Source organism: Serratia sp. Nf2 (genome assembly GCF_003028435.1).
Taxonomy (GTDB): Bacteria; Pseudomonadota; Gammaproteobacteria; order Enterobacterales; family Enterobacteriaceae; genus Serratia; species Serratia marcescens_L.
The window spans coordinates 1-55,650 of sequence record NZ_PYTW01000012.1; the positions used below are offsets into that span (position 1 = coordinate 1).

The 55,650-nt window shown below is 60.7% G+C and carries 58 protein-coding genes (1 of these 58 only partly in view); 16 read left to right on the forward strand and 42 right to left on the reverse strand.

Annotation, left to right across the window (positions count from 1 at the left end):
* The 9 genes from C9411_RS22320 to fkpA all read right to left on the reverse strand — a co-directional run.
* On the reverse strand, nt 1–172 hold a 172-nt coding region (locus tag C9411_RS22320), incomplete at its 3' end, for a GTP-binding protein (RefSeq protein ID WP_227255718.1).
* Between the two features lie 70 nt (nt 173–242).
* Complete coding sequence (gene fusA, locus C9411_RS22325) at nt 243–2,357, reverse strand: elongation factor G (RefSeq protein ID WP_063991662.1); 2,115 nt, start codon at nt 2,355–2,357, stop codon at nt 243–245.
* Nucleotides 2,358–2,450: 93 nt separating this feature from the next.
* Nucleotides 2,451–2,921 carry a 30S ribosomal protein S7 gene (gene rpsG / locus C9411_RS22330; protein ID WP_004956203.1) on the reverse strand — a complete coding sequence of 157 codons (471 nt, stop codon included), beginning with the start codon at nt 2,919–2,921 and terminating at the stop codon, nt 2,451–2,453.
* A 96-nt stretch (nt 2,922–3,017) separates the two neighbouring features.
* Nucleotides 3,018–3,392: a 30S ribosomal protein S12 gene (gene rpsL, locus C9411_RS22335; RefSeq protein ID WP_004930426.1), complete on the reverse strand. Its 375-nt coding sequence runs from the start codon at nt 3,390–3,392 to the stop codon at nt 3,018–3,020.
* Nucleotides 3,393–3,535: 143 nt separating this feature from the next.
* Nucleotides 3,536–3,823 (reverse strand): sulfurtransferase complex subunit TusB, encoded by a 288-nt coding sequence (gene tusB, locus C9411_RS22340; protein WP_063991663.1) that lies wholly within the window; start codon nt 3,821–3,823, stop codon nt 3,536–3,538.
* A 9-nt stretch (nt 3,824–3,832) separates the two neighbouring features.
* On the reverse strand, nt 3,833–4,192 hold the full coding sequence (gene tusC / locus C9411_RS22345) for a sulfurtransferase complex subunit TusC (RefSeq protein ID WP_063918427.1): 360 nt from the start codon (nt 4,190–4,192) through the stop codon (nt 3,833–3,835).
* Nucleotides 4,193–4,199: 7 nt separating this feature from the next.
* Nucleotides 4,200–4,589 carry a sulfurtransferase complex subunit TusD gene (tusD, locus tag C9411_RS22350; RefSeq protein ID WP_033636259.1) on the reverse strand — a complete coding sequence of 130 codons (390 nt, stop codon included), beginning with the start codon at nt 4,587–4,589 and terminating at the stop codon, nt 4,200–4,202.
* On the reverse strand, nt 4,589–5,311 hold the full coding sequence (locus C9411_RS22355) for a transcriptional regulator (RefSeq protein ID WP_004930418.1): 723 nt from the start codon (nt 5,309–5,311) through the stop codon (nt 4,589–4,591). Before C9411_RS22355 ends, tusD begins: the two co-directional genes overlap by 1 nt.
* Nucleotides 5,312–5,684: 373 nt before the next feature.
* Nucleotides 5,685–6,524, reverse strand: a complete 840-nt coding sequence (gene fkpA, locus C9411_RS22360) for an FKBP-type peptidyl-prolyl cis-trans isomerase (protein ID WP_016930330.1) — start codon at nt 6,522–6,524, stop codon at nt 5,685–5,687.
* A gap of 356 nt (nt 6,525–6,880) precedes the next feature.
* Between fkpA and C9411_RS22365 the strand changes: the two genes are divergently transcribed.
* Nucleotides 6,881–7,108: a SlyX family protein gene (locus tag C9411_RS22365; protein ID WP_025304503.1), complete on the forward strand. Its 228-nt coding sequence runs from the start codon at nt 6,881–6,883 to the stop codon at nt 7,106–7,108.
* A 15-nt stretch (nt 7,109–7,123) separates the two neighbouring features.
* On the opposite strand, the gene C9411_RS22370 is transcribed toward C9411_RS22365, so the two are convergent.
* The 7 genes from C9411_RS22370 to kefG form a co-directional block, all read right to left on the reverse strand.
* Complete coding sequence (locus C9411_RS22370; RefSeq protein WP_107227952.1) at nt 7,124–8,296, reverse strand: MalY/PatB family protein; 1,173 nt, start codon at nt 8,294–8,296, stop codon at nt 7,124–7,126.
* A gap of 1 nt (nt 8,297) precedes the next feature.
* Nucleotides 8,298–9,737, reverse strand: coding sequence for a Na+/H+ antiporter NhaC (nhaC, locus tag C9411_RS22375; RefSeq protein WP_107227953.1), 1,440 nt, complete (start codon nt 9,735–9,737; stop codon nt 8,298–8,300).
* 122 nt (nt 9,738–9,859) lie between these two features.
* Nucleotides 9,860–10,888 (reverse strand): LacI family DNA-binding transcriptional regulator, encoded by a 1,029-nt coding sequence (locus C9411_RS22380; RefSeq protein ID WP_063991666.1) that lies wholly within the window; start codon nt 10,886–10,888, stop codon nt 9,860–9,862.
* A gap of 92 nt (nt 10,889–10,980) precedes the next feature.
* Entirely contained in the window at nt 10,981–11,562 is a 582-nt protein-coding gene (gene slyD / locus C9411_RS22385; RefSeq protein WP_107227954.1) for a peptidylprolyl isomerase, read from the reverse strand.
* 112 nt (nt 11,563–11,674) lie between these two features.
* The gene (locus C9411_RS22390; protein WP_015379274.1) at nt 11,675–11,878 is read right to left on the reverse strand and encodes a YheV family putative zinc ribbon protein; all 204 of its coding nucleotides are present in this window, start codon (nt 11,876–11,878) and stop codon (nt 11,675–11,677) included.
* Between the two features lie 14 nt (nt 11,879–11,892).
* On the reverse strand, nt 11,893–13,701 hold the full coding sequence (gene kefB / locus C9411_RS22395; RefSeq protein ID WP_063991667.1) for a glutathione-regulated potassium-efflux system protein KefB: 1,809 nt from the start codon (nt 13,699–13,701) through the stop codon (nt 11,893–11,895).
* Nucleotides 13,702–13,703: 2 nt separating this feature from the next.
* Nucleotides 13,704–14,255, reverse strand: coding sequence for a glutathione-regulated potassium-efflux system ancillary protein KefG (kefG, locus tag C9411_RS22400; protein WP_025159909.1), 552 nt, complete (start codon nt 14,253–14,255; stop codon nt 13,704–13,706).
* A 129-nt stretch (nt 14,256–14,384) separates the two neighbouring features.
* Here kefG and C9411_RS22405 point away from each other — a divergent pair, with 129 nt between their 5' ends.
* Entirely contained in the window at nt 14,385–16,298 is a 1,914-nt protein-coding gene (locus tag C9411_RS22405) for an ABC transporter ATP-binding protein (protein WP_063991668.1), read from the forward strand.
* Nucleotides 16,299–16,301: 3 nt separating this feature from the next.
* Here C9411_RS22405 and tauD read toward each other — a convergent pair whose 3' ends face one another.
* The 6 genes from tauD to C9411_RS22435 form a co-directional block, all read right to left on the reverse strand.
* Entirely contained in the window at nt 16,302–17,150 is an 849-nt protein-coding gene (gene tauD / locus C9411_RS22410) for a taurine dioxygenase (protein WP_033636267.1), read from the reverse strand.
* The gene (gene tauC, locus C9411_RS22415; RefSeq protein ID WP_063991669.1) at nt 17,147–17,983 is read right to left on the reverse strand and encodes a taurine ABC transporter permease TauC; all 837 of its coding nucleotides are present in this window, start codon (nt 17,981–17,983) and stop codon (nt 17,147–17,149) included. The genes tauD and tauC overlap by 4 nt, the downstream gene beginning before the upstream one ends.
* Nucleotides 17,980–18,747 (reverse strand): taurine ABC transporter ATP-binding subunit, encoded by a 768-nt coding sequence (gene tauB, locus C9411_RS22420; protein WP_107227955.1) that lies wholly within the window; start codon nt 18,745–18,747, stop codon nt 17,980–17,982. The genes tauC and tauB overlap by 4 nt, the downstream gene beginning before the upstream one ends.
* 9 nt (nt 18,748–18,756) lie before the next feature.
* Nucleotides 18,757–19,752, reverse strand: a complete 996-nt coding sequence (tauA, locus tag C9411_RS22425) for a taurine ABC transporter substrate-binding protein (protein WP_038878073.1) — start codon at nt 19,750–19,752, stop codon at nt 18,757–18,759.
* A gap of 114 nt (nt 19,753–19,866) precedes the next feature.
* A complete protein-coding gene (locus C9411_RS22430) occupies nt 19,867–20,649 on the reverse strand; it encodes a PhzF family phenazine biosynthesis protein (protein WP_107227956.1) in 783 nt (260 codons plus the stop codon).
* A gap of 10 nt (nt 20,650–20,659) precedes the next feature.
* Nucleotides 20,660–21,262: a LysE family translocator gene (locus C9411_RS22435; RefSeq protein WP_063991672.1), complete on the reverse strand. Its 603-nt coding sequence runs from the start codon at nt 21,260–21,262 to the stop codon at nt 20,660–20,662.
* Between the two features lie 119 nt (nt 21,263–21,381).
* On the opposite strand from C9411_RS22435, the gene C9411_RS22440 reads away from it, so the two are divergent.
* From C9411_RS22440 to C9411_RS22450, 3 genes are all read left to right on the forward strand, one after another.
* Complete coding sequence (locus C9411_RS22440) at nt 21,382–22,362, forward strand: hydrolase (RefSeq protein WP_063991673.1); 981 nt, start codon at nt 21,382–21,384, stop codon at nt 22,360–22,362.
* Nucleotides 22,359–22,592: a YheU family protein gene (locus C9411_RS22445; RefSeq protein WP_004930376.1), complete on the forward strand. Its 234-nt coding sequence runs from the start codon at nt 22,359–22,361 to the stop codon at nt 22,590–22,592. Before C9411_RS22440 ends, C9411_RS22445 begins: the two co-directional genes overlap by 4 nt.
* Nucleotides 22,593–22,743: 151 nt before the next feature.
* The gene (locus C9411_RS22450; RefSeq protein WP_033636275.1) at nt 22,744–23,613 is read left to right on the forward strand and encodes a phosphoribulokinase; all 870 of its coding nucleotides are present in this window, start codon (nt 22,744–22,746) and stop codon (nt 23,611–23,613) included.
* A 38-nt stretch (nt 23,614–23,651) separates the two neighbouring features.
* Here C9411_RS22450 and C9411_RS22455 read toward each other — a convergent pair whose 3' ends face one another.
* Nucleotides 23,652–24,059 (reverse strand): OsmC family protein, encoded by a 408-nt coding sequence (locus C9411_RS22455; RefSeq protein ID WP_063991674.1) that lies wholly within the window; start codon nt 24,057–24,059, stop codon nt 23,652–23,654.
* A gap of 382 nt (nt 24,060–24,441) precedes the next feature.
* On the opposite strand from C9411_RS22455, the gene crp reads away from it, so the two are divergent.
* Nucleotides 24,442–25,074 (forward strand): cAMP-activated global transcriptional regulator CRP, encoded by a 633-nt coding sequence (gene crp / locus C9411_RS22460; protein ID WP_004090925.1) that lies wholly within the window; start codon nt 24,442–24,444, stop codon nt 25,072–25,074.
* A gap of 50 nt (nt 25,075–25,124) precedes the next feature.
* Nucleotides 25,125–27,203, forward strand: coding sequence for a YccS/YhfK family putative transporter (locus C9411_RS22465; RefSeq protein ID WP_107227957.1), 2,079 nt, complete (start codon nt 25,125–25,127; stop codon nt 27,201–27,203).
* 40 nt (nt 27,204–27,243) lie between these two features.
* Here C9411_RS22465 and C9411_RS22470 read toward each other — a convergent pair whose 3' ends face one another.
* The 6 genes from C9411_RS22470 to ppiA form a co-directional block, all read right to left on the reverse strand.
* Complete coding sequence (locus C9411_RS22470) at nt 27,244–28,461, reverse strand: aspartate aminotransferase family protein (protein ID WP_107227958.1); 1,218 nt, start codon at nt 28,459–28,461, stop codon at nt 27,244–27,246.
* 131 nt (nt 28,462–28,592) lie between these two features.
* Entirely contained in the window at nt 28,593–29,168 is a 576-nt protein-coding gene (locus tag C9411_RS22475; RefSeq protein ID WP_063991677.1) for an aminodeoxychorismate synthase component II, read from the reverse strand.
* 72 nt (nt 29,169–29,240) lie between these two features.
* Nucleotides 29,241–30,767 (reverse strand): helicase HerA-like domain-containing protein, encoded by a 1,527-nt coding sequence (locus tag C9411_RS22480; protein WP_063991678.1) that lies wholly within the window; start codon nt 30,765–30,767, stop codon nt 29,241–29,243.
* Between the two features lie 151 nt (nt 30,768–30,918).
* Nucleotides 30,919–31,644 carry a two-component system response regulator BtsR gene (gene btsR / locus C9411_RS22485; protein WP_107227959.1) on the reverse strand — a complete coding sequence of 242 codons (726 nt, stop codon included), beginning with the start codon at nt 31,642–31,644 and terminating at the stop codon, nt 30,919–30,921.
* Nucleotides 31,644–33,329 carry a sensor histidine kinase gene (locus C9411_RS22490; protein WP_033636285.1) on the reverse strand — a complete coding sequence of 562 codons (1,686 nt, stop codon included), beginning with the start codon at nt 33,327–33,329 and terminating at the stop codon, nt 31,644–31,646. Before C9411_RS22490 ends, btsR begins: the two co-directional genes overlap by 1 nt.
* Before the next feature lie 156 nt (nt 33,330–33,485).
* Nucleotides 33,486–34,055 (reverse strand): peptidylprolyl isomerase A, encoded by a 570-nt coding sequence (gene ppiA, locus C9411_RS22495; RefSeq protein WP_107227960.1) that lies wholly within the window; start codon nt 34,053–34,055, stop codon nt 33,486–33,488.
* A 353-nt stretch (nt 34,056–34,408) separates the two neighbouring features.
* Between ppiA and C9411_RS22505 the strand changes: the two genes are divergently transcribed.
* The 4 genes from C9411_RS22505 to tsgA all read left to right on the forward strand — a co-directional run bounded on the left by C9411_RS22505 (nt 34,409) and on the right by tsgA (nt 38,481).
* Nucleotides 34,409–34,747: a PTS lactose/cellobiose transporter subunit IIA gene (locus C9411_RS22505; RefSeq protein WP_060660177.1), complete on the forward strand. Its 339-nt coding sequence runs from the start codon at nt 34,409–34,411 to the stop codon at nt 34,745–34,747.
* Nucleotides 34,744–36,051 carry a 6-phospho-beta-glucosidase gene (locus C9411_RS22510; protein ID WP_107227961.1) on the forward strand — a complete coding sequence of 436 codons (1,308 nt, stop codon included), beginning with the start codon at nt 34,744–34,746 and terminating at the stop codon, nt 36,049–36,051. The genes C9411_RS22505 and C9411_RS22510 overlap by 4 nt, the downstream gene beginning before the upstream one ends.
* A gap of 73 nt (nt 36,052–36,124) precedes the next feature.
* Entirely contained in the window at nt 36,125–37,105 is a 981-nt protein-coding gene (locus C9411_RS22515) for a LacI family DNA-binding transcriptional regulator (protein ID WP_063991682.1), read from the forward strand.
* Nucleotides 37,106–37,296: 191 nt separating this feature from the next.
* A complete protein-coding gene (tsgA, locus tag C9411_RS22520; protein ID WP_033636290.1) occupies nt 37,297–38,481 on the forward strand; it encodes an MFS transporter TsgA in 1,185 nt (394 codons plus the stop codon).
* A gap of 54 nt (nt 38,482–38,535) precedes the next feature.
* Here tsgA and C9411_RS22525 read toward each other — a convergent pair whose 3' ends face one another.
* Entirely contained in the window at nt 38,536–39,804 is a 1,269-nt protein-coding gene (locus C9411_RS22525) for a cytosine deaminase (protein ID WP_369919485.1), read from the reverse strand.
* A gap of 303 nt (nt 39,805–40,107) precedes the next feature.
* Here C9411_RS22525 and nirB point away from each other — a divergent pair, with 303 nt between their 5' ends.
* From nirB to cysG, 4 genes are read left to right on the forward strand one after another with little or no spacing between them, the layout of a single operon-like run.
* Nucleotides 40,108–42,657 carry a nitrite reductase large subunit NirB gene (nirB, locus tag C9411_RS22535; RefSeq protein WP_107227963.1) on the forward strand — a complete coding sequence of 850 codons (2,550 nt, stop codon included), beginning with the start codon at nt 40,108–40,110 and terminating at the stop codon, nt 42,655–42,657.
* Complete coding sequence (gene nirD / locus C9411_RS22540; RefSeq protein WP_063991685.1) at nt 42,654–42,980, forward strand: nitrite reductase small subunit NirD; 327 nt, start codon at nt 42,654–42,656, stop codon at nt 42,978–42,980. The genes nirB and nirD overlap by 4 nt, the downstream gene beginning before the upstream one ends.
* 16 nt (nt 42,981–42,996) lie before the next feature.
* The gene (gene nirC, locus C9411_RS22545) at nt 42,997–43,797 is read left to right on the forward strand and encodes a nitrite transporter NirC (protein WP_107227964.1); all 801 of its coding nucleotides are present in this window, start codon (nt 42,997–42,999) and stop codon (nt 43,795–43,797) included.
* 50 nt (nt 43,798–43,847) lie between these two features.
* Complete coding sequence (cysG, locus tag C9411_RS22550) at nt 43,848–45,251, forward strand: siroheme synthase CysG (RefSeq protein ID WP_107227965.1); 1,404 nt, start codon at nt 43,848–43,850, stop codon at nt 45,249–45,251.
* 51 nt (nt 45,252–45,302) lie between these two features.
* On the opposite strand, the gene trpS is transcribed toward cysG, so the two are convergent.
* The 12 genes from trpS to pilM all read right to left on the reverse strand — a co-directional run bounded on the left by trpS (nt 45,303) and on the right by pilM (nt 55,329).
* The gene (trpS, locus tag C9411_RS22555) at nt 45,303–46,310 is read right to left on the reverse strand and encodes a tryptophan--tRNA ligase (protein ID WP_063991688.1); all 1,008 of its coding nucleotides are present in this window, start codon (nt 46,308–46,310) and stop codon (nt 45,303–45,305) included.
* A 2-nt stretch (nt 46,311–46,312) separates the two neighbouring features.
* The gene (locus C9411_RS22560; protein WP_033631918.1) at nt 46,313–47,011 is read right to left on the reverse strand and encodes a phosphoglycolate phosphatase; all 699 of its coding nucleotides are present in this window, start codon (nt 47,009–47,011) and stop codon (nt 46,313–46,315) included.
* On the reverse strand, nt 47,004–47,681 hold the full coding sequence (gene rpe / locus C9411_RS22565) for a ribulose-phosphate 3-epimerase (protein WP_004930320.1): 678 nt from the start codon (nt 47,679–47,681) through the stop codon (nt 47,004–47,006). Before rpe ends, C9411_RS22560 begins: the two co-directional genes overlap by 8 nt.
* 50 nt (nt 47,682–47,731) lie before the next feature.
* On the reverse strand, nt 47,732–48,544 hold the full coding sequence (gene dam / locus C9411_RS22570; RefSeq protein ID WP_063991690.1) for an adenine-specific DNA-methyltransferase: 813 nt from the start codon (nt 48,542–48,544) through the stop codon (nt 47,732–47,734).
* An 84-nt stretch (nt 48,545–48,628) separates the two neighbouring features.
* Entirely contained in the window at nt 48,629–49,642 is a 1,014-nt protein-coding gene (locus tag C9411_RS22575) for an SPOR domain-containing protein (protein WP_107227966.1), read from the reverse strand.
* Between the two features lie 156 nt (nt 49,643–49,798).
* Nucleotides 49,799–50,899 carry a 3-dehydroquinate synthase gene (gene aroB, locus C9411_RS22580; protein WP_063991692.1) on the reverse strand — a complete coding sequence of 367 codons (1,101 nt, stop codon included), beginning with the start codon at nt 50,897–50,899 and terminating at the stop codon, nt 49,799–49,801.
* A gap of 106 nt (nt 50,900–51,005) precedes the next feature.
* On the reverse strand, nt 51,006–51,527 hold the full coding sequence (gene aroK, locus C9411_RS22585; RefSeq protein WP_004391482.1) for a shikimate kinase AroK: 522 nt from the start codon (nt 51,525–51,527) through the stop codon (nt 51,006–51,008).
* A gap of 349 nt (nt 51,528–51,876) precedes the next feature.
* On the reverse strand, nt 51,877–53,121 hold the full coding sequence (gene hofQ, locus C9411_RS22590) for a DNA uptake porin HofQ (RefSeq protein ID WP_107227967.1): 1,245 nt from the start codon (nt 53,119–53,121) through the stop codon (nt 51,877–51,879).
* Nucleotides 53,118–53,477 (reverse strand): DNA utilization family protein, encoded by a 360-nt coding sequence (locus C9411_RS22595; protein WP_107227968.1) that lies wholly within the window; start codon nt 53,475–53,477, stop codon nt 53,118–53,120. Before C9411_RS22595 ends, hofQ begins: the two co-directional genes overlap by 4 nt.
* The gene (locus C9411_RS22600) at nt 53,470–53,964 is read right to left on the reverse strand and encodes a hypothetical protein (protein ID WP_107227969.1); all 495 of its coding nucleotides are present in this window, start codon (nt 53,962–53,964) and stop codon (nt 53,470–53,472) included. Before C9411_RS22600 ends, C9411_RS22595 begins: the two co-directional genes overlap by 8 nt.
* On the reverse strand, nt 53,957–54,496 hold the full coding sequence (locus tag C9411_RS22605; protein WP_107227970.1) for a PilN domain-containing protein: 540 nt from the start codon (nt 54,494–54,496) through the stop codon (nt 53,957–53,959). Before C9411_RS22605 ends, C9411_RS22600 begins: the two co-directional genes overlap by 8 nt.
* Nucleotides 54,496–55,329: a pilus assembly protein PilM gene (gene pilM / locus C9411_RS22610; RefSeq protein WP_107227971.1), complete on the reverse strand. Its 834-nt coding sequence runs from the start codon at nt 55,327–55,329 to the stop codon at nt 54,496–54,498. Before pilM ends, C9411_RS22605 begins: the two co-directional genes overlap by 1 nt.
* A 121-nt stretch (nt 55,330–55,450) precedes the next feature.
* On the opposite strand from pilM, the gene mrcA reads away from it, so the two are divergent.
* Nucleotides 55,451–55,650: the 5' end (the start) of a peptidoglycan glycosyltransferase/peptidoglycan DD-transpeptidase MrcA gene (gene mrcA / locus C9411_RS22615; RefSeq protein ID WP_063991697.1), read on the forward strand. The gene runs 2,359 nt beyond the window's last position; only the first 200 of its 2,559 coding nucleotides appear in the window; the start codon lies at nt 55,451–55,453; its stop codon lies off the right edge, out of view.

Consider the following 55,650-nt stretch of genomic DNA (forward strand, 5'->3'; position numbering starts at 1 on the left):
CTTTTTCTTCTGGCGCGTTATCGATCTGGTCGAAAGCACGTGCAGAACCGCCGTAGGTTTTAGCCAGTACGGTAGTGATCGCTGCAGTCAGGGTAGTTTTACCGTGGTCAACGTGGCCGATAGTACCAACGTTAACGTGCGGTTTTGTACGTTCAAATTTTTCTTTAGACACGGCTATATTCCTTACTATAGCGCTCTCCCCTTCTGGAGAGAGCACGGGACTTTGGTTTTAACCCTGCGGCTTATTTGCCACGGGCTTCGATTACGGCCTGAGCGACGTTGTTCGGTGCATCATCATACTTCAGGAATTCCATGGTGTATGATGCGCGACCTTTAGTCAGAGAACGCAGCTGAGTTGCGTAGCCGAACATTTCGGACAACGGTACTTCAGCGTGGATCTTAACGCCAGTCACTTCAGATTCCTGACCGCGCAGCATGCCGCGACGACGGCTCAAGTCACCGATAACGTCACCGGTGTTCTCTTCTGGAGTCTCAACTTCAACCTTCATGATAGGCTCAAGCAGAACCGGTTTCGCTTTCTTAAAGCCTTCTTTAAAGGCGATAGACGCGGCCAGTTTAAACGCCAGTTCAGAGGAGTCAACGTCGTGGTAAGAACCGAAGTGCAGACGAATACCCATGTCTACTACCGGGTAACCAGCCAACGGACCAGACTTAAGCTGCTCCTGGATGCCTTTATCAACGGCAGGGATGTATTCGCCAGGAATTACACCACCTTTGATGTCGTTGACGAACTCGTAACCTTTCGGGTTAGAGCCCGGCTCCAGTGGGTACATGTCGATCACAACGTGACCATACTGACCGCGACCACCAGACTGCTTGGCGTGCTTACCTTCAACGTCGGTAATCTTCGCGCGAATCGCTTCGCGGTAAGCTACCTGAGGTTTGCCCACGTTAGCTTCAACGTTGAATTCACGCTTCATGCGGTCAACGATGATGTCGAGGTGCAGTTCACCCATACCGGCGATGATGGTCTGGTTAGACTCTTCGTCAGTCCATACGCGGAACGACGGGTCTTCTTTAGCCAGACGGCCCAGAGCCAGACCCATTTTTTCCTGGTCAGCTTTGGTTTTCGGTTCAACGGCGATAGAGATTACCGGCTCAGGGAATTCCATACGCTCCAGGATGATTGGAGAGTCTGGATCACACAGGGTGTCCCCGGTGGTCACGTCTTTCAGACCGATCGCAGCGGCGATATCGCCTGCGCGAACTTCTTTGATCTCTTCACGCTTGTTGGCGTGCATCTGAACGATACGGCCAAAACGCTCGCGCGCAGACTTAACGGAGTTCAGCACGGTGTCGCCGGAGTTAACAACGCCGGAGTACACGCGGAAGAAGGTCAAGTTACCTACGAACGGGTCGGTAGCGATTTTGAACGCCAGAGCAGAGAACGGCTCGTCATCACTTGCGTGACGCTCAGCCGGAGTGTCTTTACCGTCGTCCAGGATACCGTTGATCGCAGGAACGTCAGTTGGTGCCGGCAGGTATTCGATTACCGCATCCAGCATCGCCTGCACGCCCTTGTTCTTGAACGCAGAACCACAGGTAACCAGGATGATTTCGTTGTTCAGTACGCGCTGACGCAGAGCTGCTTTGATTTCTTCCTCGGTCAGATCTTCGCCGCCCAGGTATTTTTCCATCAGCTCTTCGGAAGCTTCCGCAGCGGACTCGATCAGGTTCTGGCGCCATTCTTCAGCCAGATCCATCATGTCAGCCGGGACGTCTTCGTATTCGAAGGTTACGCCTGCGTCTTCTTCGTTCCAGTTGATCGCCTTCATTTTCACCAGGTCGATAACGCCGGTGAATTTGTCTTCTGCGCCGATAGCCAGCTGCAGAGGAACAGGGTTAGCGCCCAGACGAGATTTGATCTGGCCAACAACTTTCAGGAAGTTAGCGCCCATACGGTCCATTTTGTTAACGAACGCGATACGTGGCACTTTGTATTTGTTAGCCTGACGCCATACGGTTTCAGACTGTGGCTGAACACCACCAACAGCACAGTAAACCATTACCGCGCCATCCAGCACACGCATGGAACGTTCTACTTCGATGGTGAAGTCAACGTGCCCTGGGGTGTCGATGATGTTTACGCGATGCGGTTCGAACTGCTTGGCCATACCAGACCAGAAAGCAGTAGTCGCTGCAGAAGTGATGGTAATACCACGCTCCTGCTCCTGTTCCATCCAGTCCATGGTGGCAGCGCCGTCATGAACTTCACCGATTTTGTGGTTTACACCGGTGTAGAACAGAATACGTTCGGTAGTGGTGGTTTTACCGGCGTCGATGTGAGCACTGATACCGATGTTGCGGTAGCGTGCAATGGGTGTTGTACGAGCCATTTGATTCCTCTATTCCTAGGGCGTTCAAGTTCAGTTAACCCAAGCGGGCCGATTTGACGCGCCCGCTTGGTTAGCATGACTACAGCCGGGTGATTACCAGCGGTAGTGGGCGAACGCCTTGTTGGCTTCGGCCATACGGTGAACGTCTTCACGCTTCTTAACAGCAGAACCTTTGTTCTCTGCTGCGTCAGACAGCTCGTTCGCCAGGCGCAGAGCCATGGATTTATCACCGCGTTTACGTGCAGCATCAACGATCCAACGCATTGCCAGAGCATTACGACGAACCGGGCGGACTTCAACTGGTACCTGATAAGTAGAACCGCCAACGCGACGCGACTTAACTTCTACAGTCGGGCGAACGTTGTCGAGAGCGACTTCGAAAGCTTCCAGGTGATCTTTACCAGAACGCTGAGCCAGGGTCTCCAGCGCGGTATAGACGATTGCTTCTGCAGTAGATTTTTTACCGTCTACCATCAGGATATTTACAAATTTGGCCAGCAGCTCAGATCCGAACTTAGGATCTGGCAGGATTTTACGTTGGCCGATTACGCGACGACGTGGCATGGAAATACTCCGTTGTTAATTCAGGATTGTCCAAAACTCTACGAGTTTATTTTGACATTAAAGTTAAAACGTTTGGCCTTACTTAACGGAGAACCATTAAGCCTTTGGCTTCTTCACGCCGTACTTGGAACGAGCTTGCTTACGGTCTTTAACACCGGAGCAGTCAAGTGCACCACGGACGGTGTGGTAACGCACACCTGGCAGGTCTTTTACACGACCGCCACGGATCAGGATTACGGAGTGTTCCTGCAGGTTGTGGCCTTCGCCACCGATGTAGGAAGTTACTTCGAAACCGTTGGTCAAACGCACACGGCAAACTTTACGCAGTGCGGAGTTTGGTTTTTTCGGGGTAGTGGTGTATACGCGGGTGCATACGCCACGTTTCTGCGGGCAGGCTTCCAGCGCTGGAACGTTGCTTTTAGCAGCCTTCACAGAGCGTGGTTTGCGAACCAGCTGGTTAATTGTTGCCATTAAAAAAGCTCCTGGTTTTTGCTTCGTACTAGCTTCGTAAACATGTGATAAATCCCCTCGTATGCACTATTGGCAAAGTACGAGGACGCAGAATTTTAGGGCTGACCAGTATGGGTGTCAAGAAATATACAACATCACTCTCATTACCAGGCCATTTGGCTGCGGTGTTGTTCGGTTAATTCAACGAAGTGATTATAGCCGACGACAGTGATTTTGTGCGAAAAGTGACCAATCAGTCCCCGAGCTTCCAGGTCGTCCTGCAGCGCGTAAAGGGATATGGGGGCGGCGAGCAGCAATTCAAGATGGGCGCTGCCGGCAAGGCCGGCAAGCACGCCGTCCTGCAGCAGCAGCAGCGCGTCCCCCTCCGCCGTCAGGCGCAGCAGGGCGGGTAAGTCACATTGGTTTGGCGAATGGCTCAGGGTATAGAGCATCAGAGGATCCTAAAACGTCATCACGGTGTCGTAGCCGGCCAGTTCGCGGCGCAGTTCGTCCGGCGCCAGCACCTCGGCATCCAGCACCCAATCGGTCACCTGACCCAGCCCGCGTTCCTGCAGCGAAGCCTGGCACAGATAACACCTCTCCACGTCATACAGCGGCAGCACGCCGAAGGTGGCGATGTAATTGCGCGCCAAAATCTTTTCCGGTTGCTGGCCCGGCAACAGCTGCAATACGCCATCGCCGACAAAAAACACCCCCAAGTCTTCACTGAGCGCCGACGTGGCGAGCAGCGCATCCAGCCCTTCCCTGCCACCGGCGCCGCCGTGCGGCCCGTGGGTGAAAACAAAAGCGACTCGTTTCATCATATCCTCAGAACTGCACCAGACGGTCGCAACTCAGCGACGCTTCAGCCAGGGAACCCAGCCCGCTCAGGGTAAAGCCGGGCTGCAGGTTGGCGCTTGCCAACCCCTGTTGCGCCGCCTCCTGCTCGTCGGTGACGCCACGGCGCAGCGCGGCAGCTACGCAGACGTTGAGCGCCACGCCGTGTTGCTGCGCCAACTGGGTCCAGCCGCGCACCAGGTCGAACTCGTCGCTGGCCGGCGCGGTCAGCTGGTTGGCGTTCAACACCCCTTCACGGTAGAAAAAGACGCTGGAAAGCCGGTGCCCTTTCGCCAACAAAGCCTGAGCGAACTGATAGGCGCTGCTGGCCTGCTGCGTGCCGTAAGCCGGGCCGGTGACCAACAGGCAATAATCGAGCATCAACGGTCGCTTCCCAACAGATCGCCGCTCTTGAACTGGCGGATGTACAGATACACGGTGTGTTTGGAGATATTCAGGCGATCCGCCACCTGGTTGATCGCATCCTTGATGTCGAAGATGCCTTTCTCATAGAGGTTGAGCACCACCTGGCGATTCTTGGCGTTATTGGACACCGAGCGGTCGGCGTTCACCTCTTCGATGGTGAACTCGAGCGTCTGCGCCACCAGGTCGTCGACGGAAGACGCGAAATTCACCGACGACGGCACGTCCTGCGTGGCCGGCGGCATAAAGGTCTGCATGATCTGTGAGAACGGCACGTCGAGGTTCATGTTGATGCACAGCAAGCCGATCACCCGCTGCTCGCGATTGCGAATGGCGATGGTCACCGACTTCATCAACACGCCGCTCTTGGCGCGGGTAAAGTAGGCTTTCGACACGCTGCTGTCGTCGCCGGCCATGTCATGCAGCATGCGCAGCGCCAGGTCGGTGATCGGCGAGCCGATTTTACGCCCGGTATGTTCACCGTTGGCGATGCGTACCGCTGAGCTGTTCAGGTCTTCCAGCGCGTGCAATACGATCTCGCAATGGCCGCCGATCAACATCGCCAGCCCGTCGACCACCGCTTCATAGGATTTCAGGATTTCATGATCCGTCTGAGTAAACGGACGTTCATTCAGCAAATCAAGTTCGCTGGCTTCGCTGGATAAAAGCGAATTCGACATCGAAGATACCACCCTCATAGATCGCCTGTGCCAGGGGGCGCAGCTAAAACCGCTCGGACCGGATCGCTGCCGTCGTCGGCACGCCGCAGCGCGGCCGGCTGAGAGCGGCATCGAACGGCACGATGACATCCGCGGGCGAGGCGGCCGGGAACAATTTTAGGTACACGCCCTAAGGGGCAGACGCATGACTGATAAGTCAGAATTATTAGTCTAGCAAAGCGGTCGGAGCAAAGTCCTTGCGTTTGCGCGTGGTATTGACGTTAAGCCCGATGCCCGGCAGGCGTCAAGCGTTCAATGGAGAGAGAGGCGGCGGCTGCCGAAATGAAAACCGCCGCGGAGAGCATCCGCGGCGGTGGCAAACAGAGCGACGATGTTATTTCGCTTTAGCGTCAGCTTTCGCATCAGCCGGTTTTTCGGCTTTAGCGTCGGCTTTCGGCGCCGCTTTCACGTCCAGCAGCTCAACGTCAAAGACCAGCGTGGAGTTAGCCGGGATGCCCGGAACGCCGGTTTTGCCGTAGGCCAATGCAGGTGGGATCACCAGCTTGATTTTGCCGCCTTTCTTGATGTGCTTCAGGCCTTCGGTCCAGCCTGGGATCACGCCGTCCAGACGGAACGACAGCGGCTCGCCGCGGGTGTAGGAATTATCGAACTCGGTACCGTCGGTCAGGGTGCCTTTGTAGTTCACTACCACGGTATCGCTGTCTTTCGGAGCTTCACCCGCGCCCGGCTTCTCTACCTGGTACAGCAGGCCGGATTCGGTTTTCTTCACGCCTTTTTCTTTAGCGAAGCTATCGCGGTACTTGGCGCCTTTGGTTTCGTTGTCCTTGGCGTCCTGTTCCATCTTCGCCTGAGCAGAAGCCTTCACGCGCGCTTCGAAGCCCTGCAGGGTCTTCTCGATGTCGGCATCGTTCAGCTTGCTCTTGTTGGCGAACGCGTCCTGAACGCCGGCAATCAGCTGATCTTTGTCCAGCTTGATACCCAGCTTCTCTTGCTCTTTCAGAGAGTTGTCCATGTAACGGCCGAGAGAGGCGCCCAGTGCGTAGGCCGCTTGCTCGTCGTCGTTTTTGAACTTGCCGGTGCTCGGTGCTGCCGCCGCGTCCGCTGGTTTAGCGGCTTCTGCCGGTTTGGCGGCATCGGCTGCCATGACCTGGGTCGCATTCAGAGCAAAAGCCATGGTGGTTGCCAGAAGCGTGACTTTAAACAAAGATTTCATCCATTTCTCCAGTGTCTGAAGCAATGCCCCAAACAATCATTAGGTAAGATAACCGGGCTACTATAGCTGCCTGAAACAAAACAAAACAGTCGCACAGGTAACCAATCGAGTCAAAGTGTGACTCCCGCTTTGCCAAGAAGTTTCCCACCGTGTGCTACTCGCATGATAAATCAGATTTTTCTTTCAGAATATTCGGCGAGGTTAGCAAAAAACGGCGTATCGGGCGCGCAACTTTTCAGCACTTTACACTGCCGATCGCAACGTTGCGCGCCGTCTGGAGAAATAGCGCGAGCAAACCCGGCGCCAGCTGTTACCATAGCGCCGAATCAGGATTTTATCGCGTCAGAGGTAGCCCCATGCACAACGCCGACATTCAACGCCTGCTACAGCGGCTTGAAGAACTGGAGAGCCGTCAGGCTTTCCAAGAGCTCACCATCGAAGAGCTCAACCAGACCGTTACCCAGCATCAAATGGAAATGCTGAAGATGCGCGAACATTTGCGCATGTTGACCGACAAGCTGCGCTCGACCCAAACCTCAATGATCGCCTCGCAATCGGAAGAAACCCCTCCGCCGCACTATTGAGGGCCCGCCATGCGGTTATTTCAGGCGTGCCAGCCCTTCGACGGCACGCTCGAGATACCGGCGCGGGCACCCCAGGTTGATGCGGATAAAACCGCTCCCCTGCGGGCCGAAACCGCTGCCCATCGACGGTGCCAGCTTCGCCACCGCCACCAGCGCCTGCTGCAAGTCAGCATCGTTCAAACCCAGCGAGCGGCAATCCAGCCAGGCGAGATAAGTCCCTTCAGCCTGGGTCATTGCACACCAGGGCGCGGCGGCCGCCAGCGCCTGCTCAAACCAGCGCCGATTCTCCGCCAGGTAGTCGAGCAGCTCATCAAGCCAGGCTGCGCCCCGTTGATAGGCCGCGGTCGCCGCCGTCATCGACAGCGCGTTGAATACATCCAGCCCGTGGGCGTTCAGCCGATCGACAAACGCCTGCCGAAGCCGGGCGTTGGGGATCAGGAAATTCGAAATGCGCAGCGAGGAGAGGCCGAACGTTTTGCTGGCGGACGTCGCCGCAATCACCCGCTCGCGATATTCCTCGCCCAGATGCAACACCGACGTAAACGTCTCGCCGGGCAGCAGCAAATCGGCCCAAATTTCATCGGAGATCACCGTGACATCGTGGGCGTGACAGAGCGCCATAAGCCGCTCCAGTTCATCGCGGCGCCAGCAACGGCCGGTCGGATTGTGCGGGTTGCACAGCAACAACAGCGGCGGTTTACGCTGCGCCAGACAGGCGGCCAGCCGATCGAAATCGATCCGGTATCCCTGCGGGGTTTCCAGCAGCGGGTTTTCAATCACCTCTCTGCCGTTCATGGTGACTATCTTGGCGAACGAGCCATAGTACGGCCCCTGCACCACCACCCCGTCCCCCGGCTTGCTGAGCAGTTGGATCAGCATCGCCACCCCCGGTACTACCCCTTCAATCGACGTGAACCATTCGCGCCGCAGCGGCAAGCCGTGCCGCTTGGCAAACCAGTCGATCGCCGCCTGATAGTAAGCGTCGTCGCGTTCGCTGTAGCCAAAGACGCCGTGCTCCACCCGCTGATGCAGCGCCTGCTGCACCTCTGGCGGGCACGGAAAGTCGAAATCGGACACCCACATCGGCAACAGCTCGCTGCCGTCCAGTTGCAGATAGCGGTCGATGAAGTCCCACTTCACGGAGCCGGTGTTGTGGCGATCGATGATGGCGTTGAAATGACTCGTCATGTCAGGCTTCCTTACGCTGCAAGTCGTGCTGAGGTTGGAGTTTGGCGATACCGAAGCCGGTGAACCCATAAATCAGGGCGAACACCACCGCGGCATAACATTGGATCGCCCACGGCAGCAGATCGAGCGTGCTGACCCCCAGCGTGGTCGCCATGTAAATACCGGCGGCCGTCCACGGGATCAGCGGTTCGATGACGGTGCCCGCATCTTCGACGGTGCGCGACAGATTTTTATTGTCCAGCCCCATGCGTCGATAGGCCCCTTTGAACAGCTCCGCCGGGATCAGCAGCGCCAGCTTGCCGTCGCTGGTCGCGCCGGTCACCAGGATAGTGGTGGCAACGGTGGCGGCGATCAGCTGGCCGGTGGTGTGCACCACTTTCAGCAGCCGGCTGATGATCACCGTCAGCGCGCCGGTCAGCGTCAGGGCACCGGCGAAGGAAAAGGCGCAGAACACCAGCAGGATCGTACTCATCATCGAGAACATGCCGCCGCGGTTCAGCAGGCGCGGCACATCGGCGACGATCCCCTCAACGTTGTGGCCCTGAGTGGCGAACATCGAAAGATTGAAACCGTCCATCAACGCATTCAGCCCCTGCTGCAGGCTAAAGCCTTGCAGCGCGACGCCGATGGCGATCGCCAACGCGCAGGCGGCCAGCATGACGGGGATCACCGGCCGTTTGGTCACCGCGCCCCATAGCACCAGCACCGGCGGCAGGATCAGCAGCAGATTGAAGTGGTACAGCCCTTCGAGCGCGCCGACGATTTCGGTCACTTTTTCCGGCGTTGCCACGCTGCCCACCGCGCCGGTGTGGCCGGCGATCAGGTACACCACGGCGGCCAGGATGAAGCTCGGCAGCGTCGTGTACATCAAATGCTGGATATGGCTGTAGAGATCGGTATCCGCGACGATAGCCGCGAAGTTCGTCGAATCGGACAACGGCGAAATTTTGTCGCCGAAGTAAGCGCCGGACACCACCGCCCCGGCAGCGGCGGCCAGCGGCACGTCCAGACCGGCGGCCACGCCCATCAGCGCCACGCCCACGGTGCCGGCCGCTCCCCACGAGGTACCGGTGCACACCGAGATCACGCTGGTGATGAAGAACGCGGCGATCAGAATGTATTGGGGGCTAATCAGCTTCAGCCCCCAATACACCATGTAAGGAATTGTGCCGCTGATCATCCAGGTGCCGATCAGGCCGCCCACGCAGATCAGAATCAGGATAACCGGCATCGCCTTCGCCAGCTTGGCCACGATGGCCTCGATGATGTCGTCCCAGCGGTAGCCTTGCCACCAGGCCAACGCGGCGGCGATGGCGGCGGAAACCAGCAGCAGCGGTTCAATACGCAGGCCAAACTGGCCATAGCCGATGATGAGCAGCAACAGCATGGCCACAATCGGCAGCGTCGCCAGCCCAAGGTTGAGCGTTTTCTTATTATCCATATACGGCTCCTGTTGAAGATGGGGTACTGCAACAGCGTAATGGCTTCGATAATCGGAGGATGTGAGCGCAGGCAACCAACCATGTAATCGGTTTCATGGGCTAACGTTGTGTGAGCCGTCTCTCATTCGCCGCGCTTGCTTTGCTCATGCGGATCGCCGTCGGCTACGGAGTCTCGCAGGATAAGCTCGGCCGAAAAGCGGTTGTTCTGCGGCGCGACGTCGCTGCCGCTGTGGATCTGCAGCGCCAGGCGCGCGGCGCGTCGGGCCATTTTCTCGATGGGGTAATGCACCGTGGTCAGCGAAGGGTGGAGATATTTCGCCAGGGCAATGTCGTCAAAGCCAACGATCGACAGCGCCTCGGGCAGCTGAATGTGCCGTTGGTGGCAGGTGCGCATCATGCCGGCGGCCATCACGTCGTTGAAGGTCACTGCGGCGGTGAAGCGTGGGTCGCTGGCCAGCACGCGCTCGGCCGCCAGTTCGCCCCCTCTCTCGTTGAAGGGTACGCTGATGATCCAGACCCCGGGCACCTCAATGCCGGCGGCGGCCATGGCCTTGCGGTAACCCGCTAACCGCTGCGCGCGGTCGTCAATCGGCAGATCCGCCGTCACGCAGGCGATTCTCCGATGCCCCTGGCGAATGAGCAGCTCGGTCGCCGCCTGCGCCGCATTGGCGTTGTCGAGCCAGATGCAACGGTTGGCGATGGCGGGCAGATAACGATTGATCAGCACCAGCGCAGGCGTGTGGGCGGCGTAGCGCAGCAGCTCCTCCTCCCCCATGCGCGTGACGTGCGCCACGATGGCTTCGCATCCCTGGTTGATGAGAAAGTCGAGGCCGCTTTTTTCCAATTCGGCCTGATGTCCGCCGCTGCACAACATCAAACGTACGCCGGCCTGGCGCGTGATGTCTTCCACGCCCCGCGCCAGGCGCGAGAAAAACGGATCGTCGAGGTTGCCGGTCAGCAATCCCAGCATATTGCCGCTTCTTTTCGCCAGCGCCAGCGCGGCGGCGTTACGGTGATAGTTAAACTCGCGCATCGCCTTCTCGACGCGTTCGCGGGTCACCGGTTCAACGTAGGCGGTATTATTGATCACCCGGCTGACGGTGGCCGTGGAAACGCCGGCGCGCCGCGCAACGTCTTTCATGGTGGCCATGGCATGTCCTGTTATACCGTTCGGCGCCCGTTGCGCCGCGCATAAAAAAGGGCAGCCGATGGCTGCCCTCTTGTCTCGTCACTGCGATCTGCTTAGTGGCAGCCGCAGCCGCCGTTACCGCAGCCGCCTTTACCGTGGTCGTGACCATGGTCGTGATCGTGGCCGTGACCGCCGCAGCAGCCTTCACCGTGTTCGTGGTGATGGTCGTGCTCGCCGTGTACGTGGCCGTGCGCCAGTTCTTCTTCGGTCGCTTCGCGGATCGCGACAACTTCCACATTGAAGTTCAGGTTTTGGCCGGCCAGCATGTGGTTGCCGTCAACCACCACGTGGTCGCCGTCAACTTCGGTGATTTCAACCGGTACCGGGCCCTGATCGGTGTCAGCCAGGAAACGCATGCCGACCTGCAGTTCGTCAACGCCCATGAAGACGTCTTTCGGTACGCGCTGCACCAGGTTTTCGTCGTAGTTGCCGTACGCGTCGTTCGCGCCGACGTGAACGTCAAAACGATCGCCAACGTCGTGGCCTTCGAGTGCTTTTTCCAGACCTGCGATCAGAGAACCATGCCCGTGCAGATAGTCCAGCGGTGCGCTCACCGGAGACTCATCAACCAAAACACCGTCTTCTGTACGTACTTGGTAAGCCAGGCTGACCACCAAGTCTTTTGCTACTTTCATGATATCTCCTACCGTTGGCTACTAGGACGCGCACCGTTATCGGGATGCGCGCCTTTTCCGGACAGATTGTAACGGAAATCTGCCTCGCTGTACCCTCCGGGATAAAAAAACGCTACTTCGGCTGGAAAATGCCGATCACCTGTTCTTGCGGGCGAACGTGTTTTTCCACCTGTTGTTCGGTCTGGCGCTGATGGTGACCGCACTTGACGCACTCCACCACCTCCACCTGATCCTCCCGCCATACCGCCAGCGTATCCATGGCGCTACAGCTCGGGCACACCGCCCCGGCGATAAATCTCTTACGTGTTGCAGACATCGTTATGCTCCCGCTTATTCGTATTCGTCCCAGCCGTCGAACTGGCGACTTTCTTTTTGCATTTCGCGATGGAACAGCTCTTCCAGCTCGCGCCGCGCCTCTTTCACGCGGGAAATTTGCGCCACATCGCCCTGATGCGGCGGCATCAGTTCACGCAGCATGCGCATATCCAGGCGGCGGAAATGCTGCTGGGCGCGGAAGGCCTGATGCGGGTGCATGCCCAACTCCATCAGCGCCTTGCGCCCCAGTTCCAGCGCGCTGGAGAAGGTCTCGCGGCTGAACTGCTTCACGCCTGCCTGCAGCAACTCATGCGCCTCCACGCGGCCGCGCGCCCGCGCAAGAATGCTCAGGTTTGGAAAGTGTTGCTGACACAGCCGCACGATCTCCATGGTGTCTTCCGGCTCATTGCAGGTGATCACGATCGACTTGGCCTTCTCGGCGCCCGCCGCGCGCAGCAGCTCAAGCTCGGTGGCGTCACCGTAATAAACCTGGTAACCGTAACGCCGCAGTACGCCGACGGCGCTGACGTCGCGCTCCAGTACGGTAATGCGCATTTTGTTGGCCATCAACAGGCGGCCGATCACCTGGCCGAAACGCCCGAAGCCAACGATGATCACCTGCGGATCGTCGTCCTCCACGTATGGCGTCTCCTCGTCTTCGCCTTTGGCGTTATAGCGGCGCGCCAAAATGCGGTCGATGGCCTGCATCAGCAGCGGCGTGGTCATCATCGACAGCGTCACCACCACCAACAGCAAAGAGAGTTGATCCGGCTGCAGCACCTTTTGCGCGCCCGCCGCCGAAAAGAGCACGAAGGCGAACTCGCCGCCCTGGCTGAGCACCCCGGCAAACTGCAGGCGCACCGAACTGCGCAGGCCGAACAGGCGCGACACACCATAGAGCACGCCGGATTTGACCGCCACCAGCGCCAGCACGCCGATCAACACCTCGGCCAGATGGGTGTAGAGCACGCCGATATTCAACACCATGCCCACCGAAATAAAGAACAGCCCCAGCAGCAGCCCTTTAAACGGCTCGATGGAAATTTCCAGCTCGTGGCGGTATTCGCTCTCCGCCAGCAGCACCCCGGCGATGAAGGTGCCGAGCGCCATCGACAGGCCGAGCGCTTCCATAAACAGCGCCGAGCCGAGCACCAGCAACAGCGCCGCGGCGGTGAAGATCTCGCGCACGCCGGAAGCGGCGATATAGCGGAACAGCGGCCGCAGCAGGAAACGGCCGCCGATCAGCATGCCGCCGAACGCCGCCACCTTGAGCGCGATCTTCGCCCAGTCGTCGCTGGTGCCGCCGGCGCCGGCCAGAATAGGGATCAGCGCCAGCGCCGGGATCACCGCCATATCCTGGAACAGCAGCACCGAGAAGCCGAGCTGCCCCCCTTCGTTGCGGTTCATGCCCTTCTCGCGCATCAGTTGCAGCGCCATGGCGGTGGAAGACATCGCCAGGCCGATACCGCCGATCACCGCCGCCTGCCAGGCGAAGTGCGTCAGGTACAGCAACGCGCCCAGCACCGCCGCGGTGATCAACACCTGGCCCGCGCCGGCGCCGAAGATCGAACGCCGCAGCTCCCACAGCTTGCTGGGGTTCAGTTCCAGGCCGATGATGAACATCAGGAACACCACGCCCAGCTCGGAGAAGTGCAGGATTTCGTCGACGTCGCGGATGAAGCCCAGTCCCCAAGGGCCGATGGCGATGCCGGCGATCAGATAGCCCAGCACCGCGCCGATCCCCAGGCGACGGGCGATCGGCACCGTCACCACCGCGGCGAACAGGAACAGTAAAATGGCGGTCAGTAAGGTCGATCCTTCCATCGTCACCGCCCTCCGTGAGGCAGCGGGTGGCTCAGCCACTCGCCGTAGGCGTCCGCATGGCTGCGCAGCACCTCCGGCTTTTGCCGCCGCGCCCAGTACACCACGAACGGCGTCAACCAGTGCATATGGCACATCCCGGCGGTCAGCTCGAACGGCCGCAGAATATCTTCCATCGGGTAGTGGTTATAACCGCCGGTGCGGTAGGCGCCTTCCGGTTCGCCGGTGGTGATCACCGAGCGCCAGTATTTGCCCGCCAGCGCATTGCCGCCCACGCCGCTGGCGAAGCCGCGCGACAGCACGCGATCCAACCACTCCTTCAGCAGCGCCGGGCAGCTGTAGGTGTACAGCGGGTGCTGAAACACGATGACCTGATGCTCACGCAGCAGCTGTTGTTCATGATGGATATCGATAAAAAAATCAGGGTAGTGCGCGTAGAGATCGTGCACGGTGACATGTTCCAACTGCTGCGCCGGTCGAAGCAAAACCCGGTTCGCCACCGAGTCATGGGATTCCGGATGGGCATACAGCAGCAAGACCTTGGGCGGCTGCGACATCATTCCCCTCCAAAGCGTCGTCAGGGTAGCGGTTTTCCGTTACCATGCATCGCAAAGACAAAAACAGCGCGCGGTACGCGTTCTGTTACCTTAATGATAATTTAACATACTCTGAACATACGGCGCTTTATGATTGTATTCTCCTCGCTACAAATCCGACGCGGCATCCGCGTCCTGCTGGACAACGCCACGGCGACGGTTAATCCAGGTCAGAAGGTCGGCCTGGTGGGCAAAAACGGCTGCGGCAAATCCACGCTGCTGTCGCTGTTGAAGGGCGAGATCGCGGCGGACGGCGGCAGCTTTACCTTCCCCGGCAACTGGGCGCTGGCCTGGGTCAACCAGGAGACGCCGGCGCTGGACGTGCCGGCCATTGAGTATGTTATCGACGGCGACCGCGAGTTTCGCCAACTCGAAGCCGAATTGCAGGCGGCCAACGACCGTAACGACGGCCACGCCATCGCGACCCTGCACGGCAAGCTGGACGCCATCGACGCCTGGACCATCCGCTCCCGCGCCGCCAGCCTGCTGCACGGCCTCGGCTTCTCCAACGAACAGCTGCAAAGCCCGGTGCGCGACTTTTCCGGCGGCTGGCGCATGCGCCTCAACCTGGCGCAGGCGCTGGTGTGCCGGTCGGACCTGCTGCTGCTCGACGAACCGACCAACCACCTGGATCTCGATGCGGTGATCTGGCTGGAGCGCTGGCTGAAAAGCTATCCCGGCACGCTGGTGCTGATCTCGCACGACCGCGACTTCCTCGATCCGATCGTCGACAAGATCCTGCATATCGAACAGCAGACGATGAATGAATACACCGGCAACTATTCGTCGTTTGAACGCCAGCGCGCCACCAAGCTGGCGCAGCAGCAGTCGCTGTATCAGCACCAGCAAGAGAAAGTGGCGCACCTGCAAAGCTATATCGACCGTTTCCGCGCGCAGGCCACCAAGGCCAAGCAGGCGCAGAGCCGCATCAAGATGCTGGAGCGCATGGAGCTGATCGCCCCGGCGCACGTCGACAATCCGTTCACCTTCAGCTTCCGTCCGCCGGAAAGCCTGCCGAACCCGCTGCTGCGCATGGACAAAGTCAGCGCCGGGTATGGCGATAAAGTGATCCTGAAGTCAATCAAGCTGAACCTGGTGCCCGGCTCGCGCATTGGCCTGCTCGGCCGCAACGGTGCCGGTAAATCGACGCTGATCAAACTGCTGGCCGGCACCCTGGAACCGCTGAGCGGCGAGATAGGCCTGGCGAAAGGCATAAAGCTGGGTTACTTCGCCCAGCACCAGCTGGAATTCCTGCGCGCCGACGAATCGCCGCTGCAGCACCTGAGCCGCATCGCACCACGGGTGCTGGAGCAGCAGCTGCGCGACTATCTGGGCGGTTTCGGTTTCCAGGGCGACAAGGTCAGCGAAGTGACCGAACGTTTCTCCGGCGGCGAGAAGGCGCGGCTTGTGCTGGCGCTGATCGTCTGGCAGCGCCCTAACCTGCTGCTGCTCGATGAACCGACCAACCACCTGGATCTCGACATGCGTCAGGCGCTGACCGAGGCGCTGATCGATTTCGAAGGCGCGTTGGTGGTGGTCTCGCACGACCGTCACCTGCTGCGCTCCACCACCGACGATCTGTACCTGGTGCACGACGGCCAGGTCGAGCCTTTCGAGGGCGATCTCGACGACTACCAGCAGTGGCTTGTCGACCTGCAGCGCCAGGAAAGCCAGCAGGACGCACCGGAAAAAGAGAGCGGCGGCAACAGCGCGCAGGCGCGCAAGGATCAAAAACGCCGCGAGGCGGAGTTCCGTACGCAGACCCAGCCGCTGCGCAAGCAGATCGCCAAGCTGGAACAACAGATGGAAAAACTGGGCGCCGAACTGGCGGCGGTGGAGGCACAGCTGGCGGATTCCGCACTGTACGACATCAGCCGCAAGGCCGAGTTGACCGACTGCCTGCAAAAGCAAAGCCAGGCCAAATCCGTGCTGGAAGAGACGGAAATGACCTGGCTGGATGCGCAGGAACAGCTGGAACAGTTAACGCAGGCGTTCGAAGCCTAAGCTTCAGGCCTTGTAAAAAGGCCTATCCCCCAGAATGGTCGCGCGGTGCATGATGCGCCGCTGCGGCAGATAATCCGCGTTCGCGTAGTGCTGCGTCACGCGGTTATCCCAGATCGCCACGTCATTTTCCTGCCAGCGCCAGCGCACCTGAAACTCCGGTTTGGTGATGTGAGCAAACAGGAAATTCAGTAAAGCGTCGCTCTCTTTCGGCGCCAAATCGACGATCCGCGTAGTAAACCCTTCATTGACGAACAACGCCTGCCGGCCGCTGACCGGGTGAGTACGCACCACCGGATGCAACAGCGGCGGATTTTTCTGCACCGCCAGCTGCCAGCGCTGATGCTCCTCTTCACTGCCGCGATGCTTGTGTTCCGGGAACGACTTGGTGAAGTCATGCTCCGCGCGCAGCCCCGCCAACAGCGTTCTGAACGGCGCCGACAGCGCCTCGTAGGCCGCGATGCCGCTGGCCCACAGCGTGTCGCCGCCGGTGGAAGGCAGCGTCTTGGCCGCCAGGATCGCCCCCAGCGGCGGGTTCTCGATAAAGGTCACGTCGGTGTGCCAGTTATCGTTGTCCGGCGGGTTGTCGTCGTGGGTATCGAGCACGATGATCTCTTCCACGTCGGTGGCGTGCGGATAGACCGGATGGATATGCAGATCGCCGAAGCGGCCGGCCAGATCGCGCTGCTGCAGCGGCGTGATCGGCTGATTGCGGAAGAACAGCACCTGATGCTTCAGCAAGGCATGATAAAGCTGTTCAAACTGCCCGTCGCCCAGCGGTCGGGCCAACTCGACGTTTTCCACCAGCGCCCCGATGTAAGGCCCCAGCGGGGTGATATTCAGACGTTCGTTCATTGCTGTACTCCATGCCACGGGGTCAATCGGCGCTGCAGGGCACGCAGCCCCAGCTCCAGCCCAAATGCAATCACCGCAATCACGCCGATGCCGGCCAACACCACGTCGGTCGCCAGAAACTCACCGGCGGATTGCACCATAAATCCCAGGCCGCGCGTGGCGGCGATCAGTTCAGCGGCCACCAGCGTCGACCAGCCGACGCCCAGCCCGATGCGGATGCCGGTCAGGATCTCCGGCAGCGCGCTCGGCAGCACCACGAAACGCAGCACCTGCCAACGCGTGGCGCCCAACGCGCGGGCGGCACGCACCCGCACCTGGGCCACGCTGCGCACGCCGGCCACGGCAGACAGCGTCACCGGCGCGAAGATCGCCAGATAAATCAGCAAGATCTTTGAGGTTTCACCGATGCCGAACCAAATCACCATCAGCGGCAGATAGGCCAGCGGCGGCACCGGGCGATAGATCTCAATCAGCGGATCGAGGATGCCGCGCACCGTGTCGTTCAGCCCCATGGCGATGCCCACCGGGATGCCGACGATCACCGCCGCCAACAGCGCTACCAGAATGCGTCCCAGGCTGGCCGCCAGATGTTGCCACAGCGTGGCGTCCATAAAACCCTGCGGGCTGGCGATGGCGATCAGCTGGTGCAGCACCTGCTGCGGCGCCGGCAAAAACAGCGGGCTGATCAGCTGCAGCGCCGTCACGCCCCACCAGACGATCAACACCGTCAACAGCGTGGCGCTGCTCAGCCAAACATTGCGCGGCACGCTGAAACGGCGCGCCGCTTTGCCCTGCGGCTGCGCCGCGGCCTTCAGAGTGGAATGCAGGCTCATAGCAAGGCCTCGCGCTGTTGGAAAACTTTGCCCAGCACGTATTCGCGCTGCGCGATAAATTCAGGATCTGACTTGATGGCGCGGCAGGCTTCGCCGTCGGCATAGCGTTGGCCGAAGTTCAGCGACAGCCGCTCCACCACTTGCCCTGGCCCCGGCGACAGCAGCAGCAGTTCGCTGGCGAGGAACACCGCCTCTTCGATATCGTGGGTGATCAGCAGCACCTGTTTGCCGGTCTCACGCCAAATGGTCAGCAACAGCTCCTGCATTTGCTCGCGGGTGAACGCGTCCAGGGCGCCGAACGGCTCGTCCAACAACAACAGCCGTGGATCGGCGGCCAGAGCGCGGGCGATGCCGACGCGTTGGCGCATGCCGCCGGAAAGCTGCCAGATAAAGTGCTGTTCATACCCCGCCAGCCCCACGCGCTGCAGCATCTGCTCCGCCACCTGGCGGCGCTGCACCTTGCCGACGCCGGCCAGCTGCAGGCCGAACTCGACGTTGTCCACCACGTTGCGCCACGGCAGTAAGCCCTCATGCTGGAACACCACGCCCCGTTCGGCGCTCGGGCCGTGAACGGGCGTTCCATCCAGCGTGATGCTGCCAGCTGAAGGCTCGATAAACCCGGCGATCAAATTCAGCAGCGTGGTCTTGCCGCAGCCCGACGGGCCGAGCACCACCACCAGTTGCCCGGTGGCGATCTGGAACGACACGTCACGCAGCGCGGGCCGCCCCTGATACTCTGCTGAAAGATGATTGACGTTTAGCATCCTGCTTCCTTACGACTGCGGCGCAGCCTGCACCTGTTTCACAAAGCGGTCGGTCACGTAAGCGCTGTAGTCGCTGTCGACCTGCGGGATCTTGCCCTGCTGCTTGAGGAATTCGGCGGTATCGCGGATCGCCTTGTCCACCGGCTGGCCGAGTTGGGCAACCTGATCCGCCACCGGCAGATAACGGTTTCCCTTCACCAGCTCAGGCACCTGCGCTTCCGGCACGCCGCTCAGGCGCGCCAGCGTGCTGAGATGGCTTGGATCTTTCAGCCACTGTTCCGGCGCCGCCAGGTAGGCCTTTTGCGCCTGCAGGGCGCTGGCGGCAAAGGCGGTCACCACGTCGGGATGTTTCTCGGCAAAGTCTTTGCGCACCACCCACACGTCCAGCGTCGGCGAACCCCATTCGCCCACCTGCGCGGAGTCGGTCAACACCTTGCCCTGTTTGGCCAGTTCGTTGACCACCGGCGCCCAGACGTAAGCACCGTCGATGTCGCCGCGCTGCCAGGCGGCGGCGATGGCCGGCGGCTGCAAATTGAGGATCTTCACCTGCTCAGGCTTAATGCCCCAATGCTTGAGCGAGGCCAGCAGGCTGTAATGGGTGGTGGAGATAAACGGCACCGCAATGCGCTTGCCGATCAGATCCTGCGGACTTTTGATGTCATTCTTCACCACCAGCGCTTCGGAGCTGCCGAGCTGCGAGGCGATGAGGAACACTTCAATGGGGAGTTTCTGACTGGCGGCCACCGCCAATGGGCTGGAGCCGATATTGCCGATCTGCACGTCGCCGGAGGCCAGCGCACGCAGCACGCTGGAGCCGCTGTCGAACTTACGCCAGTCGACGGTCGCGCCGGACCGTTTGGCGAAGCTGTTTTCCGCCTGCGCCACCTTGGCCGGTTCTGCCGACGTCTGGTACGCCACGGTCACGTCCACCGCGTAGGCGCTGGCTGCGCTGAGCGACAGCGCCAACAGCGCCGCGTTGCGTAAGGAAAAGAGTTTGCCCGCCATGTTCCGCTCCGTTGATAAAAATCTGTTCAGTTGCTGACAGTTTTATCTGAGCGATGACGGGCGATAAAAGAATAAAAAAGTCTTCTTTATTACCTTGAGTAATATAAACGCAGATTACAGCGCGATCTTTCCGCGCAGGAACACATGAGCATAACCGCCGAGCAGCGTGCGATCCCCTTGCAGTTCGCAGAACAGCTCGCCGCCGCGCGCTGACATCTGCCGCGCATGCAGCCGATGGCGGCCGAGACGCGCCGTCCAGTAAGGCATCAGCGTGCAGTGCGCGGAGCCGGTGACCGGATCTTCACCGCCGTCGAGCGTGAAATAGCGCGACACGAAGTCCACGGTATCACCCGGCGCGGTAACGATCACCGCACGCTCCGCCAACGCGATCAGCGCCGGAATGTCCGGCCGCAGCGCGCGCACCTGCGCCTCGCTTTCCAGCACCACCATCAGCGCTTTCGCCTGCCACACCTCCTGTGGCTGCACACCCAGCAGCGCCGCGAGGCCCGCCGGTTCAGCCACCTTCTGCGGCGGCCGCGCGGGGAAGTCGAGCACCAGCCGTTCCCCGTCCTGCGCATCGCGCTTGACGAACAGCTCGCCGCCGGCCGATCTGAAACGAATATCCTGCAGCGCCGGATTGATCGCGCTGAACATCACATGCGCCGCCGCCAGCGTGCCGTGGCCGCAAAGATCGACCTCGCGTTCCGGGGTAAACCAGCGGATGGCGGTCATGTCGCCGTCATCCCAGACAAAGCTGGTTTCCGGCAGGCCGATCTCGTTGGCGATCGCCTGCAGCCGCGCCGCCGGCAGCGGCTGCGTCAGCAGGCACACTCCGGCCGGGTTGCCGCGCAGCCCTTCACCGGTAAAGGCGACCACGTGATAATAATTTTCCGCCATCGTTCGCTCCTTAATGCCAGATCAGTAACACACAGGCTGCGGTCAACAACCCCATGGAAACGTTGAAGATAACCCAGGCCTTTTTGCTGCGCAGCAGGCGGCCGATCACGGTGCCGAACGCCAGCCAGATAATGCCGGCGACGATGTTGACCACCAAAATGCCCAGCGCGATCGCCGCAATGGACCCGTTGTACTTATCGCCTGCCAGGCTGAAGCTGGCCACCGCCCCCAGCGCCATCAGCCAGGCTTTCGGATTGAGGAACTGCAGCAGCCAGCCCTGATACAGCCGCACCGGCTGCGGCGGCGCCACGTCGGTTTCCAGTTTTTCATAGGCGGCGGTGGCGACTTTCCACGCCAGCCACAGCAGATACAAACTGCCGAGGATTTTCAGGATCAGGTGCAGCGACGGGTAGACCAGGATCAGGCTGCCGACGCCGAAGGCCACCAGCAGCAAAATGCTTTGCATGCCGAGCATGATACCGATCATCAGCCACAGCGATCGCATAAAGCCGAAGTTGGCGCCAGAGGTGGTCAACAGCAGGTTATTGGGGCCAGGCGTGATGGCGGCGACCCACAGGAAGCCCAGCATCGAAAGGAATAAACTCGGTTCCATGGCACGGGTGCTCCTCACCCACGGCGCTTTTTTGCAGTATCATTGTTAATTCTTGGTATTGAAGCTAACAGTGCGCTAGGGATCTCACAATAGCCGCCCACAACATTTTTACTCAGCCTATGCCTAACACCTTTCGCCCTCTGACCGGGGCCAGTAACCCGCACCTGCAAACGCTGTTGCCGCGGTTGGTGCGCCGCCGCGTGTTATTGAAACCGCATTGGCAACGGCTGGAATTGCCCGACGGCGATTTCGTCGATCTCGCCTGGAGCGAAGATCCGGCGCAGGCGCGCGACAAACCGCGTGCGGTGCTGTTCCACGGCCTGGAAGGCAGCTTCTACAGCCCCTACGCGCATGGCCTGCTCAACGCCTGGCGTGAGCGTGGCTGGCTCGGCGTGGTGATGCACTTTCGCGGCTGCAGCGGCGTGCCCAACCGCAAGCAGCGCATCTACCACTCCGGTGAAACCGAAGATGCGCGCTTCTTCCTGCGCTGGCTACGTGACCGCTACGGCGAGGTGCCGACCGCGGCGGTAGGCGTTTCGCTCGGCGGCAACATGCTGGCCTGCTATCTGGCGCAGCAAGGCGCCGACAGCTTGCTGCAGGCGGCAGTGGTGGTCTCGGCGCCGCTGATGCTGGAGCCTTGCGCCTACCGCATGGAGCAAGGCTTCTCCCGCGTTTATCAGCGCTACCTGCTGGGGCAGCTGAAACAAAACGCCACCCGTAAGCTGTTGCACTACCCGGACACTCTGCCGCTCAAGCTGTCACAGCTGAACGGCTTGCGACGCATCCGCGAATTCGACGACGCCATCACCTCACGCATTCACGGCTTCAGCGACGCTATCGACTATTATCGCCGCTGCAGCGCCCTGCCGCTGTTGCCGGCTGTCCAGACGCCGCTGCTGATCATCCATGCGAAGGACGATCCCTTCATGACCCATGAGGTGATCCCCGACGTCGCCGGCCTGCCGCGCAATATTGAATATCAGTTGACCGAGTTCGGCGGCCACGTCGGCTTTGTCGGCGGCACGCTGAAAAAACCGCACATGTGGCTGGAGCATCGCATTCCGGCCTGGCTTTCCCCTTATCTGGACATCCCGACGTGATCATTCCCTGGCAAGAACTGGCAACCGACACCCTGAACAGCCTGATCGAATCCTTTGTGCTGCGCGAAGGCACCGATTACGGCGAGCACGAACGCTCGCTGGAACAGAAGGTGGAGGACGTGCGCCGCCAGCTGAAAAACGGCGAAGTGGTGCTGGTGTGGTCGGAACTGCACGAGAGCGTCAACATCATGCCGCGCGGCCAGTTCCGCGCCGGGCAGGAAGAAATTTAGTGGCGATCGGTTCTATGACTGACGGAAAAAATCAGGTAACAATGGGGCATTGCAAACCAGCGCGCGCCATTTTTTCCTGACATAGAGAGCGTCAACAAGAGCCACAATAATCCCCTGACCCCGGCGCATTCAACACGGAGTGACAACCACCATGTCTGCCAAACATCCCGTTATCGCGGTGACCGGTTCCAGCGGCGCCGGTACCACCACCACCAGCGTGGCGTTCCGCAAAATATTCCAACAGCTCAACATTCGCGCCGCCGAGTTGGAGGGTGACAGCTTCCACCGCTACACCCGGCCGGAAATGGACGCGGCGATCCGCAAGGCGCGCGATCTGGGCAGACACATCAGCTATTTCGGCCCCGAGGCCAACGACTTCGGCCTGCTGCAGCAGAGCTTTATCGACTACGGCAAGAACGGCACCGGCCGTTCGCGCAAGTATCTGCACACCTACGACGAAGCGGTGCCCTACAATCAGGTGCCGGGTACCTTCACCCCGTGGGAACCGCTGCCGGCGCCGACCGACGTGCTGTTTTACGAGGGGCTGCACGGCGGCGTGGTCACCGAGCACCACGACGTGGCAAACCACGTCGATCTGCTGGTCGGCGTGGTACCGATCGTCAACCTGGAGTGGATCCAGAAACTGATCCGCGATACCGGCGAGCGCGGTCACTCTCGCGAAGCGGTGATGGACTCGGTGGTGCGTTCGATGGAAGATTACATCAACTACATCACGCCGCAGTTCTCGCGCACCCACATCAACTTCCAGCGCGTGCCGACGGTGGACACCTCCAACCCGTTCGCCGCCAAGGCGATTCCCTCACTGGACGAAAGCTTCGTCGTGATCCACTTCCGCGGGCTGGATCAAATTGACTTCCCCTATTTGCTGGCGATGCTGCAGGGCTCGTTTATCTCGCACATCAATACGTTAGTGGTGCCGGGTGGCAAGATGGGGCTGGCGATGGAACTGATCATGGCGCCGCTGGTGCAGCGGCTGCTGGAAGGCAAGAAGATCGAATAAACGCGTTGAGCGCGGCGCCGGGCCGCGCTCCGTCTCGATTACGCCGGGTGGCGGATCTCGAAACTGTGGGTCACCGTGGCGGCCTTGTTAAGCATCAACGCCACCGAGCAGTATTTCTCTGCCGACAGGTTCACCGCACGCTCGACGATCTTGTCGGTCAGGTCCTGGCCGGTAACGATGAAATGCAGGTTGATATGGGTGAACAACCGCGGGGCTTCTTCACGGCGCTCGGAGGTCAGCTTCACCTCACAGTCGCGCACGTCGTTGCGCCCTTTTTGCAGGATGGACACCACGTCGATCGCGCTGCAGCCGCCCACCGACATCAGCACCATCTCCATCGGGCTGGGCGCTTTATCGCCGGCGTTGCCATCCATCAGCACCTGGTGGCCGGAGGCCGATTCACCCAAAAACGTTAACCCTTCCACCCATTTAACTCTTGCCTGCATTCTGGTCACTCCGGTTAATTTCTTAAAATCAGGGTACGCTTTCGCATAGAAACAGGCAACGTAACCTGATGCTAATCATGCTGAAGCGAGACAACACGAGACACCCGCCTTACTCTGTGCTACAAACAGAGCCGCAATAAATCTTTCCGGGACACTGAATTTCAGGGAAACGCCCAGAGAAAGGCTCCTTTACCGGTATGTTAACAGAATGTAGCTTGCAGCGCTTACGGCAAGTTAATATGCTAGAGCGACAGCGTATTTTTATGACACGCCTCAAAACTTGCCGGTAGCCCTCGCTCATGACTGCGGCTACAGGCGGGTTTTACAGGGAACTCTGACCCCTGTGACACAAGGCAGCGATAACAACAGAGGATAACAGCGAATGGTTCTCGGCAAACCGCAAACAGACCCTACTCTCGAATGGTTCCTGTCTCATTGCCATATCCACAAATATCCATCGAAGAGTACGCTGATTCACCAAGGTGAAAAGGCCGAAACGCTTTACTACATCGTGAAAGGCTCCGTCGCGGTGCTGATCAAGGATGAAGAAGGTAAAGAGATGATCCTGTCCTACCTCAACCAGGGGGATTTCATCGGCGAGCTCGGATTGTTCGAAGAAGGCCAGGAGCGCAGCGCCTGGGTTCGCGCGAAAACCGCCTGTGAAGTGGCCGAAATTTCCTACAAGAAATTCCGTCAGCTGATCCAGGTGAACCCGGACATCCTGATGCGTCTGTCCGCCCAAATGGCAAGCCGCCTGCAGGTCACTTCCGAAAAAGTGGGCAACCTCGCCTTCCTGGACGTGACCGGCCGCATCGCGCAAACCCTGCTGAATCTGGCGAAGCAACCCGACGCCATGACTCACCCGGACGGCATGCAGATCAAGATCACCCGTCAGGAGATCGGCCAGATCGTCGGCTGCTCGCGTGAAACCGTTGGCCGTATTCTGAAAATGCTGGAAGATCAAAACCTGATTTCCGCCCACGGCAAAACCATTGTCGTCTACGGCACCCGTTAATCCCTGAAGAAACGGCGCAATCTGCGCCGTTTTTTTGTCTGCTTTCTGCCATGTGGCGCCGCCTGATCTACCACCCGGAAATCAACTACGCACTGCGACAAACGCTGGTGTTGTGCCTGCCGGTGCTGTTCGGCCTGCTGATAGGCCAGCTACAGCTCGGCCTGATGTTCTCTCTGGTGCCCGCCTGCTGCAATATCGCCGGTCTGGACACACCGCATAAGCGCTTCTTTAAACGTCTGATCGTCGGCGGTTCGCTGTTCGCCTTCAGCAGCGTGCTGCTGCAACAGGCCATGTTGTGGCACGTGCCGCTGCCGGCGCTGATGCTGGGCCTGGCACTGCTGCTCGGCGTCACCGGTGAAATCAGCCCGCTGCACGCCCGGCTGTTGCCGGCGGCGCTGGTGGCCGCCATCTTCGCCCTCAGCACGGCCGGTACGGTGCCTCTCTGGCAGGCGCCGCTGCTGTACGCCATCGGCACCGCCTGGTACGGCTTATTCACTTGGTTCTGGTTCAAGCTGTGGAAAGAGCAGCCGATGCGCGAGACGCTCAGCCAGCTCTACCTGGAACTGGCGGACTATTTCGAAGCCAAATACTCGCTGCTGACCCAGCATATTGATCCGCAAACCGCGCTGCCGCCGCTGCTGGTGCGCCAGCAAAAGGTGATGGATCTGATCAGCCTTTTGTACCAACAGCTTAATTTCCTGCCGCACGCCAACAACCTCGAGCAAAAGCGCCTGCAGCGCGCCTTTCAGGTGGCGATGGATCTGCAGGAGCACATCACCGTCAGCCTGCATCTGCCGGAAGAGGTGCAAAAGCTGGTGGAGCAGAGCCAGGCCGAAGCGATCATTCGCCGCAATGCTCAGGTGATCGCCGGCCGGCTGCGCGTGGTGGCGCACGATATTCTCTACCATCAACATTCGAAGCGCTTCTCCATGACCCACGAGCTGGCGGCGCTGGAAAAAATGGCGGCGCAGCATCCCGATAACCCGGTCGGCCAGTTTTGTTATTACCACTTCAGCCGCATCGCCCGCCTGCTGCGTACCCAGCATCCGTTGTACCGCCGCGATCTGATGCCCGGCCAACACCGCCTGCCGTTTTGGCCGGCGCTGGCCAGCTACCTGTCGTTCAAATCCACCGCCCTGCGCAACGCCGCACGGCTGGGCGTGACGCTGGCGATCGGCAGCAGTCTGGGCGCGGTGTTTAACCTGCCGAAGCCTTACTGGATCCTGCTCACCATCATGCTGGTAAGCCAAAACGGGTATAACGCCACCCGGGTGCGCATTCAGCACCGTGCGCTGGGCACGATTGCCGGGCTATTGCTGGCGGCCGGGCTGCTGCAGCTGCAGTTGCCGGAAGGCGAAACGCTGAGCATCATGTTGGTGATCACGCTGCTGGCCTACCTGGTTTCGCGCAAGAACTACGGGCTGTCGGTGATTGGCTTTACGGTCACGGCGGTTTACACCCTGCAGCTGCTGGCGCTGAACGGCTCGCATTTTCTGGTGCCGCGCCTGATCGATACGCTGATCGGCTGCGTGCTGGCGTTCGGCGGCACCATTTGGCTGTGGCCGCAGTGGCAAAGCGGGCTGCTGCGCAAGAATGCCCATCAGGCGCTGGAGAACGATCAAGCCGCGCTGCGGCTGATGCTGAAGCAACCGGAACCGGACGCCACCGCGTTGGCCTATACTCGCATGCAGGTTAACCAGGCGCACAACGCGCTGTTCACCTCGCTCAATCAGGCGATGCAGGAGCCGGGGTTCGCGTCGAACTATCTGGCGGACATGCGGCTGTGGGTCACTCACAGCCAGTTCATCGTCGAACACCTGAACGCCATGACCATTCTGGCGCGCGAGCACTACATGCTGACGCCGAAACTGGCGGAAGCGTATCTGCAAACCTGTGAAATCGCGCTGCAAAGCTGCCAGCAGCGGTTGGAATACGACGGCCCGAGCAGCGGCAACAGCGGCATCATGCAGCCGCCGGATCTGCATCCGGACATGCCCGTCACCGAGATGGAGCGCCACCTGCGGCGCATTTTGTCGCACCTGAGCGTGATGCACACCATTTCGTCGCTGGCCTGGCGCCAGCGCCCGCACCACGGCATTTGGCTCAAGCGCAAACTGCGCGATCAATAAGGGCGCGGCATGCCGCGCCCCGTTATATGCCGCGCGGGCTTCAGGCGTTGATCACATCCTGCACCGCCAGCTCGAACAGCGCCATGCCGGCCTCGATATCCTGCAGCTCCACCACCAGCGACGGCGCGAAACGGATCACGTTCGGCCCGGCGTTGAGGATCATCAACCCACGCGCGGCGGCGGCGGTGAGGAAGTCGCGCGCTCTGCCGTGATAATGCGGCGTCAGCTCGGCGCCAATCAGTAACCCCATGCCGCGAATCGCGGTGAAAATACCGTATTTATCACCGATATGCTGCAAAGCCTGCACATACAGCGCATGACGCTGCTCGATGCCGCTCAGCACCTCCGGCGTATTGATCACGTCCAGCGCCGCCTCCGCCACCGCGCAGGCCAGCGGGTTGCCGCCGTAGGTGGTGCCGTGGGTGCCCACCTGCATCACCGACGCAATTTCTTCGGTTGTCAGCATGGCGCTGACCGGGAAACCGCCGCCCAGCGCCTTGGCGGTGGTGAGAATGTCCGGCGTCACGCCATAATGCATATAGGCGAACAGTTTGCCGCTGCGCCCCATGCCGCTTTGCACTTCGTCGAACACCAGCAGCGCCTGATGTTGATCGCAAAGCTCGCGCACGCCTTTGAGGAAGCCGGCGTCGACCGGCGTAATACCGCCCTCACCCTGAATCGGCTCCATCACCACCGCGCAGGTATGATCGTCCATCACCGCCTTCACCGCCGCCAAATCGTTGAACGGCACGTGCACGATGTCGGCCGGCTTCGGCCCGAACCCGTCAGAGTATTTGGCCTGCCCGCCCACCGACACGGTGAACAGCGTGCGGCCGTGGAACGCGTTATAGAAGGCGATGATTTTGGTTTTGTACGGACTGTGGCGGGTGATGGCGTAATGGCGCGCCAGTTTGAACGCCGCCTCGTTGGCCTCTGCGCCGGAGTTGGCGAAGAACACCCGGTCGGCAAAGGTGGCGTCGATCAGTTTGCTTGCCAAGCGCAGCGCCGGTTCATTGGTGAAGACGTTGCTGGTATGCCACAAAGTCTCGCCCTGGCGTTTGAGCGCCTCGACCAGCGCCGGGTGGCAGTGTCCCAGCGCCGTCACCGCGATGCCGCCGGAAAAATCGATGTACTCTTTTCCCTGCTGATCCCAGACCCGGCTGCCTTTGCCGCGCACCGGCACAAACTGGGCGGGTGCATAAACAGGCAGGATCACCTGGTCAAAGGTGCTGCGGCTCACTGCGGATTTTTCAGTCATTTTCGGCTCCACCCTGAAAGTTTTTCAGCGCTATCGTAATATCAGATTGAAAACATAATCACGAAATATGCATAAAAAACCAATCAAGCGCAAATGCAAAACGCCTGACGGGCGAAAAAAACGCACCGGAGTTAACGCTTGAGGAAATTATCCAGCAGTTGATGGCCCTGCTCGCTGAGCACGCTTTCCGGATGGAACTGCACGCCTTCCAACGCCAAAGTGCGGTGGCGGATGCCCATGATCTCGTCGCGCACGCCGTCGCGTTCGCTCCAGGCGGTCACTTCAAAGCAGCCCGGCAGCGTATCGGCTTTCAGCACCAGCGAGTGATAGCGGGTCACGGTCAGCGGATCGCTCAAGCCGCGAAACACGCCGACGCCCAGGTGACGAATCGCCGAGGTTTTGCCGTGCATCACCGCGCGGGCGCGCACCACCTCGGCGCCGAACGCCTGCCCCAGCGCCTGGTGCCCCAGGCACACGCCGAGGATCGGCAGCTTGCCGGCGAAATGACGAATGGCGGCCAGTGAGATGCCCGCTTCATTCGGGGTACAGGGGCCAGGGGAAATCACCAGATGCTGCGGCGCCAGCCGCTCGATATCGGCCAGCTGCAGCTCATCGTTGCGCTTCACCAGCACCTCGGCGCCCAATTCGCAGAAGTACTGGTAAAGGTTATAGGTAAAGGAGTCGTAGTTATCGATCAGCAGCAGCATGTTAGGTCCGACAGAGAAAAATGCCGCCACAGTGTACTGATTTAACCCGCCGCTGCCGACGATAATTTCCGCTTACTTTTTACGGCCGCCGGTGATCGAACCCAGCACGCCGCGCAGGATCTGGCGGCCGAGATCGCGCGCCATGCTCTTGGCGGCGGTCTGGACGATGCCGTCGCGCTTGCCGCCGCGCGGGCCAGTGGAACCGAACAACAACTCGTTCAAGCCGTCCATCAGGCCGCCGCCCGCCTGCTGTTGTTGCTGTTGCGCCTGCGGTTGCTGCCCCTGCTGCGGGGTGCCGAGGGTGGCAAAGCCCCCCGACGACAGCTTCTCGTAGGCGGACTCGCGGTCGATCATATCCTCATAGCGGCCATACAGCGGCGACTTGTTGATCGCGCTGTTCAGCCCTTCCGCACCGAGCATGCCCATTTTGGATTCCGGCGCGATCACCATCGCCCGCTCCACCACGTTCGGCCGGCCCTTCTCGTCGAGGAATGACACCAGCGCTTCGCCCACGCCCAGCTCGGTGATCGCCGTTTCGGCATCGAAGGCCGGATTGGCGCGCAGGGTTTGCGCCGCCGTCTTCACCGCCTTCTGATCGCGCGGGGTAAACGCACGCAGCGCATGCTGCACGCGGTTGCCCAACTGGCCAAGTACGCTGTCCGGGATGTCGAGCGGGTTCTGGGTGACGAAGTAAATGCCGACGCCTTTGGAGCGGATCAGACGCACCACCTGTTCGATCTTGGTCAACAGCGCCGCCGGCGCATCGTTGAACAGCAGGTGGGCCTCATCGAAGAAGAACACCAGCTTCGGCTGTTCAGGGTCGCCCACTTCCGGCAGGTGCTCAAACAGCTCGGCCAGCAGCCACAGCAGGAACACCGAATACAGCTTCGGCTGATTGATCAGCTTATCCGCCGCCAGTAGGTTGATCACGCCGTGACCATTGGCGTCGGTTTTCATCAGATCGTTGATGTCCAGCATCGGCTCGCCGAAGAACTGGTTGGCGCCCTGCTCTTCCAGCGTCAGCAACCCGCGCTGGATGGCGCCGATCGACGCGGCAGAGATATTGCCGTACTGGGTCTGGAATTGTTTGGCGTTGTCGCCGACGAACTGCACCATGGCGCGCAGGTCCTTCATGTCCAGCAACAGCAGCGCGTTGTCATCGGCGATCTTGAACACCAGCTGCAGCACGCCGCTTTGCACCTCATTCAGATCCAACAGGCGCCCCAGCAGCAGCGGCCCGAGATCGGAAATCGTGGCGCGGATCGGATGGCCCTTTTCGCCGTAAATATCCCACGGGATAATGGTGCAAGCCTGCGGCTGCCAGTCGGTGATGCCGATCGTCGCCAGGCGCGCCTGCAGTTTCTCGGAAGGCACGCCCTCGGCGCCGATGCCGGACAGATCGCCCTTCACGTCCGACAAGAACACCGGTACGCCGATGCGCGAGAACTGTTCGGCCATTTTCTGCAGCGTCACCGTCTTGCCGGTGCCGGTTGCCCCAGTGATCAGCCCGTGGCGGTTGGCCAACGCCGGCAAAATCACCAGATCCTGCTCCGGTTTTCCGTCTTTCATCGCCTTGGCGATAATCCGTGGTTCACTCATTTTCTGTTCCTTTGACGCTGACGCGGCGCGAAACGCGCCTGTGGATGCAATAAAGCTATAAGCGCCGCGTAACCCCGTCAAGGACAAACAAAAAGGGCGCCGTCGGGACGCCCATGATGCCTGTCTTTTCAGAATCCCCCTAAGACCTGCGTCACCCCCGCAGCCCCAGTTGTTCCTTCAGCGCCTTCAAATAGCGCCGGCTGACCGGCACCGGATCGCCGGCCGACATGATCATCTCCGCCGCGCCGCCCTCTTCGAAGCGGATCTCGCGCACCTGCTCCAGGTTGACCAGATACTGCCGATGGCAGCGCACCAGCGGGGTACGGCTTTCCAGCGTGCGCAGCGTCAGCTCGGTGAAACACTCCATGCCGTCGCTGCGCACCACGAAGACCCCGCTCAGCTTGGAACGGATCGCCAGCACTTCGTCGAACCGCAGCAGATAGATGCGGCTGTGGCCGGTGCAGGGAATGTATTTCAGGTAACCGGCGCTCTCATCCAGCGCCGTCACGTCCTGCGGCGCACTGCGCTGCCGCAGGCGTTGCAGCGTCTTGCTCAGCCGCTTCGGCTCCGCCGGCTTCAGCAGATAATCGAAGGCGTGCTCCTCGAACGCCTGCACCGCGTATTCGTCGTAGGCGGTCAGAAACACGATGTGCGGCATGCGGTTGGGATCCAGCATGCCGACCATTTCCAGCCCGCTGATGCGCGGCATCTGGATATCGAGAAACACCACGTCCGGCTGCAGCCGGTGGATCTGGCTGATGGCTTCGATGGCGTTGGCGCATTCGCCGATAATCGCGATCTCCGCCTCGGCCTCCAGCAGATGGCGCAGGTTGTCGCGCGCGGAAGGTTCATCGTCAACAATCAGTGCGTTTAACATCAGGCGGCCCTCTCCATGGGGACATTGAGCGTAATGCGGGTGTAGGCGTCCGGCCGGCAATCCACCTGCACACCATAGCCTTCGCCGTAGCGCACGCGAATGCGTTTATCCACCAGATTCATCCCCAGCCCGCTGCAGTTCGGTTTCGGCTGGAACAGCCCGGCGTTGTCCGTCACCTGCAGCAGCAGATGCTCGCCTTCGCAGCAGGCGCCGATTTCGATGCGGCCCACGCCCAACAGATGCGAGGTGCCATGCTTGATGGCGTTTTCGACGATTGGCTGCAGCGAGAACGCCGGCAGCCGCACCGCCAACAGCGCCTCCGGCAGCGATACCGCGATCTCCAGCCGATCGGCGAAGCGCGCTTTCTCGATCTGCAGGTAGGCGTTCACGTGTTCAATCTCGTCCGCCAGGCTGACTTCGTCATCCGAGCGTTTGAGGTTTTTACGAAAGAAGGTCGAGAGGGACTGCACCAGATCGCAGGCGCGCTCGCCATCGCGGCGGATCACCGCCACCAGGGTATTCAAGGCATTGAACAGGAAATGCGGATTGACCTGCGCATGCAGCAGCTTGATCTCCGACTGCGCCAGCAGCTGCTTGTGGCGTTCGTACTGTCCGGCCATGATCTGCGCCGACAGCAGGCTGGCGATGCCTTCGCCCAGCGTACGGTTGATGGTGCTGAATAGCTGGCTTTTCGGCTCGTACAGCTTGATGGTGCCGATCACCCGCTGGTTTTCGCCGCGCAGCGGGATCACCAGCGTCGATCCCAACTTGCAGGCCGGATTGATCGAGCAGCAGTAAGAGAGCTGATTGCCGTCGGCGTACACCACCTCGTTGTTGTCGATGGCGCGATGCGAATGCACCGAGGCGATCGGCGTGCCCGGCAGGTGGTGATCGTCGCCGATGCCGATAAACGCCAGCAGCTTGTCGCGATCGGTGATCGCCACCGCGCCGATGCCCAGCTCCTGATAGATCACCCGTGCAACCTTCATGCTGTTCTCCTGATCGAAGCCCTGCCGCAGGATACCCTCGGTGCGCTCGGCGATCTTCAGCGCCTTGGAAGAGAAGGCGCTGGTGTATTTTTCGAACATCGCGCGCCTATCCAGCAGGATTTGCATGAACATCGCCGCGCCGACGGTATTGGCGATCATCATCGGCAGCGCGATATGCTCCACCAGCTGCAACGCTTCATCGTAGGGGCGCGCCACCGCCAGGATGATCGCCATCTGCAGCACTTCCGCCACCAACGCCACGCCGCCGACGAACAGCGGATTGAACAGCAGCTCGATGCGCCCCCGGCGCATGGCGATGCTGTGTACGATGCCGCCGACCAGGCCTTCCGACACCGTGGAGATCGCGCAGGCCACGTCGGTCATGCCGCCGAGCGTATACCGGTGCAGGCCGCCGGTCAGCCCGACCAGAAAGCCCACCGACGGCCCGCCCAGCAGACCGCCCAGGACCGCACCTATCGCACGGGTGTTGGCGATCGAATCCTGAATGTGCAGCCCGAAATAGGTGCCCATGATGCAGAACACCGAGAAGATCACGTAGCACAGCAGCTTGTGCGGCAGGCGAATGGTCACCTGCATCAGCGGGATGAACAGCGGGGTTTTGCTCAGCAGATAGGCGATAACGAGATAGACGCACATCTGCTGCAGCAGCAACAGCACCTGGTTAAATTCATACATGGCAGCAACTCATCCAGAGACAACAAAGGGCGAACGCCGGATTTCCGGTCTGATTATTGTCTGCCGATTAGAGCATGGGGCGCAGGAGAAAACAGTGATGAAGGCAAGGCTTCGGGAGGAAGGAGCGGCCGACCCCGGCGGGATCGGCCAAAAAACTTACGGCAGTACCTTGGCCGACAGAATCACCACCGGTTTGGTCGGCACATTCTGGTAAGGGCCGACGTTGCCGGTCGGCACCTGGGCAATTTTGTCCACCACGTCCATGCCTTTCACCACTTTGCCGAACACCGCGTAGCCGAAGTCACGCTGGCCGTGATCCAGGAAGGCGTTATCCGCCACGTTCAGGAAGAACTGGCTGGTGGCGCTGTCCTTGTCGGCGGTACGCGCCATCGAGATGGTGCCGCGCAGGTTGCGCAAGCCGTTGTCGGCTTCGTTCTTGATCGGCGCCTTGGTGGATTTTTGCTGCATGTCAGCGGTGAAACCGCCGCCCTGGATCATAAAGCCCGGGATCACGCGGTGGAAGATGGTGTTGTTGTAGTACCCGCTGTTCACGTAGTCGACGAAGTTCTGGCTGGAAACCGGTGCCTTCTGGCTGTCGAGCGCCAACTCGATATTCCCCGCCGAGGTCGTCAGCATGACGTGGGTCTCACCGGCGGCGAGTGCGGCTGGCGCCACTGCGGACAGGGAACACAGCGCGACGAAGGTCACTAAAGTACGTTTGAACATTAACGGGTCCTTTCTCTGAGAGACAAACAACGGAAAAGCGCTTTGATTCTAAAGAGCTGTATCGGCAAGTGCCAGCCATTTACCTATATTTACCCAATTACGGGACATATCCTAGGCGGCCCTGAATTTTGCTGCGGAAAGTATGGGCGCAGAAGGCTTTTTTGCCAACCGCATCACGCATTTTTTGCCCCGCGCCACCCTGGGTCGGTTTTTGCGATCTGCCTCCCAGTTTGCACACGCATTGTCGTTACTCTATTTAAATGAGAGCGCTCTCATTATAAAAAGAACGGATACTGAAGCATCCCACGGCGGCGTCGCCGCGCAACCCCTGGAGAAATGACGTGAGTGAATTGATGACTGAAGTCAGCCCCGAGTTTGAAAGCACCATCATGGAACTGCTGGTGTTCTCCGGCAGCGCGCGCAGCAATGCGTTGATGGCGCTGCGGCAAGCGCGTGCCGGCGACTTCGCCGCCGCGGCCAAGCACATGGTCGAATCCAAAGAATGGGTGAAGAAAGCACACCTGATCCAGACCGAGCTGATCGGCCTGGACGAAGGCTGCGGCAAGCTGGCGATCAACCTGATCACCGTGCATGCGCAGGATCATCTGATGAACGCCATGGTGATCCAGGATCTGGCCGACGACATGATCGAGCTCTATCGCCGTCAGTCGCAGACGGAGGGCCGCCCATGAGCACGCTTAAAATCGCCGTGATCGGCGGCGGCAGCAGCTACACCCCCGAACTGGTTGATGGACTGATCCAACGCATCGAGGAGCTGCCGGTCACCGAACTGGCGCTGGTGGACGTCGAACCGGGCCGGCAAAAAGTGGAAACCATCGCCGCCTTGACCCGCCGCATGCTGGCGCGCCACGGGCTGGAGCAGGTGAAGGTCAGCGTGCATTTCGCGCTGGACGACGCCATTCGCGGCGCCGCTTTCGTGCTGACCCAGTTCCGCGTCGGGCAACTGCCGGCGCGCGCCGCCGATGAACGGCTGGGCCTGAAATACCAGCTGCTCGGCCAGGAAACCACCGGCGTCGGCGGCTTCGCCAAGGCGCTGCGCACCATCCCGGTGATGCTGGATATCGCTCGCCGAGTGGAAAAGCTGGCGCCGGACGCCTGGATCATCAACTTCACCAACCCGGCCGGTATCGTCACCGAGGCGGTGTCTCGCTTTACCAAAGCGAAGATCATCGGCCTGTGCAATGTGCCGATCAGCATGCATCACATGATCGTCAACATGCTGCAGGCGCCTTACGCCGATGTGCAGCTGCAGTTCGCCGGCCTGAACCACATGGTCTGGGTGCATCAGGTCACGCACCTGGGGCGCGACGTCACCGCCAAGGTGATCGACATGCTGTGTGACGGCGCGGCGCTGACCATGAACAACATCAAGGAAGAGCCCTGGCAGCCGGACTTCCTGCGTGCGCTCGGCGCGATCCCCTGCCCCTACCACCGCTATTTTTACCAGACCCGCGAGATGCTGGCGGAAGAGATGGCCGCCGCCGGCGAGCGCGGCACCCGCGCCGAGCAGGTGATGCAGGTGGAGAAAGAGCTGTTCGAGCTGTATGCCGATCCGCAGCTAAACACGAAACCGGAGCAGCTCAGCTTCCGCGGCGGTTCTTTCTATTCCGAAGTTGCGCTGGAGCTGATTCGTGCTATCCATAATAATCTCGGCACGCAATTAGTGGTCAACACCGCAAACCGCGGCGCAATCCATGGCCTGCCGGACGATGCTGTGATAGAAATCAACTGTATCGTCGATGCTCAGGGCGCGCACCCGCTGACCTTTGGCCCGCTGCCGGAGCCGATGCAGGCCCTGACGCAGCAGGTGAAAGCCTACGAACGTCTGACCATCGAAGCCGCGGTGCACGGCGATCGCCGCAGCGGGTTGCTGGCGCTGATCGCCAACCCGTTAGTGGGCAACGCTAACCTGGCGCAGCCGCTGCTGGACGAGGTGTTGACGATAAACGCGCCGTATTTGCCGCAGTTCAGGTAAGCGGCTATACGCAGCCAGACAGGGGTTCGGCGCGCCGAACCCATTTTTTTAGCCGTAATTCAGGAGTGGGACGATGGTGACACTGGAAGATGTCGCAGCGCTGGCGGGCGTTTCGCGCGCCACCGTATCGCGTGTGGTGAACGGCGACAGCAACGTCAAGGCACCGACCCGCGAGAAGGTTGAACGCGCCGTCGCCCAGCTCGGTTATACCCCCAACCCGGCGGCCCGCGCGCTCGCCTCCAGCCACAGCAATACCCTCGGGCTGGTCACCACGTCGTACCGCGGCGGCTTCTTCGGCGCGCTGATGGACTTCGTGCAGACCGAGGCCGAATCCCACGGCAAACAGCTGCTGGTGACCCAGGGCCGCAACAGCGCAGAAAACGAATGGCAGGCGGTGCAGCGGCTATTTAGCCTGCGCTGCGACGGCGTGATCCTGCACGTGCGTTTTCTCAGCGACGATCGGCTGCGCCAATTGGCGGCGGAACAACGTGATTTCGTGTTGCTCGATCGTCTGGTACCGGGGCTGGAAGCCCGCTGCGTCACCTTCGATCACCCGCTGGCCAGCCGCATGGCGACGCAGCAGCTGCTCGATGCCGGGCACCGGCGCATCGCCTGTATCAGCGGCCCGCGTGAGCGCCCGTCGAGTCGCCTGCGGCTGCAGGGATTTGAAGAGGCGATGCAGGCGGCGAATATCGAACCGGTGGCCTGCCTGGAGGGCGTCTACGATCTGGAAAGCGGTTACCGCTGCGCCGATCGGCTGCTGCAGCAAGCCGCGCGGCCCAGCGCCATCTACTGCTGCAACGAAGAGATGGCGATCGGCGCCCTGCTGGCGATCAACGAGCACCGCCTACGGGTACCGCAGGATATCTCCTTGATCTGCTACGACAGCGGCGAACGCGCGCCTTTCGTGCGCCCGGCGTTGAGCAGCGTACATTTTCCCATCAGCGAGATGGCCCAATACGCGGCGCGCAGGCTGATCGATCCCACCACCCCGGCGCACCGGTTTGAGCCGACGATCGTCAACCGTGATTCCATTGTGACGGTACGCAAATAGATCACAATAATACGTATCACCCCTTCATAGGTTGCATCAAAAAATCGACAGCCATCACAAAAAATCCCGTTGTCTGTGCTAGGATCCGCCCCCTGGTGGCCTGATCGGGACTTTTTTCTGCGTTTGCCAGGAAAAGCCAGCGGCCTTATGCCAGCGTTAAAACCTCTAACAGACATATTCAGGCCTATACAATGAATGACAGTAACCGCATACGGCTTACCTGGATCAGCTTCTTTTCGTACGCGCTGACCGGTGCTTTAGTGATCGTCACAGGGATGGTGATGGGAAACATTGCAGAGTACTTTAATCTGCCGGTTTCCAGCATGAGTAACACCTTTACTTTCCTCAACGCCGGTATTTTGATTTCGATCTTCCTCAATGCTTGGCTGATGGAAATCATCCCGCTGAAGCGTCAGCTGATCTTCGGCTTTGTCCTGATGGTGCTGGCGGTCGCAGGGCTGATGCTCGGCAAGAGCCTGACCATGTTCTCGCTGTGCATGTTTATCCTCGGCGTGGTTAGCGGTATCACCATGTCGATCGGCACCTTCCTGATCACCCACATGTATGCCGGCCGCCAGCGCGGTTCGCGCCTATTGTTCACCGACTCTTTCTTCAGCATGGCCGGGATGATCTTCCCGATCGTCGCCGCGATGCTGCTGGCCCGCCATATCGGCTGGTACTGGGTTTATGCCTGCATCGGCCTGCTGTACGTGGGGATCTTCGTGCTGACCCTGTGCTCCGAATTCCCGGTGCTGGGCAAAAAAGGCGCCGACGCCGGTCAGCCGGTCGAGAAAGAAAAATGGGGCATCGGTGTGTTGTTCCTGTCGATCGCCGCGCTGTGCTACATCCTCGGCCAGTTGGGCTTCATTCAGTGGGTGCCTGAGTACGCCACCAAGTCGTTCAACATGGACATCGGCCAGGCCGGTAAGCTGGTGAGCGACTTCTGGACCTCTTACATGGTCGGCATGTGGGTGTTCAGCTTCATCCTGCGCTTCTTCGATCTGCAGCGCATCGTTACCGTACTGGCCGCACTGGCTACCGGCGCGATGTACCTGTTCGTTAGCACCGACAACCCGGAGCACCTGGGCTACTACATCATGGCCTTGGGCTTCGTTTCCAGCGCCATCTACACCACGCTGATCACCCTCGGCTCGCTGCAGACCAAGGTCTCCTCGCCGAAGCTGGTCAACTTTATCCTGACCTGCGGCACCATCGGCACCATGCTGACCTTCGTGGTCACCGGCCCGATCGTGGCGAAAGGCGGCGCGCACGCGGCGCTGACCACCGCCAACGGCCTGTACCTGGCGGTGTTCGTGATGTGTCTGCTGCTGGGCTTTGTGACCAAACACCGCAGCCACGGCCACGTGACGCACTGATTTCTTTTTATTAAATGTACCAAGGGCGCCCGCAAGGCGCCCTTTTTTTGCGCCTTAGCGCCGAAAATCCACCGTCTCATCCTGCTGCAAATGCAGCGTGGTTTCCGCCGGCCGCGTTTCAGCGATCACCGCCCCCTGGCGAATCGAATAACGCACCGGCGTCTGGCGGCGCACCGCGTCGAAGCCGCTTTCCGCCGGCAGGATCACCAGGTTGGCGCTGTTGCCGGCCGCCAGGCCGTAGTCGCTCAGGTTAAGGGTACGCGCGCTATGGTGGGTGATCAGCTTCAGCCCATCGTCGATCTGGCCATAGCCCATCAGCTGGCACACGTGCAGCCCCATATGCAGCACCTGCAGCATGTTGGCGGTGCCGAGCGGGTACCAGGGATCGAACACGTCGTCATGGCCGAAGCAGACGTTGATCTCTGCCTCCAGCATCTCCTTCACCCGCGTCACGCCGCGCCGTTTCGGGTAGCTGTCGAAACGCCCCTGCAGGTGAATGTTCACCAGCGGGTTGGCGACGAAGTTGATGCCGGACATTTTCAGCAGGCGGAACAGCCGCGAGGCGTAAGCGCCGTTGTAAGAGTGCATCGCCGTGGTGTGGCTGGCGGTGACTTTCTCGCCCATCTCCAGCTTCAGCGCCAGCGCCGCCACGGTCTCGACGAAGCGCGATTGCTCGTCGTCGATTTCATCGCAGTGCACGTCCACCAGCCGATCGTATTTTTGCGCCAGCGCGAACGCCTTATGCAGCGACTCCACGCCGTATTCGCGGGTGAATTCGAAGTGCGGAATGGCGCCCACCACGTCGGCCCCCAGCCGCAGCGCCTCCTCAAGCAGCGCTTCGCCGTTGGGATAGGAAAGGATCCCCTCCTGCGGGAAGGCGACGATCTGCAGCGTCACCCAGGGCGCCACCTCCCGTTTCACCTCCAGCATGGCACGCAGCGCGGTCAGTGTGGGATCGGAAACGTCGACGTGGGTGCGCACATACTGCACGCCATTGGCGATCTGCCACTTGAGCGTTTGCCAGGCGCGCTGTTTGACGTCTTCATGGGTCAGCAACGCTTTGCGTTCGGCCCAGCGCTCAATGCCCTCGAACAGCGTGCCGGACTGGTTCCAGGCCGGCTGGCCGGCGGTTTGCGTGGTATCCAGGTGAATATGCGGTTCGACGAACGCCGGCAGTGCCAACCCGCCCTGCGCATCCAACGCGTCGCTGCGCCACTCCTGGCCTTCCGGCTGCGGCACCAGATGCGCGATGCGCCCCTGTTCGATCGCCAGTTGCCACAATCCTTCATGCCCGCTTAAACGCAGGTTGTCGATAAACTTCAATGGACGTTTCGCCACCTTTCACCTCGGCTGTTGCACTGGTTTTCTTCATCATACTGGCAGCGGATCGCGCTGACAAAGTCGCCGTTGCCTGCCTACCCCCAGCGTTTACTCCCTGCGGGGTAGTTTGCATGCAAACTGACTCGCTTCAGCTAAAGGTGAATAAAATCCGCAACTTATCAAAAAACGTGAAAAATCATCCATATACCACGTTAGAGGTATATGAGGGTGTGATTGATTTGCATCAATAAATTACCCATCGGGAGAGATAAGGTAAGCCTAGGAAACCAGAATTTTGAGGCAATAATGAGCAGAGTCAAACTTGCCGTCATCGGCAATGGCATGGTCGGCCACCGGTTCATCGAAGATCTGTTGGATAAAGCAGACAAAGACCAATTCGACATCACCGTATTTTGCGAAGAGCCACGCATCGCTTACGATCGCGTGCACCTTTCCTCCTACTTCTCGCACCACACCGCCGAAGAGCTGTCGCTGGTGCGCGAAGGCTTTTACGAAAAACACGGCGTGAAGGTGCTGGTCGGCGAGCGCGCTATCACCATCAATCGCGACGAGAAGGTGATCCACTCCAACACCGGCCGCACCGTCTATTACGACAAGCTGATCATGGCCACCGGCTCCTATCCGTGGATCCCGCCGATTAAAGGCTCGGATAGCCAGGACTGCTTCGTTTACCGCACCATCGAAGACCTGAACGCCATCGAAGCCTGCGCGCGCCGCAGCAAACGCGGCGCGGTAGTCGGCGGCGGGCTGTTGGGGCTGGAAGCCGCCGGCGCGCTGAAAAGCCTGGGGGTGGAAACGCACGTGATCGAGTTCGCTCCGGTGCTGATGGCCGAACAGCTCGACCCGATGGGCGGTGACCAGCTGCGCCGCAAGATCGAGCGCATGGGCGTCAAGGTACACACCGGCAAAAATACCCAGGAGATCGTCAACGGCGGCGGCACGGCGCGCAAAACCATGCATTTCGCCGACGGCAGCCTGCTGGAAGTGGATTTCATCGTGTTCTCCACCGGCATCCGCGCCCAGGACAAGCTGGCGCGCCAGTGCGGGCTGGAGATTGGCCGCCGCGGCGGCATCGCCATCAACGACAGCTGCCAGACGTCGGATCCGGACGTCTACGCCATCGGTGAGTGCGCTGCCTGGCGCGATCGCACCTTCGGCCTGGTGGCGCCGGGTTACAAAATGGCGCAGGTGGCCGTCGATCACCTGCTGGGCCGCGAAAACGGCTTCCAGGGCGCCGACATGAGCGCCAAGCTGAAGCTGCTGGGCGTGGACGTCGGCGGCATCGGCGATGCCCACGGCCGCACCGAGGGCGCCCGCAGCTACGTTTATCTGGATGAAAGCAAAGAAGTCTACAAACGCATCGTGGTCAGCGCCGACAACAAAACCCTGCTCGGCGCGGTGCTGGTGGGCGACACCAGCGATTATGGCAACCTGCTGCAGCTGGCGCTGAACGGCATCGAGCTGCCGGAAAACCCGGACGGCCTGATCCTGCCGGCCCACGCGGGCAGCAAACCGGCCATCGGCGTGGATTCGCTGCCGGAAAGCGCGCAGATCTGCTCCTGCTTCGACGTCAGCAAAGGCGACATCATTCAGGCGGTCAACAAAGGCTGCCACACCGTAGCGGCGCTGAAGGCCGAAACCAAAGCCGGCACCGGCTGTGGCGGCTGCATCCCGCTGCTCACCCAGGTGCTGAACGCCGAGCTGAGCAAGCAAGGCATCGAGGTCAACCATCACCTGTGCGAACACTTCGCCTACTCGCGCCAGGAGCTGTTCCACCTGATCCGCGTCGAAGGGATCAAGTCGTTCGAGGCGCTGCTGGCCAAATACGGCAAAGGCTACGGCTGCGAAGTGTGTAAACCGACCGTCGGCTCATTGCTGGCTTCTTGCTGGAACGAATATATCCTCAAGCCACAGCATACGCCGCTGCAGGATACCAACGACAACTTCCTCGGCAATATCCAGAAAGACGGCACCTACTCGGTGATCCCGCGCTCCGCCGGCGGCGAAATCACCCCGGACGGCCTGCTGGCCATCGGCCAGATCGCCAAGGAATACAACCTCTACACCAAAATGACCGGTTCACAGCGCATCGGTATGTTCGGCGCGCAGAAAGACGACCTGCCGGCCATCTGGCGCAAGCTGCTCGCCGCCGGCTTTGAAACCGGCCACGCTTACGCCAAGGCGCTGCGCATGGCGAAAACCTGCGTCGGCAGCACCTGGTGCCGCTACGGTGTCGGCGACAGCGTCGGCTTCGGCGTCACCCTGGAACATCGCTACAAAGGCATCCGCACCCCGCACAAAATGAAGTTCGGCGTCTCGGGCTGCACCCGTGAATGCGCCGAAGCACAGGGCAAGGACGTCGGCATCATCGCCACCGAGAACGGCTGGAACCTGTATGTGTGCGGCAACGGCGGCATGAAACCGCGCCACGCCGACCTGTTGGCCGCCGACCTCGATCGCGAGACGCTGGTGCGCTACCTCGACCGCTTCATGATGTTCTATATCCGCACCGCCGATAAGCTGCAGCGCACCTCGGTGTGGCTGGAGAGCCTGGAAGGCGGCATCGATTACCTGCGCAAGGTGATCGTCGACGACAAGCTCGGCATCAACGACCAGCTGGAAGCGGAGATCGCCCGCCTGCGCGACGCGGTGATCTGCGAGTGGAAAGAGACCGTCGAGCATCCGGAAACGCAGCTGCGCTTCGCCCACTTCATCAACAGCCCGCTGCGCGATCCGAATGTGCAGGTAGTGGCCGAACGCGACCAGCACCGCCCGGCGCGCCCTGACGAACGCATTCCCGTCACCCTGATCGATACCGAGGAGAGCCACGCATGAGCCAGTGGATTACCGTTTGTCCCGTCGCTGACATTCTGCCCGGCACCGGCGTGTGCGCCCTGATCGGCGATCGGCAGGTGGCGGTGTTCCGCCCCTATGCCGACGAGCAGGTGTTCGCCATCAGCAATATCGACCCGTTCGCCCAGGCCAGCGTGCTGTCGCGCGGTCTCATCGCCGAGCATCAGGGTGAGTTGTGGGTCGCCAGCCCGCTGAAGAAGCAGCATTTCCGCCTGTACGACGGCCACTGTCTGGAAGACGACAGCCGTTCCGTCGCCCGCTTCGCCAGCCGGGTGGTCGACGGCATCGTCCAAGTCGCGGCATAACCTTTCGGGAGGCAACATGTTTACCGACACCCTCAACAAATGCGCCGCCAACGCGGCGCGCATCGTTCGCCTGGCGAAGGAGAGCCCGCTCGGCTTCTGGATCAGCTCGGCGATGGCCGGCGCCTACGTCGGCCTCGGCATCATCCTGATCTTCACCCTCGGCAACCTGGTCGACCCAAGCGTGCGGCCGCTGGTGATGGGCGCCACCTTCGGCATCGCGCTGACGCTGGTGATCATCGCCGGTTCCGAGCTGTTCACCGGCCATACGATGTTCCTGACGCTCGGCGTCAAGGCAGGCACCATCCGCCAGAGCCAGATGTGGGCGGTGCTGCCGCAAACCTGGCTCGGCAACCTGCTCGGCTCGGTGCTGGTGGCGCTGATGTATTACTACGGCGGCGGCAGCCTGCTGCCGGTGGATACCAGCCTGGTGCACAGCGCCGCGCTGGCGAAAACCACCGCGCCGGCCGAAGTGCTGTTCTTCAAGGGGGTGCTGTGCAACTGGCTGGTTTGCCTGGCGATTTGGATGGCGATCCGCGTAGAAGGCGCCGCCAAGTTCATCGCCATTTGGTGGTGCCTGCTGGCCTTTATCGCCTCGGGTTACGAACACTCCGTCGCCAACATGACGCTGTTCGCCCTCTCCTGGTTCGGCAACCACAGCGAGGCCTACACCCTCACCGGCATCGGCCACAACCTGCTGTGGGTGACGCTGGGCAATATCCTGTCCGGCTCGGTGCTGATGGGTCTGGGGTATTGGTACGCTACGCCGCGCGCCGAACGCCCGCAGGCGGCAAAAGCCGCCGCACGTCAGACCGCCTGAGTTTTCGGGGGCGCACTTCGCCCCCACACTGATTATCCCGAGGAGTGCCGATGGACTACCTGCCGATTTTCTGCCAACTGCAACATAAAGCCTGCCTGCTGGTCGGCGGCGGCGAGATCGCCGAACGCAAGGCGCGCCTGCTGCTGGACGCCGGCGCGGCGCTGACCGTCAACGCCCTGGCATTCAGCCCGCAGTTCCACCAGTGGGCGGCAGAAGGCCTGCTGACGCTGACCGTGGGCGAATTCAGCCCGGCCCTGCTGGCGGAAAAATGGTTGGTGATCGCCGCTACCGACCGGCTGGAAGTCAACGCACTGGTGTACCAGTGCGCCAACCAGCAACGGGTGTTCTGCAACGTGGTGGACGATCCGAAACGCGCCAGCTTTATCATGCCGTCTATCATCGATCGTTCGCCGATCATGGTCGCAGTGTCCTCCGGCGGCAAAGCGCCGGTGCTGGCGCGGCTGCTGCGCGAGAAGCTGGAAGCGATGCTGCCGCAGCACCTCGGCAAGCTGGCCCAGTTGGGCGGCTCACTGCGGCAGCGGGTAAAACAACGTTTCAGCAGCCTCGGCGCGCGCCGTCGCTTCTGGGAACGGTTATTCGCCCACGATCGGCTGGCGCAGTCGCTGGCCAACGATGACGCCGCGCTGGCCGAACGCCAGCTCGAGCAGCTGTTCAGCGAACAGCCGGAAGAGCGCGGTGAAGTGGTACTGGTGGGCGCCGGGCCGGGCGATGCCGGCTTGCTAACGCTGAAAGGGCTGCAACAGATCCAGCAGGCCGACGTGGTGGTTTACGACCGGCTGGTCTCCGAAGAGATCATGACGCTGGTGCGCCGCGACGCCGAACGCATCTTCGTCGGCAAACGCGCCGGCCACCACTGCGTGCCGCAGGAGCAGATCAACCAAATCCTGCTGCAGCAGGCGCAGCAAGGCAAACGCGTGGTGCGCCTGAAGGGCGGCGATCCCTTTATCTTCGGCCGCGGCGGCGAAGAACTGGAGACGCTGGCGGACGCCAACGTGCCGTTCTCGGTGGTGCCGGGCATTACCGCCGCCTCCGGCTGTTCCGCCTACAGCGGCATCCCGCTCACCCACCGCGACCATGCGCAGAGCGTCCGCCTGGTGACCGGGCACGCCAAGGCCGACGGTGGATTGGATTGGGCGACGCTGGCCGCCGGGCAACAGACGCTGGTGTTCTATATGGGGCTATCTCAAGCGGCGGAAATCCAGCGCCAGCTGATCGCACACGGATTGCCGGCCAACACGCCGGTGGCGCTGGTAGAAAACGGCACCTCTTGCCGCCAGCGGGTGATCGAAGGCAAGCTCGGTCAACTGGGCGTCTTGTCACTACAGGCCGCCAGCCCCAGCCTGATCGTCGTCGGCAGCGTGGTCAGCCTGCGCAGCAAGCTCAACTGGTTCACCAGCGAGGCATCGCCCTCCGGCCTGGCGCAAATGGCGTGATACCGACGTAAAAAAAGCGGCCTGTGGCCGCTTTTTCTATTTGCGCCGGCGTTACGCCTGCGGCGGCACGAAACCGACGGCCTGATAGACCTTCGCCAGGGTTTCCTGCGCGCGTGCACGGGCTTTGGCGGCCCCGTCGCGCATCACCTGCTGCAGATAGGCTTCGTCGTTGCGGAAGCGGTGGTAGCGCTCCTGCAGCTCACCCAGCATGCCGGAGACGGCGTCCGCCACCGCACCTTTCAGGTGGCCGTACATCTGGCCTTCGAACTCGGCTTCCAGCTGCGCGATGCTCTTGCCGGTCACGCCGGCGAGGATGTCCAGCAGGTTGGAGACGCCCGCCTTGTTGACCACGTCGTAACGCACGACAGGCGGCTCTTCCGAGTCGGTCATTGCGCGTTTGATCTTCTTGGTCACCGCTTTCGGATCTTCCAGCAGGCCGATCACGTTGTTGCGGTTATCGTCCGACTTGGACATCTTCTTGGTCGGCTCCTGCAGCGACATCACGCGCGCGCCGGATTTAGGAATAAACGGCTCCGGCACTTTGAACACGTCGCCATACAGCGCGTTGAAACGCTGCCCCACGTCGCGGCTCAGTTCCAGGTGCTGCTTCTGGTCTTCGCCCACCGGCACCTGGTTGGTTTGATACAGCAGGATATCCGCCGCCATCAGCACCGGATAGCTGAACAGCCCGGCGTTGATGTTCTCCGCGTAGCGCGCGGATTTGTCTTTGAACTGCGTCATGCGGCTCAGTTCGCCGAAATAGGTGTAGCAGTTCAGCACCCAGCTCAGCTGCGTGTGCTCAGGCACGTGCGACTGCACGAAGATGGTGCTTTTTTCCGGATCTATACCGCAGGCCAGGTACAGCGCCAGCGTATCCAGCGTGGCCTTGCGCAGCTTCTCGGCGTCCTGGCGCACGGTGATGGCATGCAGATCGACGATGCAGTAGATGCAGTCGTAGTCGTCCTGCATCTGCACCCACTGACGCAGCGCACCCATGTAGTTGCCGATGGTCAGTTCGCCGGACGGCTGCGCGCCGCTAAATACGATGGGCTTACTCATGTTTAAATTTCCTGATTCTCTAAAGATGACAGCCCAAGAGCGGGCAACAAATCGGCGAAGCGCTCCAACACCCGATCGGGGTGGCTCAGGGCGATCGATTCGCCGTAGTTATAACCGTAGGTAAAGCCGACGCTTGGGCAACCGGCGCCCTGCGCGGCTTGAATATCGTTGCGCGAATCGCCGACGAACAGCAACTCATGCGCCCGCAACCCCAGCTTGCCGAGCACCAGGTACAACGGCGCCGGGTGCGGTTTCTTTTCCGTCACGTCGTCGCCGCCGATCACCAGCGAGAAATAGTCGCCAATGCCCAACGATGCCAACAGCGGCGCCACGAACGGTGTCGGCTTATTGGTCACCAACGCCATCGGGTAACCGTGCGCGGCCAGTCGGGCCAGCGTCTCTTGCACCTGCGGGAACAAGCGGCTGCCGCTGTCGACGGTCTGCGCGTAGAAATGGTCGAAGCGTTCACGCAGCCGGCTGCACTGCTCCGGCGAGCCTTCCGCTTCCGCCCAGCGCAGCGCGCGCTGCACCAGCACGTCGGCGCCGTTGCCGATCCAGGTGCCAACCCGTTCTTCACCCGCCTGCGGCAAGCCCGTCTCTTCCAACGCCATATCGATGGCGGCCGCCAGGCCCGGCGCGCTGTCGACCAGCGTGCCGTCCAGATCGAAGGCCAATGCGCGGATCGCGCCGAAATCAGCCATGAGTAACCTTCGCCAGCTCGCTGCGCATCTCGTCGATCACCTTGCGGTAGTCCGGCTGGCCAAAGATGGCGGAACCGGCGACGAACATATCGGCGCCTGCGGCGGCGATTTCGGCAATATTATCCACCTTCACGCCGCCGTCGACTTCCAGGCGGATATCGCGACCGCTGTCGTCGATCAGCTTGCGCACCTGGCGCAGCTTGTCCAGGGTACCGTGGATGAACGACTGGCCGCCGAAGCCCGGGTTGACCGACATCAGCAGGATCACGTCGATTTTATCCATCACGTAATCGAGATAACTCAGCGGCGTCGCCGGGTTGAATACCAGGCCAGCTTTACAGCCGTGCTCTTTGATCAGCTGAATGGTGCGATCGACATGCTCGGAAGCTTCGGGGTGGAAAGAGATATAAGACGCGCCGGCCTTGGCGAAATCAGGCACGATGCGATCCACCGGCTTGACCATCAGGTGCACGTCAATCGGCGCAGTAATGCCGTAGTTGCGCAGCGCTTCGCACACCATCGGACCGATGGTCAGATTGGGCACGTAGTGGTTGTCCATCACGTCGAAGTGCACCACGTCACCGCCTGCGGCCAGCACGTTAGCGGTATCTTCACCTAACCGGGCAAAATCTGCCGACAGAATGGACGGGGCAATCAAAAACTTTTTCATCCGCTTCTCCAAACGTAGGGTCGAGTTGTTATGCGCCGGGGTGCCCCGGCTTAGCGATACAGCGCCAAAAGCTCGTTCACTTTGCTGCGGCCGAGAATGTTGCGGCTGATTGTGCGGCGCGCTTTCACCACATACAGCGCAGCATTCTGGTACCAGTCGCGCGTCAGCTCGGTATCGTGATTGGAGATCAATACCGGTACCTGGCTCTCTACCGAGAGCTGGTGCGCCAATTTCGCCAGGCTTTGCTGATCGGCGATGCTGAAGCTGTTGGTGTGGTAAGCGGTGAAATTCGCCGTCGCCGACAGCGGCGCATAAGGCGGATCGCAATACACCACGGCACCGGCCACGGCCTTCGCCATGGTATCGCGGTAATGCTCGCAGACAAAAGTGGCATTGCGCGATTTTTCGGCAAACCAGTAGAGCTCTTCTTCCGGGAAGTACGGTTTCTTGTACCGGCCAAACGGCACGTTGAACTCGCCGCGCAGGTTATAGCGGCACAGGCCGTTATAGCAGTGGCGGTTCAGGTACAGGAACAACAGCGCCCGGCGGTAAGGCTCGGTGCTAGTATTGAACTCTTCTCGCAGCAGGTAAAACTGATCCGAGTTATTGAATTCATCGGCGAAAAGCGTGCGGGCATCGCGCACGAAGTCATCCGTGCGCAGCTTAACGATGTTATACAGGTTGATAAGATCGCTATTGATGTCGGCGAGAATGTAGGCGTCGTAATCCGTATTCAGAAAGACAGATCCCGCACCCACGAAGGGCTCGATTAAGCAGTCTCCCGCCGGCAGATGGCGACGAATCTCATCTACCAGCGGGTATTTTCCACCAGCCCATTTTAAAAAAGCGCGGTTTTTCTTCATGCCGTCAATTAGCTACTTATACAATTCAGAGCGGCGGATTGTACTCTGTTTCAGACAGCACATCAGCGCACAAATTTAAATGATTTATTTTTTAAGATCTTGCTGCACTTGGTGTACAGGTCGGACCCACGGTTTTTTCGCCTGCACATCCGCCGGCAACGAAGCAATGGCGCGCTTCGCTTCTGCGGAAGACGCATAGTTGCCGCTCACCAGCACGAACCACGGCTTGCCGTCACGCTTGGTGGCGTACACCAGGTAGTTCTGCAACTTCTGCTGCTTGGCATAGGCGTTCAGCGTATCGGAACGCGAAGCGCTGCTCAGTTGCAAGGTATAGTGGCTGCCCGGCGCAGACTGCAGCGAACTGCCGCTGCTGGCGACCGCTCCCGCTTTCGCGGTGGAAGACGGTTTGGCCGGCGGCGTATACACCGTGGTCGGTGATTTATGCTGCGTCGCGGTCGGTTTGGTGGCGGCGGTTTTCGCCGGCGTTTTATGCTGTTGCGGCGCGGTGCCCTGCACAGGACGCGTCGCTTCGCGCGCTGCGGCGCCGCTCATCACCGTCGCTGGTGCGGTCGGCAGCGTCGACGCTGCGCCGGTCATGCCCTGGGTCGCGGCATCCACCTGCCCCTGCTGCTGCGACAGCGCATCCGCCATGTTGCCCGGCAGATCGACGCGCTGCTGCGCACCGCCTTGTTGAGGCTGAGTTTGCGCTTCGGTCGGCGTGCCGGAAATCGGCGGAACGCTGACGTTCTGCGGTTGCTGTGGCTGAGTCACGCTCACGCCATTGTTGTCGTGGGTATCCGTGGTGCCGCCCGGCACGCCGTTGTTGGCGGTGGTCAGCGACGAAGAACCGGACAGGTTAATATCGCGGGCCGCGCCGTTTTGCGCAGCGCTCTCCTGAGCCGCCTCATGCTTGGTCGGCGCCTTCAAGGCGGAACCGATGCCGATAATCAGCAGCAACAGCACCAAAATGCCGATGCCAATCATCAAATGCTGACGCGAAACGGCGAAGCGCGGCGCGGCTGCCGGCTTGCGCGAACGCGTAGGACGACGATCGCTGCTATCAGGTCTGAGATCGTCTTCCGGTTTAAACTCGTCCATCTGAAACCCTCCAACTAGAGGCAAAAGCCCACCACCGTAGACCTACCGTGGCACGGGCAGATTAACCCGATGATGGCAAAGCGACACCCGTCGTGCTCTGCTCACTGTATTAATATAGATGCAAATGGCGGCTAAGCCACTGTTACTTGGTCCGATTTAATTACGCTGCTGCTCAGGCAGGCAGGCGGCGATCGACGCCAGCACCAGCTCATGCCCTACGCCGCCGCGCACTTCCGCCGCACCGATCGCGGTCGGCAGCACCAGACGCAGTTCACCCGCCAGCACTTTCTTGTCACGCAACATGTGCGGCAGATAGGATTCCGGCGTCATTTCCTGCGGCCCGCAGACCGGCAAGCCGGCGCGCAGCAGCAGCGCTTTGATGCGTTCGATGTCTTCAACCGAGAACTGGCCGAGACGGTGTGCGGTTTCCGCCGCCATCACCATGCCTGCAGCCACCGCTTCGCCGTGCAGCCATACGCCGTAGCCCATTTCGGCTTCGATGGCATGGCCGTAAGTATGACCCAGATTCAGCAAGGCGCGCAGGCCGCTTTCGCGTTCGTCGGCGGCCACGACCTCAGCCTTCAGTTCACAGCAGCGACGGATACAGTAGGCCAACGCCTGCATATCCAACGCCATCAGCGCATCAATGTTATTTTCCAACCAGACGAAGAATGCGCGATCGAGAATGATCCCGTATTTGATGACTTCAGCCAGGCCGGAAGAGAGTTCACGCGTCGGCAACGTTTTCAGGCAATCCAGATCAACCACCACCGAAGCGGGTTGATAGAAAGCACCGATCATGTTTTTGCCGAGCGGGTGGTTGACGGCGGTCTTGCCGCCTACGGAAGAGTCCACCTGCGACAACAGCGTGGTGGGAACCTGAATGAAGCGCACGCCGCGTTGGTAGCACGCGGCGGCAAAGCCGGTCAGATCGCCGACAACGCCGCCGCCGAGGGCGATCAGCGTGGTATCGCGCCCGTGCGGTTTTTCCAGCAGCGCCGAAAACACCTGCTCCAACACCGCCAGAGATTTGTACTGCTCACCATCGGGAAGGATCACCTGATCCACCACGACGCCACCCTGCTCCAGCACCTGCCGGACACGCTCCAGATAAAGCGGCGCCAGGGTCTGGTTGGTGACCAACATCGCTTGCTCACCCGCCTTCAACGGCATAAAAGAAGCCGGATCGTTAAACAATCCGGCGGCGATGGTAATCGGGTAGCTGCGCTCCCCAAGCGTTACAGTAATTCTCTCCATGTCGCGCTCAGTTCTCTGTATGGTGCGGCGGTGGTTGCTCCCCGCAACAGCGGGGAACACAAATCAGTTTTCCGCATTGGCCGACGGCGAACGCGAAAATCGGCAATCAGTTGCTTTCCAGCATGTTGATGATCTGGTTGGCAACCACTTTAGCGCTCTGATCGTCGGTGCGGATGGTGACATCGGCAATCTCTTCATACAACGGATTGCGCTCTTTCGCCAAGGCTTCCAGCACTTCACGCGGCGGAGAATCAACCTGCAGCAGCGGGCGCTTTTTATCACGCTGGGTACGAGCCAGTTGTTTCTCGATCGTGGTTTCCAGATAGACCACCACACCGCGCGCGGACAGACGGTTGCGCGTTTCGCGCGACTTCACCGAACCGCCGCCGGTCGCCAACACAATCCCTTGTTTTTCCGTCAGTTCATTAATGACTTTTTCTTCACGATCGCGGAAACCTTCTTCCCCTTCCACGTCGAATACCCAGCCCACGTCAGCTCCGGTACGTCGCTCAATTTCTTGATCGGAGTCGAAGAACTCCATATTGAGTTGCTGAGCTAACTGACGGCCAATAGTGCTTTTGCCGGCACCCATAGGCCCAACCAGAAAGATATTGCGTTTCTCTGCCATGTTTTTCGGTATTACTAAGACAATTCGTTAATGTTAACCCGCCCCGCCAATCAAATCAGCGGCGGGACCTAAACTGAAACCTCATGAGCGATAGTGCGAGATCAGACGAAAAATTATCTCAACACTCTTGGTAGTTTGGCAACCGAATAAATCGCAATCCACGCCGCGGGAGGGAAACCATATGTTTTTAACGGCGTCTTGACGCTAACAAAAAACCTCGGTGCTCAATTCGGTAACCCTTGTAAGCTAAATCGGCCGCAGCGTCAAACGCAGATCCCCCCAAGGGGATAAAAAAGTGTATCTGCTCATCAACTTTAGGAGATTTGCCGTCCGGCTGACAGGCAGCCGCTTATCCCTTAATCAGGGTCGGCGTAATGAAGATCACCAACTCGCGTTTTTTCTGTTGTGCGCCGCTTTGTCGGAACAAGCTTCCCAATAACGGCGCATCCCCCAATCCCGGCACCTTGTCCGCCGTCTTGCCGCTATGCCGTTGAAAAATGCCGCCGAGCACCAGGGTTTCACCGCTTTTCACCGTGATCTGCGTCTTAATCTCCTGTTTATCGATGGTCAATGCCTCCCCCGCCCCGCGGCTGATGGCGCGCCCCGGCATATTTTGGCTGATGTGCAAGGTCAGCGTGATGCGCCCGTCCGGCAACACTTTCGGCGTCACCTCCATGCCCAGCACCGCCTCTTTGAACTCGATGGCGGTCGCACCGCTGGCGCCGCTCGACACTTCGTAAGGGATCTCCGTCCCCTGTTTGATGCTGGCGGTTTGCAGGTGCGCCGTCAGCAAACGCGGGCTGGCGATGATCTCCACCTGATTCTCCTGCTCCAGCGCCGTCAGCTCGAGGCTCAGCAAACGCCCGCTGATGCGCGCCAGATGGAAACCGGCGTTCACCGCGCTGCGCTCCAGTGGCAGGTTAACGCCGAGATTGCCCGGCCGCAGCGGCTGCGCTGGCCTGTCGTCGGCCGCCAACCCCCAACGCACGCCGAGTTCACGCAGGCTTTCGCTGTTGATGGTCACGATATGCGCCGCCAGTTGCACCTGTGCCAGCGGCGCGTCCATTTCCGTCACCCGTTTTTTCAACTGCGCCAGGATTGGCGCCGTGTCGCGCAGCAGCAGCGTATTGGTGCGCTTATCCGCCAGCACGCTGCCCCGCTCGCTGAGCAAGGCGCCGCGTTGGGCATTGAGGCTTTCGGCAATCTCCGCCGCATCGCCGTTCTGTAACGTCAGGGTCAGGCTGTGCAGCGGTTGCCGCTGCGCCAGCGCCTCTCGCTGCTGCCTTTTTTCCTGCGCGTCCGGCTCCGGCGAGATCAGCATCACGTTGCCCTCCCGCGTCATCGTCAGCTTGCCCATGCGCAGGGTCAGCGCCAGCGCCTGAGGCCAGGGCACATTCTCCAGCCGCAGCGTCAGGTTGCCGCTCACGCCGGGCGCGGCGATCAGGTTCATCTGCCGATAATCCGCCAGCGCCTGCAGGATGACCGTGACCGGCGCATCCTGAAACTCCAGCGAAATAACTTGTTTATCCTGCGCCTGTGAGGCGCCGAGCGCCAGGCACCACAGCGCCATGCCCAGTCCAGCGCGTCCTTTCATGGTTTGCCATCCTTGTTGTCTATCATCAGCGAGATGTCGCCCTGGCTCGCCGGGCAATCCGGTTCGGCCGCCAGCGCCTTTAACGTCAGGCTGCGCGCCTGCACCTGCGTCACCTGCCAGCGCTCGGCCAGCACCCGCTGCGGCGGCCGCAGGCGCAACCATTGCCCCGCCGGCGTCACCACCCAGCCATAGCGCAGCGTCGGTTGCCCGATGACGCCTTTCAGTCGCCAGCCTGCCGGCGATGCCGCCGTTTGGGCACAAACAGGCAGCGGAGGCGGCGCAAACGGGTCGCGCGGTTCAGCGCATAAGGCCCATGGCCATAGCAGCCACCACCAGCGGCCGGGTCTTTTACTCATCGGCCTGCTCCTCGGTGGCATCCTGCAAAACCAACCGCGCCGTCATGCCAAGGGGCGGCGTCTCCACGCTCAGTTGCTCGAGGCGTAAATCGGCGGGCAGCGCCTCTAGCAGCACCAGCAAACCGGCGTAGTCAATGCGCAAGCTCAGCGTTTGCCGCGGCGGTTTCTCCTGCCGCTGCCAGCGTAGCAAAGCGCCTCCCGCCCGTTGCAGCACGCTCGCCAGATCGCCGGTGGTGGTCGGCGGAAGCGGCGCCGCCGGGATAGCGGTTTCCGGCGCCTCGTCCAGTTGGCGTTGCACCATGACGATCTGTTGCAACAGGCGCTGTTGCCGCTCCGCCGCGTTTTCCCGCTGACGCCATTCGTCCTGCAGCAGCCAACCGCCGCCCAACAGCGCCAGCGTGCCGATGCCCAGCCCTTGCGACAGCAACAATAACCAGCCCGGCAAGCTCAGCCAGAGGCGCAGCCCGGATGACAAACGGCTATCCATCACGCCCCCACTGCGCCGCCAGATGAAAGGAGTACAGGCCGTCTTCGCGTTGCGCCACCTCAGCCAAACGCAGCCATGGCATCGCAGGTATCCCCGCCAGCCGCCGTTCGAACTGCGTGATGGCCGCAGGAGAGCGGCTCAACCCACGCAGCCGCAGGCCGTTCACCGCATCGCTGTCCAACGCCGTGAGCCACAGCGGTGGAGGGATACTGGAGGACAATTGCTGCAGCAGCTGCAAATAACGCCGGTTATGTTGGGCGTTGCTCGCCTGCCGTTCGGCGCGGGCGCTGTGCAGCACTCGCTGCGCCCGCTCTTGCTGCTGCTGACGGACGAGCAACGTCAATGCCGCCAGCTCTTCACCCAGCATCGCCAGCCGCGCCTGCCACTGCGCCTGTTGGTGACGCAGCTGGCCGGCGACCAGGAACAGTGCCAGCAGCAGCGCCGTTACCTGCAACAGCAGCACGCCCAGCCAGAAATAGCCGCGCCGGCGATCGCGGCGCTGGCGCCAGGGCATAAAGTTGACCTGATACATCAGCGATCCTCCTCACGCAGCGCCAGACCACCGGCCAACGCGAACGCCGAAGGATGCGCAGGCAACGGCGGACGCAGCTGCGTGAAGGCGCTGAGCGGCGACCAGGCAAGGCAACCGGCGGGCAAGGCTCCCGCCAGTACGCTGCCAGCATAGACCGGCCGATCGTCGCCCGCCGGCATCTGGGCTTGCAGTGCCCGCAGCGCCTGCGCGTCATCGTCGCCCGGTGCCAGGCCAAAGGCGAACGCGCCGTCGGCCGGCGCCACCCACAGCCATTCTCGTTCGAGACGGTGCATCAGCCCCGCGGCGGGCGGCACACCTGCCGCCGTCGCCATCATCCGCAGCGCGCAGGGGGTGATATCGACCGCTTGTGGATACAGGCCGGCCTGACGCAGACAATGCAGCCACTGCTGCAGCTCCTGCCGCCGCGCGGCGGTCAACAGCAGCGCCGCCTCATCCGCCGGTGCGGCGCGATAGTCGAGCGCCAGCGTCTGGCCGTCGAGCGGGAACTGCTTCAAACCGTGGCCACCGATATAGTCGCTGCGTTCCGGTTCGCGCAGCCGCGCGTCCGGCCGCGCCATGCGCTGCTGCAACACGCGCTGCGCCGGCAGGGCAATGCGTAAGGAAATATGTCGCGGCAGTTGGACGCGCCATTGCCGCAGCACCCGGATCAGGAATTCGGTAGGTTCCAGACAGCCGTCACGTAAAACCGCCTGCGGCAGCGCTTGCTGCCACCAGTGGCGCAACTGCCAGCCGTTGCGGCGGCGTTGGGCCGCCACCGCCCGCACGCAGTCGATTTGTATATCCAGCCCCACCTGCCATGCTTGAGGGAACATGTTTCGCAAGCCTCCATAACATCAGATGATAAAAGAACATATCCATGTCGCAGGCTTGCCTTTATACTACCGCGCGGTTGTTTATAAACTGCCCAAATGACTTAGAAATGGGAAATCTCAGGTGAAGTTCGTAAAGTATTTACTAATCCTTGCAGTATGTTGCATCGTGCTGGGAGCAGCCTCGATTTTCGGCTTGTACAAATATGTCGAGCCGCAGCTGCCCGACGTCGCAACGCTGAAAGATGTGCGGCTGCAGATACCGATGCAGGTCTACAGCGCCGATGGCGAACTGATCGCCCAATACGGCGAGAAGCGCCGCAT

What these genes read in the sequence shown, in the direction of transcription:
- C9411_RS22355 (WP_004930418.1), bottom strand. Translation starts at nt 5,311, where the DNA reads ATGTCGAATTCGCTTTTATCCAGCGAAGCCAGCGAACTTGATTTGCTG.
- slyD (WP_107227954.1), bottom strand. Translation starts at nt 11,562, where the DNA reads ATGAAAGTAGCAAAAGACTTGGTGGTCAGCCTGGCTTACCAAGTACGT.
- rpsL (WP_004930426.1), bottom strand. Translation starts at nt 3,392, where the DNA reads ATGGCAACAATTAACCAGCTGGTTCGCAAACCACGCTCTGTGAAGGCT.
- C9411_RS22435 (WP_063991672.1), bottom strand. Translation starts at nt 21,262, where the DNA reads ATGGAACCGAGTTTATTCCTTTCGATGCTGGGCTTCCTGTGGGTCGCC.
- nirC (WP_107227964.1), top strand. Translation starts at nt 42,997, where the DNA reads ATGTTTACCGACACCCTCAACAAATGCGCCGCCAACGCGGCGCGCATC.
- C9411_RS22575 (WP_107227966.1), bottom strand. Translation starts at nt 49,642, where the DNA reads ATGGACGAGTTTAAACCGGAAGACGATCTCAGACCTGATAGCAGCGAT.
- aroK (WP_004391482.1), bottom strand. Translation starts at nt 51,527, where the DNA reads ATGGCAGAGAAACGCAATATCTTTCTGGTTGGGCCTATGGGTGCCGGC.
- nhaC (WP_107227953.1), bottom strand. Translation starts at nt 9,737, where the DNA reads ATGGATAATAAGAAAACGCTCAACCTTGGGCTGGCGACGCTGCCGATT.
- crp (WP_004090925.1), top strand. Translation starts at nt 24,442, where the DNA reads ATGGTTCTCGGCAAACCGCAAACAGACCCTACTCTCGAATGGTTCCTG.
- pilM (WP_107227971.1), bottom strand. Translation starts at nt 55,329, where the DNA reads ATGTTCCCTCAAGCATGGCAGGTGGGGCTGGATATACAAATCGACTGC.
- C9411_RS22475 (WP_063991677.1), bottom strand. Translation starts at nt 29,168, where the DNA reads ATGCTGCTGCTGATCGATAACTACGACTCCTTTACCTATAACCTTTAC.
- dam (WP_063991690.1), bottom strand. Translation starts at nt 48,544, where the DNA reads ATGAAGAAAAACCGCGCTTTTTTAAAATGGGCTGGTGGAAAATACCCG.
- C9411_RS22515 (WP_063991682.1), top strand. Translation starts at nt 36,125, where the DNA reads ATGGTGACACTGGAAGATGTCGCAGCGCTGGCGGGCGTTTCGCGCGCC.
- tauB (WP_107227955.1), bottom strand. Translation starts at nt 18,747, where the DNA reads ATGCTAAACGTCAATCATCTTTCAGCAGAGTATCAGGGGCGGCCCGCG.
- kefB (WP_063991667.1), bottom strand. Translation starts at nt 13,701, where the DNA reads ATGGAAGGATCGACCTTACTGACCGCCATTTTACTGTTCCTGTTCGCC.
- C9411_RS22510 (WP_107227961.1), top strand. Translation starts at nt 34,744, where the DNA reads ATGAGCACGCTTAAAATCGCCGTGATCGGCGGCGGCAGCAGCTACACC.
- C9411_RS22365 (WP_025304503.1), top strand. Translation starts at nt 6,881, where the DNA reads ATGCACAACGCCGACATTCAACGCCTGCTACAGCGGCTTGAAGAACTG.
- C9411_RS22390 (WP_015379274.1), bottom strand. Translation starts at nt 11,878, where the DNA reads ATGTCTGCAACACGTAAGAGATTTATCGCCGGGGCGGTGTGCCCGAGC.
- trpS (WP_063991688.1), bottom strand. Translation starts at nt 46,310, where the DNA reads ATGAGTAAGCCCATCGTATTTAGCGGCGCGCAGCCGTCCGGCGAACTG.
- C9411_RS22440 (WP_063991673.1), top strand. Translation starts at nt 21,382, where the DNA reads ATGCCTAACACCTTTCGCCCTCTGACCGGGGCCAGTAACCCGCACCTG.
- C9411_RS22490 (WP_033636285.1), bottom strand. Translation starts at nt 33,329, where the DNA reads ATGTATGAATTTAACCAGGTGCTGTTGCTGCTGCAGCAGATGTGCGTC.
- nirD (WP_063991685.1), top strand. Translation starts at nt 42,654, where the DNA reads ATGAGCCAGTGGATTACCGTTTGTCCCGTCGCTGACATTCTGCCCGGC.
- C9411_RS22380 (WP_063991666.1), bottom strand. Translation starts at nt 10,888, where the DNA reads ATGGCCACCATGAAAGACGTTGCGCGGCGCGCCGGCGTTTCCACGGCC.
- hofQ (WP_107227967.1), bottom strand. Translation starts at nt 53,121, where the DNA reads ATGAAAGGACGCGCTGGACTGGGCATGGCGCTGTGGTGCCTGGCGCTC.
- C9411_RS22430 (WP_107227956.1), bottom strand. Translation starts at nt 20,649, where the DNA reads ATGGCGGAAAATTATTATCACGTGGTCGCCTTTACCGGTGAAGGGCTG.
- C9411_RS22455 (WP_063991674.1), bottom strand. Translation starts at nt 24,059, where the DNA reads ATGCAGGCAAGAGTTAAATGGGTGGAAGGGTTAACGTTTTTGGGTGAA.
- tauA (WP_038878073.1), bottom strand. Translation starts at nt 19,752, where the DNA reads ATGGCGGGCAAACTCTTTTCCTTACGCAACGCGGCGCTGTTGGCGCTG.
- aroB (WP_063991692.1), bottom strand. Translation starts at nt 50,899, where the DNA reads ATGGAGAGAATTACTGTAACGCTTGGGGAGCGCAGCTACCCGATTACC.
- C9411_RS22470 (WP_107227958.1), bottom strand. Translation starts at nt 28,461, where the DNA reads ATGACTGAAAAATCCGCAGTGAGCCGCAGCACCTTTGACCAGGTGATC.
- C9411_RS22600 (WP_107227969.1), bottom strand. Translation starts at nt 53,964, where the DNA reads ATGGATAGCCGTTTGTCATCCGGGCTGCGCCTCTGGCTGAGCTTGCCG.
- tusD (WP_033636259.1), bottom strand. Translation starts at nt 4,589, where the DNA reads ATGCTCGATTATTGCCTGTTGGTCACCGGCCCGGCTTACGGCACGCAG.
- fkpA (WP_016930330.1), bottom strand. Translation starts at nt 6,524, where the DNA reads ATGAAATCTTTGTTTAAAGTCACGCTTCTGGCAACCACCATGGCTTTT.
- C9411_RS22560 (WP_033631918.1), bottom strand. Translation starts at nt 47,011, where the DNA reads ATGGCTGATTTCGGCGCGATCCGCGCATTGGCCTTCGATCTGGACGGC.
- btsR (WP_107227959.1), bottom strand. Translation starts at nt 31,644, where the DNA reads ATGTTAAACGCACTGATTGTTGACGATGAACCTTCCGCGCGCGACAAC.
- rpsG (WP_004956203.1), bottom strand. Translation starts at nt 2,921, where the DNA reads ATGCCACGTCGTCGCGTAATCGGCCAACGTAAAATCCTGCCAGATCCT.
- tusC (WP_063918427.1), bottom strand. Translation starts at nt 4,192, where the DNA reads ATGAAACGAGTCGCTTTTGTTTTCACCCACGGGCCGCACGGCGGCGCC.
- rpe (WP_004930320.1), bottom strand. Translation starts at nt 47,681, where the DNA reads ATGAAAAAGTTTTTGATTGCCCCGTCCATTCTGTCGGCAGATTTTGCC.
- C9411_RS22605 (WP_107227970.1), bottom strand. Translation starts at nt 54,496, where the DNA reads ATGTATCAGGTCAACTTTATGCCCTGGCGCCAGCGCCGCGATCGCCGG.
- C9411_RS22480 (WP_063991678.1), bottom strand. Translation starts at nt 30,767, where the DNA reads ATGAGTGAACCACGGATTATCGCCAAGGCGATGAAAGACGGAAAACCG.
- C9411_RS22465 (WP_107227957.1), top strand. Translation starts at nt 25,125, where the DNA reads ATGTGGCGCCGCCTGATCTACCACCCGGAAATCAACTACGCACTGCGA.
- C9411_RS22405 (WP_063991668.1), top strand. Translation starts at nt 14,385, where the DNA reads ATGATTGTATTCTCCTCGCTACAAATCCGACGCGGCATCCGCGTCCTG.
- tauC (WP_063991669.1), bottom strand. Translation starts at nt 17,983, where the DNA reads ATGAGCCTGCATTCCACTCTGAAGGCCGCGGCGCAGCCGCAGGGCAAA.
- C9411_RS22595 (WP_107227968.1), bottom strand. Translation starts at nt 53,477, where the DNA reads ATGAGTAAAAGACCCGGCCGCTGGTGGTGGCTGCTATGGCCATGGGCC.
- C9411_RS22505 (WP_060660177.1), top strand. Translation starts at nt 34,409, where the DNA reads ATGACTGAAGTCAGCCCCGAGTTTGAAAGCACCATCATGGAACTGCTG.
- fusA (WP_063991662.1), bottom strand. Translation starts at nt 2,357, where the DNA reads ATGGCTCGTACAACACCCATTGCACGCTACCGCAACATCGGTATCAGT.
- C9411_RS22450 (WP_033636275.1), top strand. Translation starts at nt 22,744, where the DNA reads ATGTCTGCCAAACATCCCGTTATCGCGGTGACCGGTTCCAGCGGCGCC.
- tauD (WP_033636267.1), bottom strand. Translation starts at nt 17,150, where the DNA reads ATGAACGAACGTCTGAATATCACCCCGCTGGGGCCTTACATCGGGGCG.
- C9411_RS22370 (WP_107227952.1), bottom strand. Translation starts at nt 8,296, where the DNA reads ATGACGAGTCATTTCAACGCCATCATCGATCGCCACAACACCGGCTCC.
- tusB (WP_063991663.1), bottom strand. Translation starts at nt 3,823, where the DNA reads ATGCTCTATACCCTGAGCCATTCGCCAAACCAATGTGACTTACCCGCC.
- ppiA (WP_107227960.1), bottom strand. Translation starts at nt 34,055, where the DNA reads ATGTTCAAACGTACTTTAGTGACCTTCGTCGCGCTGTGTTCCCTGTCC.
- tsgA (WP_033636290.1), top strand. Translation starts at nt 37,297, where the DNA reads ATGAATGACAGTAACCGCATACGGCTTACCTGGATCAGCTTCTTTTCG.
- nirB (WP_107227963.1), top strand. Translation starts at nt 40,108, where the DNA reads ATGAGCAGAGTCAAACTTGCCGTCATCGGCAATGGCATGGTCGGCCAC.
- cysG (WP_107227965.1), top strand. Translation starts at nt 43,848, where the DNA reads ATGGACTACCTGCCGATTTTCTGCCAACTGCAACATAAAGCCTGCCTG.
- kefG (WP_025159909.1), bottom strand. Translation starts at nt 14,255, where the DNA reads ATGTCGCAGCCGCCCAAGGTCTTGCTGCTGTATGCCCATCCGGAATCC.